This is a genomic window from Nocardia sp. NPDC056541, assembly GCF_042794235.1.
GTDB lineage: Bacteria > Actinomycetota > Actinomycetes > Mycobacteriales > Mycobacteriaceae > Nocardia.
In genome coordinates, this window is sequence record NZ_JBHTUD010000012.1 from 57,171 (window position 1) to 113,513 (window position 56,343).

Sequence of the window (56,343 nt, forward strand, 5' to 3'; positions counted from 1 at the left end):
AGCGGTCTGTGGGCGTTGCCCGGTGGCGGCATGGAGATGACCGACAGTCTGCCCGGCTGCGCGGTCCGAGAGGTCAAGGAAGAAACCGGACTCGACATCGAAATCACCGGTCTCGTCGGTACTTACACCGATCCGCGCCACGTGATCGTCTACAGCGACGGTGAGGTCCGGCGCCAGTTCAACGTGTGCTTCCTGGCTCGTATCATCGGCGGTGACCTTGCGATCTCCGATGAGTCCACAGAGCTGCGGTTCGTCGCCCCCTCCGAACTGGACAGCCTCGACATGCACCACACGCAGCGGCTCAGGCTGACCCATTACCTCGCGGGGCGAAGCGCGCCATATCTCGGCTGACGATTCGGCGACAACCGCGCGTGAGTGCGCCAGATGGCCGAGCGCATTGCTCGCGACGGTAGAAGCTGCGCGTGTCAGCTGCCCGACCTCGCCACCCGAAAAAGGTGGCCGGTGCGCGCGGGTCAGTTCCTGCGGCACTCGGACGTGATACGCGCCCGTTCGGCACATTTTTCGAGGTGGTCGATCGCTGTGTCCAGTAGCCGATTTCCAACCACTGATAAGTGGGTCTAATCGGCGGCCGGCACGAGTGGTGGGACACCACCGCAACCTGGAAACAATAGGCACTGAGGTCGCCACTCCCTGAGCGACGTCCGCTATGCACGGGTGGCGGTGCGACGGGTCGTGCGCTTGTGGCGAGACGACCGGCTGACGTCCTGGCGCGGCCGATACAGCGGGCGTAGGGAACTTGCCGTTCGTTGTGGGCTCAGCGTTGGTGGGCGCGGAGTGCGGGGGCGACCCAGGTCGTGAGGTAGGCGCGCAGTTGCGAACCTTGCCGCGGCGGCCGACCAGGGTCGATGACAAAGGACTGCACGATCCGCAGCATGTGCTCCACGAGTTCATCGAGACGAGCGTCATCGATCCCCGCGCGGCCCCAATCGACAGCGAAGCGTTCGAGAATGGAGCGGCCGAAGGTTAACGCGGTATCGGAGGTGACACCGGGGGAGAATGCGCCCGCGCGGCCAGGGGTCAACAACAGGCCGAGATACCGGTCGGTGGAGAGGCGTTCGAGGGTGTATGCGATCCCTTCGACCACGGCCTCGGCGGGATCGGTGAGATGGTCCAGATGCTCGGCGAGAACATCGAGAAATCGACCCGTTTCCGTCAGGGCCGTGGCGGTCAGCAAAGCGTCGGCATTGGCGAAATACCGGTACACGGTTTGACGGGTGACGCCGAGGTCGCGGGCGATCTCGGCCATGGTGAAATCCCCGCCGCTGCGTTCGATGGCCACACGGGCGGCGCCGATGATGCGCGCGATGGCTTCGGTGTCATCGGCCGGAGTGGTCCCCGACCAGCCGTGCGTGCGCATCGATTCCTTCCGGGCCGGTGATCGTGTTCTGCCGACCCTATCGTCTGCGCCGAGGTCGACGAGCGTCCCGTTCCGTCGAAATAGACCATACAGTTGGCTAGATATGTATGGTCAACTCATGACCACTCAGATCGAACCCGGCGCCGCCGGGCTGACCGAGGACCTGACCCGCCGCGCCTTGGGGTTGGTGCTCGACCACACCACCGATATGGCGCCCGCTCCGCTGCGAGTGCCGCTGCACTACTACAGCGACCCGAAGATCGCCGAGGTCGAGCAGACCCAGATCTTGCGCCGCACACCGCTGATGATCGTGCCCTCGGCGCGCATCCCCGCGCCGAACGACTACGTGGTGCGCACCGTGCTCGAAGATTCACTGTTGGTCACCCGCGACCGTGATGGCACCGCGCATGTGTTCCTGAACTACTGCCGCCACCGCGGCGCGCAACCGGCGTGCGGCTCGGGCAACGCCACCCGCTTCACCTGCCCCTATCACGCCTGGACCTACCGGAACACCGGCGAACTGGCCGGGGTGCCCGGCAAAGAGGGCTTCACCGGCATGGACCGCGCCGGCTACGGATTGGTCGAGCTACCCAGCCAAGAACGCCACGGGTTCATCTGGGCAGTGCTCTCTGCCGAGGGCTCGATCGACATCGACGCCCACCTCGGCGCGATGGGACCTGAACTGGCGCAGCTGAACTACGCTTCCTACGGCTACCACGACGAGCGGGAATTCACTTCCGAAGTCAGCTGGAAGGGCGCACTCGAGGCTTTCGCCGAGAGCTACCACTTTCCCTTCGTGCACGGACAGAGCGTGATCGGCCAGAACACTGTGGCCAACACCTCCACCCACGACGCCTTCGGCCGCCATCACCGTATGGGATTCCCGTTCAACTGGATCACCGCGCTCGAGGCCGATCCGAGCGGATCCTGGGACCCGCTGATGAATATGGGCGTCATCTATTGGATCTACCCGAACCTTGTGCTTGCCAACAGCCCTGTCGGTGTCGAGATCCTCGACATGCTGCCTGCCGGCGCCCCGACCCGCTGTACCGTCCGCCACAGCTGGATGGCCAAGATCCCCGCCACCACCGACGAGCAACGCGCCGTCTACGACGACATCTACGCCCAAGTCCATGCCGCGGTCCGCGACGAGGACTTCGCCATGCTGCCCCAATGCGGCGAAGGAGTTCGCCGAGGCCAGCACGATCACATGATCATCGGCCGCAACGAAATCGGCGTCCAGCACATGATCAGAACCCTCGCCGCCGAACTCGGCATCGCACTGGACTAACGGCGAGACAGGAACGCCGATGACCACCCAAACCCACCCCGGCCTGTCAGAGGCTCATCCGGGCTCCGCGGCGGTGACCCCGCGCCGGGCGAGGCGCTGGCCGAGGCTGTGCGCGCTGCGGCCTGGCGTGACGGTCGTCGGTGTCGAGCGTGACATGGTGCGCCGGGCGGCACTGGCGAGCTCGGGCCGGTCGCGATAGGCCGAAGGTAGGCGGCGATGCCGGGCTCCGCCCTGTCGAGGCCCGGGCATGCATGTCGTGGTCGGCTAGCCGAGGCGGAATCCGGCTCGTTTCGAGTTGCCCGGACGGCTGAGGTCTTTCGGGAGTTTGCCGAAGAACTCGGAGTCGACTCGTGGCCGATGTGTCTTGACGGTCAGGACGACTGCACGATGAGCGCCTGCGCTGAGTCGAGAGTCCAACGCGTGCATGCGTATCAGCGACCGGAGCGGCGGTATTGTCGCCGGCATGTGGGGGTGCGTGATCTGCGACAAACACAACGGGACCGGACCACTGGTGAGCCCGGTGATCCACATCGACGACTTCGTGGTGGTGACCCACCGGCCTGCCCATGGCGAGTGGGTCCGGCCGGGCTATCTGTTCGTCGAGCCTCGTCGTCACGTTGCGAGCCTCGATCTGCTGGATGACGCTGAGACGGTCGCGTTCGCTCGCGCTGTCCGCTCGTCGATCGGCGCCCTGCGCCAGGTTCTCGAACCCACCCATGTCTTCACGTTCGTCGCGGGACTGAGCGCGGCCGGTGTTCACCTTCACCAGCACATTTTCACCCGACCTGTCGGTACTGGACGAGATGTACCTTGGCACAACGTCGATTCCCCGGACGCGCCTCAAATTCCTGCCTCCGGACTGGATGCGCTCTGTGTGGAGCTGTCTGCGGCGGTGCGGGGCTAGGGGCGTACCCAAGGACGACGCAGCGCCCGCCGGCCCTGTGTATTGCCTTGCGAGCGGCGCGATTCGAAGTGGAGACGCTTACTTCTTAGGCTACGGGCCCCGAGGCTCAGCATGTATCGACCCATCGGGCGTTGGCCCGAGGCGTTCTCCTCCGGCGACGGGTCGATCACCCAGTTGCCGTCGGGCCCGGCTGTGGCGGAGCCGACGGGTTTGTCGTGAGCAATGAGTTCAGTGCGGAGCGGGAAGGCGGTGGTGTTCGACCCGCTTGCACCGCTCGAGGTACTGGATGGCCGACTCGTGCAATGTAGGCATGTGCACGAGGCCATGGGTCGTGAGCGAACTCGGCCCGGGTGCGATGCCAGTGCCTTGCGCATAGTTCGTCGAAGCTCATAGGTATCGGATTCGGCTGGTACCCGGTGTCGGGTTCGGCGGCGCGAGAGGCGCGAAGCAGTTCCTGCTCTGGTGTCCATCCGCAATGATCGAAAGCCCATGTGCCGTCCGATGCATACACGTGGCTCGGGTTGTCAGCGCCGCTCGGCCACAGTCCGACCGGCCGGAACGTGCTGGTATGGATCTCCAGAAATGCGTAGGTGAGGATGTGGCACGCGCCGGCAGCGAAGAATGCCTGATCGTCTCGGTTCCACGACAGGTGTTGATCGGCTCGCTCCAGTGGGCTCCGCCGGAACACCGAGCACGGGACATACACGCCGCCAGTCTATTCCGCCGCTGCCAGCCGCTTCTCCGGTTCTCGATTCGAAACGGGTGATGACAACGAGCGTCGTATGTGACAGACGAGAGCTGTCGTCACCGTTCTCCCCTTCGGCAATTACATTGCCGGACAGCGTGCTCGACCTGGAGAAGGACGCCCGGCCGCTGTTCGAGATCGCCAATGGCTGTCACAATCCGTCGCGCCGGTGAACAGGTCGTCGGCTAGGGCGAGCAGTAGCTCGGCTCGTTGTCGGTGGCAGTCAGCGAGGGTTCGCGACAGTGGGCAGGAGCGCGCCGTCGAGGGCGAGATCCAGCAGACGGTCGGCCTGTCGCCGCGACGTATGCTCGCGAGACCAAGCGAGGGCGTTGATCAGCGCGAACACATCATCCCCGGTCACGTCGGCGCGCAGGGCTCCCGCCAGGCGGGCATTCGCGACCAGACGATCGCCGATCTCGGTCATCCGCAGGCATGCCGCGTGCAACGCCGATGCCGCGTCATCGGCTCCCGCACTGAGAATCTGGGCCAGTCCCTGGTAGGTCGAGGCGTGGTCCAGGACTGCCCGGATCCACGTGACGAGCGCTTCCGCGCTGTTGCCGGCTTGCGTCAGCGCCTCGCCGTGGTCGAACAGGGCGGTGTTGCGCTGGTCCAGCAGTGCGCCGATCAGTGCCCCGCGGTGGGGGAAGTGCGCGTAGAGCGTGCCGATCGATACTCCGGCCCGACGAGCGATTTTGTCCAACGGGGCTTCGGCGCCGAACTCGGCGAAGACTGTGTCGGCCTCGGCGAGCAGCCGATCGTAATTGCGACGCGCGTCGGCCCGGGGTCGGCGACCAGCGGTCGGCGGGGTCTTCGCCACGGCCTTGCTCCTAACTCGAGGTACCCTCGACTTATAGATCGAGGCACCCTCATTTTAACGGGAGACAGTGATGATCCTTGTAACCGGCGCGACGGGCTCCATCGGACGACACCTGGTCCGCCTGCTCCGACAGCGGCAGGCACCGTTCAAGGCGCTGGTCCGAAACCCCGCCCGTGGCCGAGAACTCGGTGGCGAGTACGTGGTCGCCGATTTCGACCGACCGGACTCGCTGCAGGCCGCGATGTCGGGCATTGATCGACTGTTTCTGCTCTCCGCGGGCGCCGAGCCGACATCGGGGCGTCAGCCGATGGTCGCACAACAGGTCGCCGCGATCGATGCCGCCGCACGTGCGGGGGTCCGCACGGTGGTCAAGGTTTCGGTCCAGGGTGCGAGCCGATCCGGGAAACTCGCCAGCGGTGCGCACTGGTCGATCGAGCAGCACCTCGAAGCTTCCGGGCTCGACTGGTCGATACTTCAACCGAGTGGATTCATGCAGAATTTCCGCACCGGTGCAGGCACTTTCACTGCCGAGGGTGACATCATCGGCGCGTACGGAGATGGGCGGGTGCCCTACATCGATTGCCGCGATATCGCCGCGTGCGCGGCGGCCCTGCTGACCGAATATCGCGATTCGGCACAACGTTTCGTACTGACCGGACCCGAAGCGCTCAGCCATACCGACATCGCCGCCAGGCTATCCGCTGCCTACGGTCGGACTATTTCCTACGTCGATCTGCCACCAGCGCAATTGGCCGCACGACTCACTGCCCAGGGTCTTCCCGCGCAATTCGCCGAAGACGTCGCCGAACTCCAGGCCGGAATCGCCGAGGGCACCGCGGCGCACATCACGTCCGCGGTCTCCGACCTCACCGGTCGCGGCCCCAGAACATTCGGCCAGTTTCTCGCCGACCATCAGCCGGCAACCGCCGAGCCTCACTAGCGTTGCGTCGGCGAAGGCTGTGTCGAGCGTCGGGTGCCCTTGATCGACGACGCGCAGCATGCAACGACATGCCATGGTTTCAGTGAGAAGGAGCGATGTGAACGGCGGCTGCCTCTGCGGGAGTATCCGGTTCTCCGCGACCGGCGATCCGGACTTTCCTCATCTTTGCTCGTGTGAGCACTGTCAGCGGCTTTCAGGGGCTCCGGTGATGTCGTGGGTGTCCTTCCCGGAGGAAGGATTCGCGTGGACTGGTCGAGGCGGCGAACCGACCTGGTTCGAGACCTTCCCGCAGATCTGGCGCGGGTTCTGTCCGAAGTGCGGCTCCTCGGTCGCGTCCAAGGGCGATGAAGCGGGCCTGGTGGGGATCACGATTATGGCTTTGGATGATCATGCCCACCTGGTACCGATCAAACAGAGCTTTGCGCACAACGCGGTCCCGTGGATGGCCCCGTTCAGGTGAGGCACTGGCGTTGTGGGACAACCGATCTCGGCTGCCCCACATCCTCGCCGGGTTCGGACTCCTGACCGTGTGACCGCCGCGACGGTACTTCGATCTGTCGAAGGGGACGTACTGCCCGCGGCTGTAGGCCGGTGATCGGCTGTTTCGCATGACTTGCGGACCGGCCCTTGTTGTTTCGGCCGCGGACAGGCGGTCATTTGGTGCCCTTGCCGGATACCTGGTGACATCTTCGGGCCGACCCTGGTTCGGCCTGTCCGCCTCGGGAACCGTTGAGCTCGTATGGATCCTCACCCGTGATGCCCCGCGGCCAGAATGCGTGCCGCGGTAGTGATCGACGCACGCGGATCGCAACCTTTGACCACCGTTACTGCTCCTGTCAGGCTACTCGAGTAGACCAGCAGATCCATCAGATTGTGCACGCTGGTCGATATGTATGGTCGCGCCGGGCAGGCCCGGCGCCGCGGCTCGATGAGGAAGACCTGCCGGTGAACAAACTCGTCCCCACTTCGCGACTTCGATCCCGGACGCTGTGGCGGTCCCTGTCTGTGCCGTTGATCGCGTCGATGCTGCTCACCGCGTGTAGTGCCGGATCGGGCGAGAACACGCAGCCGCCGCGCACCGGCGGCACGCTGAACTTCGCGATCGGGACTGATTCCGGATGCGTCGACCCGCACCAAGCGGGCAGCAGCGACACGATGTATTCGCTGCGGCAGACAGTGGATTCGCTCCTGGACCAGGATTTCTCGACCGGGGAACTGGTTCCGTGGCTGGCGGAGTCCTGGCAGGTCAGCGACGACGCGCGCACCTTCACCTTCCGGCTGCGACCGAACGCGACATTCAGCGACGGCACCCCCGTCGACGCCGCGGCGGTGAAGGCCAGCTTCGACGCGATACCCGGACTCGGTGCTCTCGCGATCCAGGCGACGTCCTATCTCGAAGGCTACGTGGGCACCACGGTCGTCGACGATCGGACCGCCGCGGTGAGCTTCGCGCAGCCCAATGCGCAATTCCTGCAGGCAACCACGACATCGTCGCTCGGTGTGGTCGCGCCCTCGACCGCGAGCCGGCCCGCGGCCGAGCGATGCAGCGGCGGCGTGATCGGGTCGGGTCCGTTCGTCCTCACCGAATACCTCAGGAACCGGTCGGTCACCCTGACCAAGCGGCAGGGCTACGACTGGGGCTCGGCGCGGTGGACGAAACCGGGCGAGGCATACCTCGACACCTTGGTGTTCCCGGTGATTCCCGAGGCCGGTGTGCGCACCGGCAGCCTGATCTCCGGTCAGGTCGACGCGATCGGGCGCGTTGCCCAGGCCGAGGAGTCGGCGCTGGCCGGGGCCGATGTCACGGTGCAGGCGTACACGATTCCCGGCGTCGGCTACAACCTGGGTTTCAACAACAGCAAGCCGCTGTTCGGCGATGCCCGTGTGCGCCAAGCGATCCAGATCGCCGTCGACCGCAAGCAGATCGTCGAGACGGTGTTCTCCCGTGGTACCAACCCGGCGACGAGTGTGCTGGCGAAGAACACCCCCGGCTACGTCGACCTCGGTGCGGTATTGGCGGTCGACATCGCCCGGGCGAAGCGGCTGTTGGACGAGGCGGGCTGGGTCCCCAGGGGCGGGGGCATCCGGGAGAAGGACGGTGCGCAGCTGAGCCTGAAGACCGTCTGGTTCACCACCGCGGCCACCTTCCAGCCCGCGCTGGAACTGATCCAGCAGCAGCTCAAGGACATCGGTGTCGAACTGGTCCTGCATCAGTTGCAGGTCGCGCAGTTCCCGGAGCTGATCCGCTCCGGTGATTTCGATCTGTTCTGGGGCGGCAACTACAGCCGCGCCGATCCGGATGCCCTGCGCACGCTCTACTCCACCAAACTGCGCAACGCCTACCGCGTCCCGGCGACCGAGCTGGAAGGGCTGCTCGACCAGCAGGCTGCCACGCTGGATCCGGTGGCCCGCAACCGGATCGTCGCGCGAATCCAGGAACTGATCGTCGCCAACGCCTATGTGGTGCCGATCGTCGACCAGCAGTCGGTGCTCGGCGTCCGCACCGCCGTCCACGATCTGCGGTTCGCCGGTGCGGGTGACGTCCACCTGCACGATACGTGGAAGAGCTGAACAGTCATGTGGCAGTTCGTATTCCGTCGAGTCGCACAGGCGGTTGTGGTGCTGTGGGCGGCCTACACCGTGTCGTTCCTGCTCCTGTTCGCTCTGCCGGGAGACTCCGTGGATGCCGTGGCGGGCGCGTCGGGAGCGGCGACGACGGTCGATCCCGCGGAACTGGACCGTCGGCGCGCCGAGTACGGCTTCGACGAGCCGCTGTTCACCCAGTACGCGCATCATCTCGCGGATGCGCTGCGCGGCGACTTCGGCGCGTCCTTCGCCAGCGGTGAGCCGGTGGGCGCGCTCATCGCCGAGGCGCTACCGCAGACTGTGCAGCTGACCGTCCCGGCCCTGGTGCTGGCGATCGTCCTCGGCACGACGGTGGCCACCCTGGCCACCTACCGGGTGAGCCGCTGGCTCCAGCAGTTGCTGCTGTCGCTGCCCTCGCTGGCCATCTCGATCCCGACGTTCTGGATCGGGTTGATGCTGATCCAGGTGCTGTCGTTCCGGGCGCCGGTATTCCCGGCGTTCGGCAACGACGGATGGCGTGGCCTGGTGCTGCCGACGATCACCCTGGCCGTGCCGACCGCGGCTCTGCTGGCACAGGTGCTGGCAAAGAGCCTGTCGAAGACACTCGACGAGCCCTATGTGCAGACCGCCCGGGCCAAGGGCGTGGGTCCGACCAGGATCCGGCTGCGGCACGCGCTGCAGAACGCGTCGTTGCCCGCGCTCACCGTCGTGGGATTGCTCGTCGGCGGCCTGCTGGCCAACGCCGTGCTGATCGAGATCGTGTTCTCCCGCAACGGATTGGGCCGGATCGTCGTCGACGCGGTCACCTTGCAGGACGTTCCGGTGGTGCAGGGTGTCGTCGTCTTCAGCGCAGTGGTCTTCGTCTCGGTGAACCTGCTCGTCGACCTGATCTATCCGCTGCTCGATCCGCGGATCGTCCCGAGCAGAGAGAGGAGTGCGGCGTGACAGCCTCGACGATCATCGCAGTGGTCCCTGCCCCTTCGACTACCGAGCCGCCCACCGAAAAACCCTCCGCTCCGAGCCGATTCGACCTCGCCGGGACCGCGCGGTTCCTGCTCCGCCGGCCGGGTCTGATTCTGTCGATCCTGGTGGTGGGGTCCGTTGTGCTCGCAGCCTTCGTCCCGGAACTGTTCGCCTCTCGCGATCCGCTGCGCGCGACGCCCGCGCAGCGGTTCGCGCCACCGAGCACCCAACACTGGTTCGGCACCGACGAACTGGGCCGCGACCACTACACGCGCGTGATCCACGGCACCGCGCTGTCGTTGCAGGCGACGCTCATCGCGGTGGGGGTGGCCCTGGTCGTCGGCGCGGCGATCGGGTTGCTCGCCGGATTCGTGCGCGGGTGGGTGGAGAGCGTCTCGATGCGGCTCGTCGACGTGGTGCTGTCGATTCCGGCGCTGTTCCTGTCGCTGGCCCTGGTGACCGCGCTCGGGCGCGGGACCGTCGAGATCGCCGTCGCCGTCGGCGTCGCGGGGGTGGCCGGTTTCGCGAGGGTGATGCGGGCCGAGGTGCTGCGGGTCAGCGAGGCCGACTATGTCGATGCCGCGCGCGCGTCCGGAACACGCTGGTATGTGGTGATGGTGCGGCACGTGCTGCCGAACGCGCGCGGCCCGGTACTCGTGCTCGCGACGCTCGAACTGGGCACCGCGGTACTCGCGGTCGCGTCGCTGAGCTTTCTCGGTTTCGGCGCCGCGCCCCCGGCGCCGGAGTGGGGCACCTTGATCGCCGGCGGCCGTAACTACCTGGCCAACGCGTGGTGGCTGTCGACCCTGCCGGGTCTGGTTGTCGTCGCGACCGTGCTGTCGGTCAACCGGATCGCCCACGCGCTCGACGGCGAATGGAGCCGTCGCGCGACACCACACGGACCCGTCGGCGACCGCGCCCCCGCGGCCGTTTCCACCACCGAGACCGAGGAGAAGCATCAGTGACGACGACGAACAGCCAGCAGAATCCGGTAGTCGCGACCGGGAACGGGGATTCGCCCGGGTTTCCGGCGCTCGCCGAACCTCTGCCCGGCCTGCGCGAGTTCCTCATCCACAAGCGTGCGGCGCTGCTGGCGCTGGAGGCGAAAGCCGAGCAGACACCGCCGGTCGAGCCGATAGTGATCCGTGCCCACACCGTCGCGGAGGGGCGCAGTGGCGTGCGCCGCATCAGGATTCGCGATCACCAGATCATCAGCGACTCACCGCCCGAGTTCGCCGGGTACGACCTGGGTCCCGGATCGCCCGAGATCCAACTGGGGGTGTTGTCGAGCTGCCTGACCCATATCTTCGAGATCACCGCCGCGCGCCACGAGATCGTGCTCGACGAACTGCGGGTCGAGGTGACGGCCGAGATCGAACCACGCCGAGGCACACCGGGTTTCGAGAACGCGCCGGTCGAGCCCCACAACATCGGCTACCAGGTGTTCGTCACTTCCCCCGAACCCGCCGACCGGATCGACGAACTGTTCCGGATCGTGGAGTCGCAGTGCCCCATCTTGGCGTTGCTGACCAATCCGCAGACGATCACCGGTTCGCTGACGCTCGCCCCGACGCCGTCGGATGCGCGATGACCTCGATCGCGCAGCGCCTCGAGCGGCTGGAAGCGGAGGGGGAGATCAACCGCACCTTCTTCCGGTTCTTCGAACTCGTCGACAGCCGCAACTACGAACTCATCGCACCCGAATGCCTGGCGCCCGACGCGCAGATCGAATACCGGCTCCCGGCGCCACACAGCTTCAGCGGCCGCGACGAGTTCACCCGGTACATGGTCGACAGGGTCGCGCCGCGCTCGCAGCGAGTGGCGCACGTCCTCGGCCAGACCGTCGTGGAATGGCGCGGTGATACCCCGCGGCTCAAAGCCCGTGCGACGGTGTGGCACTGGTATCAGCAGTATGCCGACCGCGGCGATCTACGCCCGGCCGACTGGACCACGATCGGCCATGTCGAGGACGATTTCGCGTTCGTCGACGGGAGATGGCTCATCGCACGACGGCTCGTCACACCGGTCGCGGGATTGGTGGCCGCCGGATCACCACCGCCGAGCCTGCCCGAACCCGTCGCCGTGCGGTCAGCTCACGCGCCCACGCTGCCCGGATCGGCCGGGGGAGCGTAGGCGCGAAGGAAGGTATCGACGGCGCCCTCGGCGACGAAGCGAATGTCGGCCGCGGGCACGTCGCGCGTTCCCATGCGGGAGCGTGCCTCGGCGGGAGCGCTGAGCATGGCCAGCAGCTGTTCGGCCGCTTGATCGGGGTCGCACGGACGCAGCTGACCCGACAGCACCAGCCGTGCCAGCCGGTCGGCCAGGGCGGGGCCGAGTCGATCGGAGGTTCGGTTCTGCACGACCTCGATCAGATGCGGAAAGCGGGCGACCTGGGCGTAGGTCAGCCATCGCAGGGCGCGCGAACGATGCTCGCAGTTCACCTCGAGGATCTCGCGCGTCACCTCGTGCAGGCTCGCCCGCAGATCGGCCACCGGCGTCCGCAAGCGCTCTATCGCGGCGAGGTTGTCGGCCAGCACGGATTCGGCCGTCGCCGCCATTGCCTCGTCGAACACGCGCTGCTTGTCCTCGAAGTGGTTGTACACCGTCTGCTTCGAGACCCCGGCCTCGTCCGCGATGTCCTGCACGCTCGACTGGTCGTACCCCTGGCAGGAGAACACCGAGAACGCCGCCTCCAGAATCGCACGCCGTTTGTCGATACGTCCACGTGCCGCCGGCAGATCCACCACGCCTCTACTTTACCGATAGGTGCCTCATATCAGACCGGTGAGTCCAGTTCGGCGTACCAGGTGTGGCCCGTGCTTCGACTCGGCGGCAACCGATGTCGACTCACCGTTGTGCGCCGAGTGTCGATATCGGAGGAAGCGCCGGCCTCTTGACTTTCCTAGTGGGAAAGTAGATCCTTGACTTTCCGGCTAGGAAAGTGAGACCACCATGGAGAACATCGCTCCGGACCAGGCACGAGCCGCGCTGGCGGCGGTCGAGCACGCGCGCCGTCGAGTGGCCGAGGAGGTCGGGCTGCCACGCGGGTACTGGTGGGCAATGGCCGCCGGGTGGGTCGTGCTCGGTGTGATCGGTGACCTCGGGCCATCATGGCTGATCATCGCCGCGACGCTGATCTTCGGTGCTGGGCACTCGTTCGTCGCCTCGCGGTTGCTCGGCGGGCGTCGGCGGACCGACCAGGTGCATGTGAGCGCGGCCGTGGCCGGACGCCGCACCCCGATCGTGGTTGTGGGCATGCTGTTCGCGCTCGTCGGCCTCACCATCGGCGTGGCGATGGCCCTGAACGCGGACGGTGACCGTAACCCCGGAATCTGGGCCGGAGTGCTGGTTGCCGCGATCATCGGCTTCGGTGGTCCGGAAATCCTTCGCGTCCTGCGGCATTGGTTCCGCGCGTGACGCAGGCCCGCTTCGACGAACTCATCCATCCCAGCACCAGGCTCTCGCTGGTCGCGACGCTCGCAGCCGCCGACTGGGCGGAGTTCGCCTTCCTCAAAGATCGCCTGGGGCTGTCGGATTCGGCCCTGTCCAAGCAGCTCGCGACCCTCGAGTCGGCCGGTTATGTCACCACCGAACGCCGCCTGGACGGCAGCCGCCGCAAAGTCCGCGCGCACCTGACCGAGCGTGGACGGGACGCCTTCGCCGGCCATATCGCCGCCCTGCAGGAAATCGTCGCCGCCGCGACACCGGCCACACCGTCCTGATTCGACGGGCCTGACCTCGCAGGCCCCAGGTCCTCGCGTTCTGGCAGTGTTTCGTCGAGGCCAGTCTTCACGCCGTTGTTCGCGCTCGTTCCGGTGTCGAGCCGAACCGTGCGAGCAGAGTCGATTCGGCGTATTCGTGCCGGAACAGACCGCGCCGGCGCGGGATCAGGACGACCTCGTCGACGAAGATCTCCAAGCCGGAGGCAAAGGCGTCGGGCATCAGGTTGAAACCATCGGCGGCGCCCGCGCGGAACCACTGTTCGATCGTGTCGGCTACTTCCTCTGGTGCGCCGATCATCCGGCGGTGACCGCCGTCGCCCGCGATGTCGGGCTTTCGGGCATCCACGATCTGGGCCCCGGCATTCTGCCGGGTCGGCGGCGGTGCTCGAGGATCTCGGCGTTCGGATGAACCGCAACTTAGCACCCATTAATGCAACATTTACTTGCTTTAACTCGCTAATGCTAGTTATTCTTGCATTAGTGACGATTAGTCGCAGGCAGTTGCAGGGATTGTGAGCGTGGAACCCGGGACTGCGGCCCTTGCGGAACGGGAGACGAGAGGTAGACCGCTTCGCCGCCGGAAAGGAGACCAGGATGGTTGTGTTCCTCGCTTGTGCGGTCGCGGTGACAGTGATGCTGTATTGCGCCCTGCGTTCGGGTATCCGTGTCGAGGAACGTGACGATGGGTGGCACCTGATGATTCACGGGCGCCTTCCGTCGCGGTCGAAGCTGTCGTCGGTGCTGGCCTCGATTCCGCCGCGGGTCGCGGTTCATGTGGATGTGGCCGTGCCCGATCTCAGCGACTCGCTCGTCGCGACCATCAACGACTGGCAGGAAAATTTCGAAAAAGCCGGCGGATTCGCGGTTGTCCACGAGATCGGCCGCCCGTGGTTGAGTGTCGGCTTGTCCACCGTGGACCGGTGCGGTGTCGTGACCTCGGCCGAACGGTCGCCCAGGACCTTGCTCATCACGTGTGCGGACTCGCGGATCGTGCCGAAGATGATCGGGGCAACTGGGCCGGGGGAGATGATCGTGGTGCGCAGTAGCGGCAATATCGTCCCTGCGCGCGGTGCGCGGGCGCGCTCCGGTCTGCTCATCGACACCACGGTGGCGGCCGCGGTCGACTTCGCGGTCGAGGAGCTCGGAGTCGACGACATCGTGGTGTGTGGGCATTCCGTGTGTGGTGCGATGTCCTCGGCACTGCGCGGAGTGGGCGTGGACATCGCGGAGTCGAGCGACTGGATCGAGCAGGCGCGACCCAGCGTGGTTCGGATGAGCGGCGGTCGACCGGCTCCTGTGCTCGACCCGACTCCCGCCGAGGATTCGGGCAGCGTCGTTGACGAGCTGTCCAAGTACAACGTGGTCCAGCAGATCGAGCACCTGCGTACCTATCCCGCCGTCGTCGCGGCCGAACGCGCCGGTCGACTGCGCCTGGCCGGCATGTACTTCGAGATCGCCACGGCACGCATGCATCTCATAGATCAGCGGTGACCGCGACTCGCTGGGTTCTGCTGGGCTTCACCGAGTGTCCACCGTCGACGGCGAGCCGTCATCATCAGGCCGGTGACCGCAAACGGCTTTTTGCACACCTTTGCGCAGGTGTGGGATGGTGGTGGGTGAAAGGACGGACGTGACTGCGACGACGCACTCGACCACCGTCGGCCTCGGGCCGCGCGCACTGGCCAACCGGCGACGCATCGTCGCTGTGGCCGGGGACGAGTTGCTGCGAAATCCCCTGGCGAGTATGGAAGACATCGCCGTTGCCGCGGGGATGGTTCGTCGCACCCTCTACGGGCATTTTCCCACCAGGGAAGCGCTGATCGACGGCATGCTCGACGAGGCCTTCGAACAGGTCGGTCGCGCACTCGACGGTATCGACACCGCGCAACCGCCCGCCCGGGCGACCGCGGATATGACGGTCGCACTGTGGGCGGTCGGCGACGAGTTCCAGTTGCTGCTGCGCTTGGACGAAGCCGGGTCGAGGGCCCGGATGGCCGACCGGCTCGCGCCCGTCCGCGCCCGGCTGATCACGTTGATAGCGGCTGGTCAAGCTGACGGAACCTTCGCTGGTCATCTTCCGCCCGCGGCGTTGGCCAGGGTACTCACGGCGCTGGTGCTCGAACTGCTGAACGCGCACAGCGATGGTGAATGGGTCGGTGCCGAAGCCGCGCGCGACGCTGCCGTGGCTTGCCTGATCGCGGTCGGCGTCGACCGTTCCGGTGCCGCGGAGATCGCCCGGTCCGCCGCTGAGGCCGCGCAGCACTGATCGCGGGTGTGCTCGTCGGGCGATCGCTCGTCGAAACATCCTGTCCCCGAACGGATCCAAGGTGTGCTCTCCGGCACGAAACCGGGTGGGTGTGAGTCCCTTCACGAGTTCTTGCACATTGGTGTGCAATGGACGTAGTTTCACAGATACGTGCAATTGCACGAAGGTGTGAAAATGTCGAAGGAGCGGGATATGACCAGCCAGGTGGCAACTGTGCGCATGGCGTACGCGACCAAGACCTCCACCGGGGGCGCCCCCGTCGATGTGTCCTCGTGGACGCTGCGCGGTGTGGGCGCGATCCGCGTCCTGTACGGCCTCGTCGCGTTCGCCGCGCTGATCCTGGGGACCGATGTCGGCACCGGAATGGCCGTCCCCGTCTTCGTCGGGGTCGGCCTGGTGTCCGTCCTGCTCGGCCTGGCCACCGTTGCGCTGACTTCCCGGCTACTGGACCGCGACGACGCTGTCCTGGCCGCTGTTGGCGTAGACGCGATCCTCGTGGTCCTCGGCGTGGCCGCGCTCATGGTGGGCTGGGATCAGTTCACGGTCGCCGCCGCCGTCGTTGTCCTCGGCGCGGTGGTGACCGGGGCGTTGTCCGCGGCGGTTGTCGCCATCGTCACGGCGGTGCGCGAAGCCTGATCCGCTGACGCGGTGTGAAGTGCCCGAGCGGCGCCCCCGGAATTCCGGAGGCGCCGTTCGTGATCGGATGCGGTGCGGGTGATGAGTTCTTCGCGACCTCAGCCCAATCCCAGCGCAGCCAGCTTTCGGTACAGGGTTGCGCGTGAGATGCCCAGCGCCTCAGCGGTTTTGAGTCTGTTTCCGTTGGCTCGCCGAAGCGCGCCGGCGATCGCTTCGCGTTCCGCTTGTTCCAGATGGCTCAGGCGTTTGTGGGGGGAGGTGTGCGTCGTGGTGGTGGGCAGGTCGGCGGGTTGTAGGCGTGGACCGGTGGTGTGATCGAGTGCGGCGCGCAGGGTGCGGCTGAGCTGGGCGACATTGCCGCGCCAATCACGTTGGCAGAGTTCACGAATGGTTGGCACGGCGAGTCCGACGGTGCCCGCGCTGAAGCGACGGACGAGGGTTTCGGCGAGATCGGTGACGTCTTCGGGGCGGCGGGACAGGTCGGGAACCTCCACGACATATTCGAACATCGTCAGCAGGCGAGGGTCGATGTCCTCGGCACGCTCGGCGGTGAGGGTTGCCACGGCGAAGCCGTGATCGTCGGCGTCCAGTTCGGCACCCAGCGTTGCCAATTCATCGGAGCCGCGATGAGTGAGATCGCCGAGCAGCCTGCCCTCGCTCGCTTTTCCCGCTGTCGCGACACGGTTGCCGGTCACCGCGCCGGCAAGGGCGGTCTTTCCTACACCCGGCGAACCGTAGAGGAGCAGGCGGCCCTCGGTGGTGCCTGCTCGCGCTGCCGAATGGACGGCTGATTGCCACAGCCAGCTGCGGCCGGGGAGTTCGTCGAGTATCGCGTCGACGAGGGCGGAGACAGAGTCCGAGGTGGGCGAGGACCGAGTGGGTTTCGCCGGCATGGTCGACAGCTGCAGCAGGGCTCCCGCGACATCGCCGGAGTGGTGAACCAGTCGCAGCCCGACATCGAGGGGGGAGCCGTCACTCGCGGTCAAGCGCAGTGGTTGCCCACCGAGGGCGATGGTTCGCTGGACCGACTCCCACAGCTGGTCGTGGGAGTAGCGGGAATCGACCAGCGCCGACGCGAGGGTGTTCGCCATGATGATGCGATCGTTGAGGGCGATCACGGGTCGACGTGATCCCCGGCGATCGGCGTGCAGGAAGGCGTCGAGTAGGGCGCGGTCGTCGGCGGCGTATCCGCTGAGCAGGCGATCCCCGGCATCGCGGGCGGCGCGCTCGACGAGTGCGGCGAGGACCTCGTGGGGGGCGCCGGTGGGACAGACGAGGTCGAGAACGCCTTCGATGCTTCCGCTGCCGGGCCGGATCACCGGCACTCCGACAGCGACAACGGGGTCGAAGCATCGGTTGAAGTGTTCGGCGCCGTCGACGATGGAGATCGCGCGTTCCTCCAGCACGGTTCCGAGCCCGGTCGATCCGACGCTGGCCTCGTCGAACCGCGCACCCTTCAGTACCCCCATGCCATCGAGCAAGGTGCCCATCGAGGTGCTGGAGACCCACCGGTCGGCGATGTAGGCATCACGGTCGGTCACCATCATCGCGAATTCGGCGGTGCCCAGCTGGGCCATGATGTCGTGAACCACGGGTCGGACCGCGCGCAGCAGTGCGCTGTCGGGGTTCATCGCGGAAGCGAAGACCACGGCCGGTTCGGTGTCGGGGCGGACGCCGCCGAGCTTGGCGCGCTTCCACGCACGCAGCGTGGCCGGGCGGACATCGGCAGATTCCACTCCCTCGTGCAGAAATGCTTCCCGCGCCGCGGCAATCAGCGATTGATCATTCATAGCTCTCCTCATCGTCGCTGCTCAGCACGGGTAATTCGCATCACCACCTTGTGTGACCGGCAACACACTTGCCCTGATGGTAACCCCGAACGCCGGCGAGGAGTGTCTCAGATCTGCGACACGAAGTCGCGCTGTCGAAGGAATCGGTCGGTGCGATCTCGAAATCGAGACACTGCGAGGTGACGCGGCGCACATAGCCTTCTTTCACGGCACTCGCCGAATTCAATTCTTTCTCGATGCAGCGGAGGAACAGCTCATGGAAGAGCGCGTCCTATTTCAGAGTGATGGCGAGACCTTGGTCGGCACCCTGTTCCGGCCCGACGGTGTGGAGGGTCCCTTGCCCACGGTGGTTGCCGGCGGTGGCTGGTGCTACGTCAAGGAAATCGTCCTTCCACATGTCGCGCGAATCGTGGCCGAGCAGCAGGTGCAATTCCTCGGATTCGACTATCGGGGATTCGGTGAGAGCAGCGGCGCCCGGCGCCAGCACATCGATCCATGGGAACAGATCGCCGATTACAAGAACGCACTGAGCTATGTCGAAACTCGCGACGATGTCGATGCGCAACAGTTGGGAGTGTTCGGCATCTCCTACAGCGGCGGGCACGCCCTGGTGCTGGCCGCCACCGACAGCCGCGTGAAGGCCGCGGTGAGCGTGGTTCCGGTGGTCGAAGGCTATGACAACATGCGCCGTGCGCACGGTGAAGTCGCGTTCGCGGAACTGGAGGCGGCGATCCTGGCCGACCGCAGGATTCGCGCCGGCGGCGGGGAAGGGGCGACCCTGCGCATGAGTTCGCTGGAGCCATGGAAAGAGCTGTCCACCTGGCCCTTCCCGCGAATCGGTGAGGTGTTCAACAAGCTGAGGGAGTCCGGGGAAGCCGAGCGCCATGAGCACTGGAGCACGCTCGAGTCCACCGAGTTGCTGCTGAACTACTCGGTGTTCCCCTTCCTGCCGCGCATTCTCGACAAGAAGGTGATGATGATCGTCGCCGAGGGCGACAACATCACGATGTGGGACCGCGAGATCGCGGCATTCAACGACATCGCCAGCCCGGCGAAACGTCTCGAGATCTTGCCCTCGGTCAGTCACATGAGTTTGTACTCCGACCAGCGCGACACCAATGTCGCCGCCGCGAAGGCCGCCGATTGGTTCGGCTCCGCATTCAGTTCGTCGAACTGAAACCCAGTCCCTCACACATTTATTGACAATGGGGTCGTTAGATGAATATTCCCGTTCGGTGGATCATCTTGATCGGATCGTTCACCGCTTATCTGTTCGACGCGCTGGAAATCGTCATTCTGTCGCTGGCTCTGCCGTCGATGCGCGCAGACCTCGGTATCAGTGTCGTGCAGGGTGGCCTCTTGGCCACGTCGACCTTGCTCGGCATCGGCGCCAGTTCTGTCACGGTCGGCCGGATCGCCGATAAGCACGGCCGGAAGGCGGCCCTGTTGGGCAGCCTGGTGCTGTTCGGTCTGTGCACGGCATCGGTGGCGGTGATGCCGAGCTTCGGCTGGATCATGGCGTCGCGGTTGGTCGCCGGTTTCGGGTTGGGCGGTGTGTGGGCGATCGTGTCGACCTATGTGGTCGAGTCGTGGCCCGAGCGGGAACGGGGCCGCGCCGTCGCGTTCGTGATGAGCGCGTTCCCGGTGGGTGGCATGCTCGCGGCGCTGATCGCGGGCACCTACGCCTCGAACTGGCGGGCGATGTTCTTCGTCTCCGGGGTCGGCGTGATCGTGCCGATTGTGCTGATCTGGCGGTTCTTCCCCGAATCGCGCGAATGGCTCGACAACGTCAGCGCTCGCCGCGCGGCGGGCGAAGCGCCGACAGCGAACACCCGGGAGATCTTCGGCCGCACGCTGATTCGCTCCACGGTCCTGGGCACCACCGTGTGTTCGCTGGCATTGCTGGGCTTCTGGGGAGCCAGCGCCTGGCTGCCCACCTTCCTGGCTGAAGACCGTCAGGTCCCCGCCACCACAGTCGCGGTGTTCATCAGTGTGCTGAACCTGGGAATGTTCTTGGGGTACAACGTCTTCGGGTTCATCGCCGACAAGGTCGGCCGAAAGCGCGCGCTCATCGCCTCGCTGCTCGGGACCGGCCTGGTGCTTCCTCTCTACGTGGTGGTCGCCAACGAGACGACACTGCTGGTGCTCGGGCCCGCCTACGCCTTCTTCGCCGTGTTCACCGGCATTCTCGGCAGCTATCTCGGCGAGCTGTATCCCACCGAGCTCCGCGCGACCGGTGCGGGCTTCTGCTTCAACGTCGGCCGCGGCATCTCGGCGCTGGCCCCGCTGCTGCTCGGCTACCTGGCGGGCACCACCGGTTTCGCCATCGGCTTCGCGCTCTGCGGTGGGCTGTTCCTGCTCGCGGCCGTCGCCGTCATCGCGCTGCCCGAGCGCTACAGCCCGGCGACTGCTCTGCCCCACGGCACGTTCTCGGCCGAAGACGACGGAGTGAAGCTGTGAAAATCCGTGGTGCGGTCCTCGAACAAGTGGGAGCCGACACTCCGTTCAGCCAGTCCAGACCGCTGCGAGTGTGCGAGCTCGACCTGGCCGACCCGCGGGACAACGAAGTCCTGGTCCGGGTGGAGGCCGCCGGGGTCTGTCACTCGGATCTGTCGGTGCTCACCGGAAGCAGGCCACGGCCGCTGCCGATGCTGCTCGGTCACGAAGCCGCGGGATCGGTACTCCGGGTCGGCGCCCGAGTCGAGGACATCGAGCCGGGAACCCGGGTCGTGATGACGTTCCTGCCGCGGTGCCGCGACTGTGCGGCCTGTGACACGGCGGGGCGTGTGCCGTGCCCGGCGGGCTCCGCGGCGAACGCGGAAGGCATCATGCTCGACGGTGGTCGCCGCCTGACCCGCGACGGCTCGACTGTGCACCATCACCTCGGGGTGTCGGCGTTCGCCACCCACGTCGTCGTCGACCGGCGCTCGGTGGTGCCGGTGGGCGACGACGTTCCCGCCGAGGTCGCGGCCGTGCTGGGATGCGCGGTGCTGACGGGTGGCGGTGCCGTGCTCAATGTGCGTGCGCCGGTACCGGGGAACACGATCGCCGTCGTCGGTTTGGGTGGAGTGGGAATGGCCGCGCTGCTGGTCGCGCTCGCGCAACGGGATTGCCGTGTCATCGGCATCGACACCCTCGCCGACAAACTCGACTCCGCCCGAGCGCTCGGCGCGGACGACGTGTTCACGCCTGCCCAGGCCATCGACAACGGAGTCGAGGCCGACATCGTCGTCGAGGCGGCAGGCCATCCACGCGCACTCGAGACCGCGATCGCGTGCACCGCGGTCGGCGGGACCACGGTCACGGTCGGACTGCCCGATCCGCAGGCGCAGATCACCCTCTCGCCGTTGCGGCTCACCAGCCGTGCGCATTCCCTGGTCGGCAGCTACCTCGGTTCCGCCGATCCCGCCCGTGACATCCCTCGCTACGAGCGGCTGTGGCGAGAAGGTCGCCTGCCCGTCGAACGGCTGATCTCCTCGCGCATCGCCCTCGACGACATCAACACCGCCATGGACCGCCTGGCAGGCGGCAACGAGATCCGCCAGATCATCACCTTCGGAGACGACATATGACCGAACACCTCTACGACGCGCTCATCATCGGCGCCGGTTTCGGTGGCCTCGGCGCCGCCGCCCAACTGACACGCCGCGGCATCCGGAACTTCTGTCTGCTGGAAGCAGGCGACGAGATCGGCGGTGTCTGGCGCGACAACACCTATCCCGGCGCCGCGTGCGACACCCAGTCGGTGATCTACTGCTACAGCTACCTTCCGCACCTCACGGTGTCGCGGATGTACGCGGGCCGCGACGAGTTGCTGAGCTATCTGCACCATCTCGCGCAGCACTTCGCACTCACCGACCACATCCGTCTCGGCACCAGAGTCGTGCGGGCGCAGTGGGACCAGTCGAGGTCGCACTGGGTGGTGACCGACCAGAACGGCAACGAGTTCCACACGCGCGCACTGATTCCCGCGTGGGGGCAGCTCGGCACACCGCACATCCCCACCTTCACGGGCCAGGATTCGTTCCGCGGCGCCATGTTCCACTCCGCGCGCTGGGACCACACCGCCGACCTGACGGGCAAGCGAGTCGCGAGCATCGGGGCGGCGGCGAGCGCGGTCCAGTACGTTCCCGAGATCGCCGCGTCGGCACGGCAGCTGGTGGTCTTCCAGCGTTCGGCGAACTACATCCTGCCCCGCAACCAGCAGGTGTTCACCAGCGCCGAACGCGATACGCACCAGAACGACCCGGAAACCTTTCACGCGCTGCGCGAGCGCATTCACAACGAACGCGAGGCGGGCTTCGATCGAACCAGGCGCGGAACAGACGACCAACGCGACGGTGCCGACGATGCCCGCCGCCATCTGGAAAGTCAGGTCGCCGACCCCGATCTGCGTGCCGTACTGACTCCCGGCTACGACTTCGGATGCAAGCGCATCCTGCGCAGCGACGACTACTACCCGGCCCTGACCCAGCCGAATGTCACCGTGGAGACCGCGAACATCTTGCGCTTCACCCCGGACGGCGTGCTCGTCGGCAACGGCGAGTTCTACCCACTGGATGTGGTCGTCTTCGGCACCGGATTCGCCAGCCAGTCTTTCCAAGGCGACACCGCGATCATCGGCCGCGGCGGCCGATCGCTGCACGAGCGATGGGGCAGTACCCCTGAGGCGTATCTGGGCATGCTCGTCGACGGCTTCCCGAACATGTTCCTCGTCTACGGGCCCAACACCAACCTCAATCACAACTCGGTCGTGGCGATGCTCGAAGTGCAGCACGAATTCATCGCCGAATCCGTCGAACGGCTGTGTGCCTACAGCGAACTGAACATCGATGTCGAGGAGTACGCGATCCGCGGGTACAACGCGTGGCTGCAGGTGCAGCTCGAGGATTCGGCGTTCACCTCGGAATGCTCGTCGTGGTACAAGAACAGCGACGGCAAGGTCATCAACAACTGGTGCGGCACCGTCGAGGACTACCGCCGATTGGTGACGGCGCGGACGCGACCCGAAGCGGTGCGTTCGTGAGCACTGAATCACCCGATCGCGGCCTCGACGACGTGGCCGCCGACCAACGAGCTCTCATTCGCGCTTTCCGCGACAACGGCAGCGCATCGTTCGACACCCTCGGTGTCGAGGCCGCGCGCGCATCCTATACCGCGGGCTGCGCGAGCAACGGGCTGCTCCGGGTCGAGCTGGCTCGCGTCGAGGACATGAACATCGGTGCGGAGCAAGACCTTCCGATCAGGTTGTACAGCAACTACCCGGTCGGCTCCGCGCGCCCGGTCCTGCTGTTCGCCCACGGTGGCGGCTGGGTGATGGGCAGCCCGGACACCCACGACACCCTGTGCCGTTATCTCGCCGCCCATGCCGACGTGGCGGTGGTTTCGGTCGACTACCGTTTGGCCCCCGAATACCCGTATCCCGCAGCCGTCGAGGACATGCGCACCGCGACCCGGTGGCTGATGGACCACGGAATCGAGCACGGTCTCGATGTCGAACGGGTGATCGTCGGCGGTGACAGTGCCGGTGGTCAGCTCGCCGCGGCGAGCGCCGCGGAGTGTCCCCGTGTTCGCGCCCAGATGTTGCTGTACCCGGTACTCAGCCTCGCCATGGACACCGCCTCCTATCACCGTGTCCAGCACGGATTTCCGCTCACCGCGGCGACCATGCACTGGTTCACCGACCTCTATCTCGGCGGCATCGCGACACCACGGGACGCACCGGACCTCAACCCCGGCCTGCACCCACACCCGATCCCCACCTTCTTGTCCACGGTCGGCAACGATCCGCTCTGCGACGAAGGCATCGACTACGCCGCGACCTTGGCCGCGTGCGGAGCGCCGATCACCCACATCCATCTGCCCCGGCACGCGCACGGCCTGTTCACGTCGGCGGGGGTGGTCGCAACCGGCCGGGCCGTGCTGGATCAAGCCTGCGTTTTCCTGGCTGCCATCGCCCATGAGGAGGTCGACCGCGGGTTCGCCCCGACCGGTGAACCCGAAGGAGCACAACGATGATCGACGCAACAGCAGTGATCGCCGACACCCCGCAGGGTCTATGGATCGACGGAGCAGCGGTCGATGCCACCGACGGCTACCGGTACCCGGTCCTCGACCCGGCCACCGGCGACACCCTGACCACCGTCGCCGACGCCCGCGCCATCGACGCGATGCGGGCCATCGAGTCGGCCGATCGAGTCCAGCGCCCCTGGGCCGCCACCGCACCCCGCGAACGCTCCCAGATCCTGCGCAGGGCATGGGAGTTGGTCACCGAGCGCGCCGAAGATCTCGCGTTGCTCATGACCGCCGAAATGGGACGTGCCCTGCCGGACAGTCGCGCGGAGGTCGCCTACGGCGCGGAGTTCTTGCGCTGGTTCAGTGAGGAAGCGGTGCGCGTTCAGGGCCGATACACGCACGCACCGGCAGGCAACGGCCGGATCCTGGTCACCAAAGCCCCGGTAGGGCCGGTGCTGGCGATTACCCCGTGGAACTTCCCATTGGCCATGGGAACCCGCAAGATCGGTCCGGCACTGGCCGCGGGCTGCACTGTGATCGTGAAGCCTGCGGCCGAGACACCGTTGACCATGCTGGCGCTGGCACGGATCTTCGCCGAAGCAGGCCTGCCCGCCGGTGTCCTCTCGGTGCTGCCGACCTCCGATGCCGCATCGATATCGACGCCGCTGTTCGCCGACCGCCACCTGCGGAAGCTGACCTTCACCGGTTCCACGCGGGTCGGGCGAATTCTGCTCGCCCGTGCGGCTTCCGGGGTGTTGCGCACCTCGATGGAACTGGGCGGCAATGCCCCCTTCCTGGTCTTCGACGATGCCGACCTCGACGCCGCGGTCGACGGTGCGATGGCCGCCAAGATGCGCAACGGCGGACAAGCGTGCACGGCCGCCAACCGTTTCCTGGTCGCCGACGCTGTGCTCGAGGAATTCACCGCCCGGCTGACCGACCGCATGGCCGCGTTGACCGTCGGTGCCGGGCATCGGGCAGGCGTCGCAGTCGGGCCGCTGGTCAGTGCCGCCCAGCTCGACAGGGTCGCAGGGCTCGTCGACGAAGCGGTCGCGGCCGGTGCCCGGATACGAACCGGCGGCAAACCGCTGCCTGGTCCAGGTTTCTTCTACCCGCCCACGGTCCTTGACCAGATCCCCGTCCGCGCGCACATTCTCGACCAGGAGATCTTCGGTCCGGTCGCGGTCGTCACCGGTTTCGGCGACGAAGCCGAAGCGATCGACCGAGCCAACGCCAGCGAGTACGGCTTGGCCGCCTACCTTTACACCCGGGACCTCGGCCGCGCCCTACGCGTCACCGATGCGTTGGAGACCGGGATGGTCGCGGTCAATCGGGGAGTCCTGTCCGATGTCGCGGCTCCGTTCGGCGGCGTCAAAGCCTCCGGCCTCGGACACGAAGGCGGCATCGAAGGCATCGACGAATACCTCGACTCCAAATACATCGCGCTCACGAACTGATCCACCGCGACTGCCGCTTCGATCATCGTTGCGGTCATCCGTCCGGATCGTCCTCCGCGGCGACCGCACTCGCGGCGCCGTGGAGGATCATGTCGATGAAGCGAATTCGCAGCTGCGGATCGAGGGGATCACTCAGTACCAAGGCCCGCAACTGTAAAGGGGCGAGCAAGGTTTCGAGCAACATTCGTGGTTCGATGCCGACCGGCAGCTCGCCCCTGCGGACCGCGCGTTCGGTGATCGGGTAGATCGGTCGCAGCGTGGCATCCCACAGGGCGTCTCGCAGCCTGGTCCATCGGGGGTCGTCGCCGCCGAAGGACAAGGCTTGGTTCAGTAACCGTCCCGTCGGTGTGCCGAGACATTCGCTGACGATGTTCAGCAGCTCGTCGAGGTCGGAGCGAATCGAGCCGGTGTCGGGGATCTGGACAGACAAGCCTGCCGCGCTCGACAAGGCATCGACGATGAGGTCCTCACGTGAGCCCCAGCGTCGGTAGATGGTTGTCTCATGGACCTGGGACAGGGCGACGACCTCCGCGACCGCGAAAGCGGTCAACCCCCTGTCGGCCAGAACTTTCAGTGTCGCGTCGATGACGGATTCCCGTACTCGCGCGGATCGTCCGCCGGGCCGCCGACGTTTCTCCTCATCCACTATTGCACCTCCACCACTGGCCCCCCTGTGCTCAACATTGGAAGCCGGGCGGACCCGGCGCAAGGGTGTCCCGCTCGGCAATGTGGTGATATGAAACATACGAAAGATGTTGTGCACCAACTAGTTTCATGATGAACGGATGTCGAGGCCGTGTAGTCCGTGCCAGCACAAGGTGCTGATCGCTTCCACCGCGTGGTGCTTGGGTACGAGCATTCCGGCCCGATGCCAATCCGAGGCAGCGGTCAGACTGGCGCCGACCAAGCCGAAGGCCAGCATTCGCGCCCGTGCCTGCTCGCTGTCGTGCGGGCACAGTCGTTCTGCGATGGCGCCCGCACAGCTCGACAGTGCTGCGCGGACTCGCAGTTCGACCGACGGCTCACTGGGCACGCCGCCACCGAAAACGAGCGTGAGGCTAGAAATGCCCTCGTGATCGATCAGGTCGAAGAAGACCGCGACCGTGCTGTCGACGACCTTCCGATCGGTCTCGGCAGAGCCGAGTGCTCGGTCCACCGTGGCGACCAAGTCGTCGAGCATGCACTGGACGACTGTCAGGTAGAGGTCGAGTTTGCTGGAGAAGTAGTCGTAGAGCACAGGTTTGGTCACGTCGGCCCGGCGAGCGAGCAGGGCCATGGTGACACCGTGGTATCCCTTGGCCACGAACGCCTCTCGTGCGATGTCGAGGAGCTGGTTTCTGCGTGCGATCCTGCGCGTCATGACCTTGTTGTGCCGCTGCGTGTTCGCACTCATCGTCGCCTGTCGGCCGAGAAGAACGGGTGCACTCGGCCGACAGCGTTGGTGTTCAGAACCCCGATTCGTCGAGACGCATCACGCCGAGGTCGGTGCTGGAGACGACCGCGCGTTCGGCGGTCAGGTGGGGCAGGACCGTGGTGGCGAAGAACGAGGCGACGGCGACCTTGCCCTGGTAGAACTCGGCCTCGTCGAGACCGGCTTCGGTGTCCAGCGCCGCGAGCGCGATGTCGGCGGCGACGATCAGCCGCCATGCCACGAGCAGATCGCCGACGGCCAGCAGAAAACGCACGGCATTCAGACCGATCCGGTAGAGCTCGGTCGGCTCCGCGCGCCCGGCGAACAGGTGTTTGGTCAGGTCGCCCGCGACTTCTTGAATGTCCTCGAGCGCGTGGGCGAGCAGAATCTTCTCGGTCTTGAGGCGCCCGCCATCGGCATCGGACCCGGCGGTGGATCGGACCTGGTCGAGCAGGTGCGCCAGCGCCACCCCGCGATCGCGCGCGATCTTGCGGAAGAAGAAGTCCTGCGCCTGGATCGCGGTGGTGCCCTCGTAGAGCGAGTCGATCTTGGCGTCGCGGATGTACTGCTCGATCGGGTAGTCCTGGAGGAACCCGGATCCGCCGAAGGTTTGCAGGGACTCGGTCAGGTACTGGTAGGCACGTTCGGAGCCGACGCCTTTGACGACCGGCAGGAGCAGATCGTTGACGCGTTCGGCGAGGTTCTCGTCGGCGCCGGAGATCTGGCGGGCGAGGACCTGGTCCTGATGGCCCGCTGTGTAGAGGTAGATGGAGCGCAGGCCTTCGGTGTAGGCCTTCTGCATCATCAGCGACCGGCGGACGTCGGCGTGATTGATGATGGTGACTTTCGGGGCGTTCCTGTCCAAGGATCGGGCCAGATCCGAGCCTTGGACCCGGGTTTTCGCGTAGTCGAGTGCGTTGAGATACCCGGTGGAGAGGGTGGCGATAGCTTTGGTGCCGACCATCATTCGGGCTTCCTCGATCACCTTGAACATCTGAGCGATGCCGTCGTGGATGTCGCCGACGAGGTAGCCCACCGCGGGTACCTCGTGCCCGCCGAAGGTCAGCTCACAGGTGGCCGAGGCCTTCAAGCCCATCTTGTGTTCGACGTTGGTGACGAAAACGCCGTTGCGCTCGCCGGGCTCGCCGCTGTCGTCATCGAAGTGGAACTTCGGGACGATGAACAGGCTCAGCTCCTTGGTTCCCGGCCCGGCTCCTTCCGGGCGCGCCAGGACCAGATGGACGATGTTTTCGAACAGGTCGTCGGAGTCGGCGGAAGTGATGAATCGCTTCACGCCCCGGATGTGCCACGATCCGTCTTCCTGCTCGCCTGCCGTGGTGCGGCCCGCGCCGACGTCGGAGCCCGCATCCGGTTCGGTCAGCACCATCGTCGCGCCCCAGTTGCGTTCGACGATGTGCCTCGCCCAGCGCTGCTGCTGTTGCGTCCCGATCCCAGTGAGGATCTGCGCCATCGTCGGCCCCGCGAGATACATGTAGGCCGCGGGCTGGGCGCCCAGGATCAGCTCGCTGATCGCCCACGCGAGCATGGAAGGTGCGGGCACGCCCCCGATCGCCTCGCTCTTGGCCACCCGCCACCAGCCTGCCTCGTGCCAGGCGCGCACTGCCTTCTTGAACGGTTCCGGTAGTCGAACCGAGTTGGTGGCAGGCGTGAAAACCGGTGGATTGCGGTCGGTTTCGGCAAACGGGTCCGCGAGTGGTCCCTCCGCCAGCCTGGCCGCCTCGGACAGCATCATCTGGACGGTGTCGCTGTCCAGGTCGCCGAAGGCGCCCGCGTCGAGGACGGTCGCGAGCCCGTACACCTCGAACAGATTGAATTCCAGGTCACGAACGTTGCTCTTGTAGTGGCCCACCGGGTCATCCCTCTCGACGGGACCCGCCTCGTTCGAGCGGGTGCTGAAACGCGGCGCGCGGCGCGCTGCCGGAGCCATGATCGCGCAGCAATCCGATCCACGCAACCTATGTAACTCTGCGATAAGGTTGCTGGACATTCTGTATCACCAACTGGTCTGGGATTTCACACTTTCAGTGCCGGTAAGTCACTATCAGACCGGCTGCGGTATCGGCGAGGAGGGCACATCGGCCATGGCGATTCGCTCACCGATAGCGCACAGCAGGTCAGCGAGGTCGGCACGCCGCGTGAGCCGGGGGTTGCGCACCGAGTCGGTGACCACGGTCGTGATCGTGTGGATCAACACCCGGGCGGTCGGCATCGCCAGTTCAGGGCGAATCGACTGCAGCAGTCGTGCCCAGCCGATATTGCCTTCACGGTGGATGCGGCGGTACCTGGCCGCGGCGTCGTCGGGGAGGTGCCCGATCTCGCTGACCGCCGTACCGACGAGATCGGTGCGATCCATGGCGAATTCCACGTAGTACCGCAGCAGGAGCCGCAGCGATGCCCGCGGCGTCGTACCCTCGGCGAGCGCACGCTGGGCGTAGATCTCGACCCATTCGTTGTTGCGGTCGATGATCTCGTTGAGCAGTTGGGTCTTGCCGGCGAAATGGTGATAGAGCGCGGCCCCGCTGACCCCGACCGCGGCACCGATGTCCTCGATGCTCACCGCGCCGAAACCACGTTCCTCGAACAGCTGTGCCGCGGCGATGATCATTCGCTCCGGCCGGGAGTCGGGCTCGGATCGCGTGTCCGGTCCGGTGTCGCCGGACTCGATGATCCGTGTCCGCGCGTCGCCGGCGGGAAGATCGACGTCGACCGCGGCACCGAGGACCGCGTCGAGTGTCGCGACGAATCGATCCGTCGGCAGCTGGATGCGATGGTTGGACGGGCTGGTCACCACGGACAGAACGATCCAGCTCAGCGCTTCCAGATCGCTCGGGGCCAGGCCCGGCCGACGCTGACCGACGGTCTCTCTGATGCGCTGGGTCAGGCGAACCGCGCGCGACAGGATGCCGCTGCGGTCGACCGGCCTCAGGCTCCGGAACTCGAGTTGCCACAGCCGGGCGACACCGCGGATCTCCAGCGTGACCCGGACCAGCTCGTGCAGTGCCGCACCGGCATCGCCCGGATTCTCGCGAGCGGTATCGATCCGGGAGATGATCAGGTCGAGACTTTCACGCAGGCAGGAACCGAGGAGCTCCTGCTTCGTGCGGAAGTGTCGATAGACCGCGGCGTGGGTGACGCCGGTGGCCGAGGCGATGTCGGTCATCGAGGTGCGGTGGAAGCCGCGCTCGGCGAACGCGGTCGCGGCCGTGCGCAGAATGATCTCCCTGCGGTTGCGTGGTCTGCGGCGAACCGATGTCTGCTCGGCGCTGGGCGGGTCCACCTGCGATTGCTTCGGGCCCGGCGCGCCCAGAATTCCGAAGAGGATGCGCTGCAGGCTGTCGGCGAGCTGCTCCGGGGTGGCATCGATCCAGCCGATCGCCCAGTCGTGCATCAATCCGTTGACCGCGCCCGCGAACGTGGTGGCGCTGAGCCGGAAGTCGTCCGGGGCGATCTCACCGTCGGAGGCGAAACTGTCGAACGTGTCGCACAGCTGGTCCAGCCAGCGCGAACGGACCTGCAGGCGTTGCAGATCCATCCGCTCGCTGACTCCCACTATTTCGACGAACGCGACCCGGGCCCAGCGGCGATCGGCGGTGAAGTACGAGAGGTAGGCAACGAGTATCGCCGCCGCCCGCTCGCGCAGCGGTCGACCCACTGTCTGTCGGGACGCGTCGAGGACGCGCTGTTCAGCGGTGTCGTTCACGTGTAGGAACAGTTCACTCAGCAGGTCTTCGAGGGTGTTGTACTCCTGGTAGAACTGCCGGGTCGACAACCCCGCGGTTCGGCAGAGTTCGGCCAGTCGGACGTCGCGATAGCCGGGTCCGGTGGCGAAGGCTTCGACGGCTGTGTGCCGAAGGCGGTGCCGCCGCTCGGTCCGCCGCTCGTCGGCCGTCAGGCCCGCGTAGCTGCGGGCTGCCGGCGTGATTCTCGCCACCACTTCTCCATTCGGTCGCCATGCTGTCGGTCCCTGTGCCATGTGTGCCGTGCGGTGCTGCGCCCCTGCTCACGCATATTATGGATACTCGCGTATTCACAATACTGCCTCTGGCTCGCCCTGTCCCCGCCAGCGGTGCGTGAGATGCGAGCCCTTGTGCTTGCTCGGAACAGAGGACAGTCTTAACGCAATTGGTTATGGCGTTAACGATCGATCGCACAGAGAGGCAGGGCTGGTCATGGTTGCATCCGCGGCGGACACCGCGACGACGCGACGGGCGGGCCCACTCGCTTTCGTCATCACGGTCTTCGCCTTCATGGTCGTCATGATGGGCACCACGCTGCCCACCCCGCTGTACGCGCTCTATGCCGAGCACATGGGGTTCGACGTGCTCACCACCACCACCATCTTCGCGGCCTACGCACTGGGGGTCGTCGCGGCGCTGATCTTGTTCGGCCGCTGGTCCGATCAATTCGGCCGCCGCCCACTACTTCTCGCGGGCATCGCTTTCTCTGCTGTCGGTGCGGTGGTGTTCCTGACCGCGGGACCGGTCTGGCAGCTGATGGGTGCGCGACTGCTATCGGGTATTTCGGCGGGCATCTACGCGGGCGCTGCCACCGCTGCCGTCATCGACACGGCTCCGGTTTCGTGGCGTCACCGCGCCGCCGCGGTGGCCACTGCGGCGAACATCGGTGGGCTCGGGCTCGGAGTCCTGGCCGGTGGTCTGATCGCGGAGTACGGTTCGACGCCGCTGCGCAGCCCCTTCGTCATCGACTTGATCCTGCTGACAGCGGCGGCGGTGGGCGTGTGGTTCATCGCCGAACCGGTCGAGGTGACCAGCCGGGCCCGACCGAGAATGCAGAAGCCGGTGGTGCCCGCCGAAGCGCGCGCCACCTTCGCCCGTGCGGCGCTGGCGGCCGGGGCGGGCTTCGCGGTCATGGGATCGTTCAGCGCCATCGCCCCGTCGTTCCTGGTCCATGTCATCGGCATCGACAACCACGCGATCACCGCGCTCGTGATCGCCACCCTGTTCCTGTGTTCGGCCTCGGCGCAGATCATCGGTCGTGGGATGTCGACGCCGGTCGCGATCGTCATCGGCTGCGCGCTGCTCGCGGTGGGTGGGCTGGTTCTCATCGCCGCGCTGGCCGCCCAGGCGTTCGCGCTCATGGTGATGGGTGCGGCGTTCTGCGGCATCGGTCAGGGCTTGTCGTTCAGTAAGGGGGTCGTCGCCCTGCTCGACGCGGTCTCGGAGACTCGACGCGCGGAAGTGGTCTCGGCCTATTTTGTCGTCGCTTATCTCGCTACGTCGATTCCGGTCATCGGACAAGGGCTCGCCGCGAATCATTGGGGATTGCGCACTGCGGGTACGACCCTGGACGGAGCCATTGTTGTAGTGGCGGTTCTGGCCTTGGTTACTACCGTCATCGCCGCCCGGCGCGCGCCCGAGAAATAATCTCGCGGCGATCGAAAGATTCTGCTCGACGCAAAATCTAAAACAGGCGTTCGGTGTGCGTAGATATCGGACGCGATGCCCGTTTCCAGAAGCTCCGGAAACGGGCTTTAGTTGTTTGTCTTCGCCTGAACGGCACTCCAAAAAGCCATGTGAGCTGGTAATTGTTCATGTGAAGAATCTGCATAAGTACATTATTCAATGTGCTGAAGCTGGGCCTTGTGACTGTCGGCACCTTTGTTTTGGATTGTGATGAAGTAATTTCCCAAGAATCAGCCTGACACTATTGTTTACATATCTGACGTACCGAATGAAGCTGGTTGGGGTTATTGTTCCGTTATCCAGATGTTCGGTTTTCTCCGATCTTCTTGGTGGAGGGGATTCAGCGCAAATAGGGATGACGGTGCGAGCGGTCGGCCGTCGACCGAGAGGAAGTTATTCATGCAAGCAACAGAAACGCGCTCGGGTCCGGATGCTGTGAGATCCGGCTGGCGCGAGGTGGTGAAGTTCGACCTGCCGTCGTCGATCGTGGTCTTCCTGGTCGCGGTACCACTGTGCCTCGGCATCGCGCTGGCCTCGGGTGCCCCGGTCTACAGCGGGCTGATCTCCTCGGTGATCGCCGGCGTCCTTGGCGGGCTTCTCGGCGGATCTCCGCTGATGGTCAGTGGTCCCGCTGCGGGAATGGTCGTCGTCGTGGCGGGATTGATCACCGATCTGGGCTGGGCGGCGATGTGCGCCATCACTGTCATCGCGGGTGGCTTGCAGATCCTGCTGGGGCTCAGTCGTGTCGCCCATGTCGCGCTGGCGATCTCACCGGCGGTGGTGCACGCCATGCTGGCCGGTATCGGCGTCACCATCGTCCTCGGTCAGGTGCACGTGATTCTCGGGTCGAAGGCTAAGAGCTCGCCGATCGAGAATCTGGCCTCGATGGTCGGCGACCTCGTCGCCGCCCCGCTGTGGGAAGTTGTCGTCGGGTTGTTCACGTTCGCCATCCTGCTGCTGTGGCCGAAGCTGCCCGCGACGGTGCGCCGGGTCCCGGGACCGCTGGTCGCGATCGTGCTCGTCACGCTGGTCTCGACCCTGGCCGACCTGCCGGTCGGGCGGGTCGATATTCCCGGAAACCCGCTTGCCGCACTGTCGTTCGCGCCGCGTCTGCCCGGATCCGAGCTCGGTGCGTTCCTGATCGGGGTGCTGTCGGTGGCGCTCATCGCCAGCGTGGAGAACCTGCTCTCCGCTGTCGCTGTCGACAAGCTGCACCGGGGCCCGCGGGCCGATCTGAACCGGGAACTCATCGGGCAGGGCATCTCCAATATCGCCTGCGGCGCGGTCGGCGGACTGCCCGTCACCGGCGTAATCGTGCGTAGCTCGACCAATGTGATGGCCGGCGCGCGCACCCGCTGGTCCGCTGTGCTGCACGGGGTCTGGGTGCTCGTCTTCACCGTGGCGCTGGGTGGTCTGATCCAGAACATTCCCATGGCAGCGCTGGCGGGTCTGCTGGTCTACGTTGGCATCAAGCTCGTCGACATCGGGCACGTCCGCACCGCGCACAGGCACGGCGACCTGCCCGTCTACCTGGCGACGATCGGCGGGGTGGTGTTGCTCGATCTGATGATGGGCGTGTTCCTCGGTCTGGCTGTCGCCGCGGTGATGATGCTGTACCGCACCATGTGGTCGGGTATCCACGCCGAGGAACGAGAAGACGGGTGGCACCTCGTGATCGAGGGCTCGCTCAGCTTCCTGTCCACGCCGAAGCTGTCGGCAGTGCTGAACTCGATTCCGCCGGCAGCTGTCGTGCACGTGGATCTGGTCGCGGACTATCTCGACCATTGCGTCTTCGAGACGATCAACGACTGGCAGGAGAGCTACGAGGCAGGCGGTGGACTGGTGATAGTCCAGGAGATCGGCCACCCCTGGCTGAGCGCCGGACGGGACGGCACGCCGACCGTGCACCGCAAGACCGCCGCGGCATCGCCCGCACCGTGGATGGCGGGTTGGCCGGACTGGCAGTCGCCCGAGCTCGCCGAACTCCGGTCGGACCTGGGTGCGCCGACAACGGTCAACCCGTCACTGCAACGTGGTGTCGATACCTACCGCACGCACACCGCGGCCTCGGTGCGCCCGCTGATGAACCGGCTCTCCACCGGGCAGGCACCCAAGACGCTGCTCATCACCTGCGCCGACTCGCGCATCGTGCCGAACATGATCACCGCCAGTGGGCCGGGCGACCTGTTCGTGGTGCGCAATATCGGCAACCTCGTCCCGGTCAGCGACGCGGTGACAGGTCCCGGCTCGGTGGCCGACAGCTCGGTGGCCGCGGCCGTCGAATTCGCGGTCGAAGTCCTCGGCGTGGAGGACATCGTCGTGTGCGGGCACTCCTCGTGCGGCGCGATGACCGCGGCGCTCACCGGGGCTCCGGGGCACCTGCCCGGGCTGAACCACTGGATCGAGCAGACGCAACCCAGTGTGGCGCGCATGATCGCGGGCCTTTCCGCTCCCGCGTTGGGTCCCGGACCGGTCGAGCAGTTCGGCAGCACGGTCGATGAGCTGGCCAAACACAATGTGGCCCAACAACTCGAGCACTTGCGGACCTACCCCACCGTTGCCGCTGCCGAGCGCGCGGGGCGGCTGCGTCTGGCCGGGATGTACTTCGACATCGCTACGGCTGGCGTGTATCTCATCGACCAGCACGCAGTGCAGCCCGGCTGAGGGCGGCCGACCCGGTCACCTGATTCGATGCCCGGCCCGCCGATATCGGTGGGCCGGGCATCGGTCTGTGCGGTCCTCGGTGTCAGGCGGTCGCCGCGACCGGGGCCGCGGCGATCATCCAGTTGCTGAACTCGTCGGCCAGGTGCCACTGGTGCTGGTGGATGAGCCGGTCGGGCAGATTGCCCGGGAACTGCACCGTCAGTAGGGCTTCGAGAGTGCCGTCTCGGTCGCGGAACTGGTGGCGGACGCCGCCGATGACCAGGCCGTCGTCGAGCAGGGCCTGGCCCGCCACCTGGATGGGGTAGTCGGGAGCGACGGGGATGGTCAGCGCTTCGGTTCTGGTGTAGTCGACGAGGAACCGCGAGGCCGTGGGCGAGCCGCCGGTTGTTTCGACGACTTCCTGACGGCCGTCGGGCAGGCCGCGCAACAGGTAGTGGTCCGGGGTGGCGGCCACCATGTCGACCTCGGCGTCGGTGATGGTCAGGTCGTTGAACCAGTCGGCGAATCGCTGCGCGGAGTAGTGGGGGACTTCGAGGCGGGTGACCGAGTACTTGGCTCGGCCCCGGCTGGTGGCGACCCCGATTCGTGCCATCCGGTCCGAGATCGCCAGATCGCGCTTGAGCATGGCGTAGATCCCCGCGTGACCCAGCTCGGTCTTCATGGCAGTGAGGGCCTCGCGCTGGACGTCGAGGGGCGCGTCGAGCGCCCTGCCGATCGTGAAATCGGGCAGGAGTTCGGCTACTCCGCGGTGCCCCAGGCGCGCGGCGAACCTCTTGAGCACCGCTTCGGCGCGCCGCGCTTCCCAGGCGCGCACCTGCTGGCGTGTGACGTTCTCCGCGCCGAGGAATGTTCGGATTTCGATGGGATCGTCCATGTCGACTACCTCTCATTAAAGCTATTGAAACTTGCATTAAGACTGCCGTCCTGCGCCTGGAAACGCAAGTTCGTGTGGCGTTAATTATGCGCAGACCGTTGACAACGTGACGGCGGTAACGGAAGCTGTGTTATCGCAAGTTGAACTGGCTTTAAATCGAAGGGAATTGGTCAATGCTGACCAGAAGAAGCTTCATCGTCCGTGCCGCCGGGGTGACGGCCGCCACCGCGGCGGTCGCCTATGCCGGTGCGGGAACCACTTTCGCCGACCCTGGTCCGTCGGCAGCCGGACTGCGGACATACATCGACGGCCGCTTGGTCGAGCAGGGCAGGGTCGTCGAGTGGGAACGGCGGCGGCTCTCGGTCGCCGCTGCGCGGCTGCGCAAGGACTACGTCGGCCTGCTGACCGGTGAACTCGACTCACTGCTCGCCCGCTTCGCGATCGACGTCGACGACATCCCCGCCGCCCGAGCGGTGCTGGCACAGGCTCGCGTGCTGATCGGCTCCAGCGGACTGCGTGAGCTGCTCGCCGGTGAGCTCGTCGCCTCCGAGGCCGCCACCCGTGCCACGCTAGCGGCCTCGGGTGGACGCTGGGCCGTGTCGACTGTCGAGATCGCCAGTGATCGTGGCACCGCGCAGGGCTTCATCGACACGTTCGACCGGGCGCGGGTGAGCAACGATCAGGCGTTCTGGACCGACGCCTGCCCGGACCACTACATCATCGCCACCATGCCCGACGGGCGGCAGGAGGTCGTCGAGGTGACCGGTGGGGCCATGCTCGCCAGCCGGTTCCTCGTCGAGTACACCGACCCGGCGAAGGTGGTGGTCGCCGCGGATCCGGCCTACCCGTTCGCGGTCGCCGGCGCGGCCAGGCTCGCCGACGGTGAACTCATCGGTGGGGTCTGCCATCAGTTCCGTGACGAACCCGGCGGTGGGTTCCGCAGTCAGCTGAAAGTCGCGTTTCCCGCGGCGGTGCCCGGTTTGTACATCAGCGAGCACCAGTGGCATCTCGCGACCGAATTCGGCAACTGGATCGAGGCATACCTGCGCTGATCCGGATGGGGCCGGACGCACCGGGCCCATCGATCGGCATTGGGCATACGGCACGGCCGTCGAGTAGAACTGGACCATGGATCAGAGTGGACTCGATGCCGACGAACAGTCGGTGACACCCCCGGCTCCGCGTAAGCGGACCGGGGGACGTTCGGCGCGGGTGCGCGACGCTGTTCTGACCGCGACCTTGGAGCAGGTGACCGAGCACGGCATCGAGGGGTTGACCATCGGTGACGTCGCGGCCCGCGCCGGTGTCGCCGAGACGACGATCTATCGCCGCTGGGGCACCCGGACGGCGTTGATCGCCGAGGCGGTCACCGAGCTCGCCGCCGTCGGTAATCCCGCGCCGGACACCGGCAACTTGCGATCGGATCTGGCGGTGCTGGCCGGACAGGTTTCCGACCTGATCTCGCGTCCGGGGATGGCGCGGCTGGTGGGCACCACCGTGGCTCTGTCCTCCGATCCGGAGGTCGACGCCGCGCGCCGCAAATTCTGGAACGATCGCTTCGAGCGCAGCTCCCAGGTGATCACGAACGCGGTGGCGCGCGGTGAACTCCCGGCATCGGTGAATCCGCGCGCTGTGCTCGAAACCCTTTCCGCACCACTGTATTTCAGGCTCTTGGTCGGAGAACAGGCGATCGACGACGTGTTCATCGCACGCTGCATCGACGACACCCTCGCTCTCCATGGCGAACGGACCTGAGGACAGTCACGCTTCGCGAACGGATCAAGTCGGTGTGAAGCCCGCACCCCCCTTCCGTGTGGGCTTCACACCGAATCTCATCGGGCAGGGGCGGTGGCGAGCGCGACCGTGAGATCTGCTCCGGTGGCGGCTCGAACGTCGGATTCGCTGACGCCCGGCGCCATTTCGACAAGTGTCAGCCCGTCGGGGCCGATGTCGAGCACGGCCATCTCGGTGATGATCCGGTGCACGCAACCCAACCCGGTCAGCGGCAGGGTGCACTGCTCGACGATCTTGGGTTCGCCACTGCGGGAACGGTGTTCCATCATCACGATCACCCGTTTCGCGCCGTGGACCAGGTCCATCGCGCCACCCATGCCTTTGACCATCTTGCCCGGAATCATCCAGTTCGCCAGGTCACCGTGGGCGCTGACCTGCATCGCGCCCAGCACGGCGACGTCGACGCAGCCGCCGCGGATCATCCCGAAGGACTGCGACGAGTCGAAGTAGGAGGCACCGGGCAGGACGGTGATCGTCTCCTTGCCCGCGTTGATCAGCTCGGGATCGACTTCGTCCTCGGTCGGGTAGGGCCCGACGCCCAGGACGCCGTTCTCCGAATGCAGTACGACCGTGACATCCTCGGGCAGGTAGTTCGGCACCAACGTCGGCATCCCGATACCGAGGTTGACGTACTGGCCGTCACTGAGCTCGGCAGCCACCCGGGCCGCCAACTCCTGGCGTGTCCACGTCATGCGCGCACCGTCCTGTTCTCGATTCCGACCTCGACTGCGCCCACGTGCACCACGCGCTGCACATGGATGCCGGGGGTGTGTACTTCGTCCGGATCCAGTTCGCCCGGCTCCACCAACTGCTCGACCTGGGCGATGGTGATCCGGCCCGCCGTGGCAGCGGGCGGATTGAAGTTGCGCGCGCTGCGCCGGTAGACGAGGTTGCCGTGACGGTCGCCCTTCCAGGCGTGGACCAGCGCGAAATCGGTGACGATCGCGTGTTCGAGCACATAGTGCACCCCGCCGAACACCCGCGTCTCCTTCGGGGGACTGGCCAGCGCGATCCCGCCGTCGCCGTCGTAGCGCAGCGGCAGGCCGCCGTCGGCGACCTGTGTACCGACACCCGCAGGGGTATAGAACGCCGGAATGCCCGCACCGCCCGCCCGCATCCGCTCGGCCAGGGTGCCCTGCGGCGTCAGTTCCACTTCGAGCTCGCCGGCGAGGAACTGACGTGCGAACTCCGCGTTCGATCCGACGTAGGAGCTGGTCGTGCGGCGGATCCGGCGCGCTTCGAGGAGCACGCCCAATCCGACGCCAGCGGTGCCGCAGTTGTTGCTGACGACCTCGAGATCGGTGGCGCCGTGGGCGAGTACGGCGTCGATGAGTACCTGCGGCACGCCGACCAGGCCGAATCCGCCGACCGCGAACGACGCGCCGTCCTGAATATCGGCGACGGCCTCGGCGGCCGTCGCAATGACTTTGTCCATCACGCCAGCGATGCTAGCCGAGATGTTCGCAATACGCACTCACGTTCGCATAGCGAACACTTGCGTAGGCCGGAGTTGTGGACGTAGCGTGTTCGCAATACGGACTTGTGTTCGCATCATGAACAAGTGTTCTTCGTGCATGCCGAGCCTCGTGCCGGGCCGTCGCGACGTAGCCTCGGGCCCGGCTCGGTGCACCGACGTTCGCCGCGGGGTGGACGCCATCGGGCCCAGTGGGAGAAGGAGTTACGGCAGCCATGACAGAACCGTCGCCGGATTACGTGCAGTCCCTCGCGCGCGGCCTCGCCGTCATTCGGGCCTTCGATGCGGAGCATCCACGGCGCACCCTCAGCGAGGTCGCCCAGGCCACCGATCTGACCCGGGCCACCGCCCGGCGTTTCCTGCTCACCCTGGTCGAGCTCGGCTATGTGCGCTCGGACGGAAACCAGTTCTGGCTCACGCCGCGCGTGCTCGAGCTCGGGTACAGCTTCTTGTCCAGCCTGAGCCTGCCCGATCTGGCGGGCCCGCACCTCGAGGCGCTGGCCGAGAAGGTTCGTGAGTCGACCTCGGTGTCGATTTTGGACGGCACCGACATCGTCTACGTGGCCCGTGTCCCCGTCAGCCGGATCATGACCGTGTCGATCAACATCGGGACCCGTTTCCCCGCCTACGCCACCTCGATGGGCCGGGTCCTGCTCGCCGACCTCGACACCGACGCGCTGGAGAACTACCTGGCGAAGGTCGACTTGACGCCCCTCACCGACATGACGGTCACCACGAAACGACAACTGCGCGCCGAGCTGGCCCAAGTCCGCGCAGATGGCTACTGCGTCGTCGACCAGGAACTCGAGCACGGTCTGCGGTCGATGGCGGCGCCCGTGCGCGACCAGCACGGTGTGGTCGTCGCCGCGGTGAACATCTCCACCCAGGCCGCCCGATACACGCTCGGCGAGGTGCGCGACTCCCTGGTTCCCGCCCTGCTCGAGACCGGTGCCGCGATCGAGCGCGACCTCACCCGGATCCGATCCACCACCTGACACCTACGAGGAAGAGCTATGCCCGAAGCTGTTATCTGCGAACCACTGCGAACCCCGGTCGGACGATTCGGCGGGGTGTTCAAAGACATCGCCCCGCAAGACCTCGCCGCGGCCGTGATCACCGAACTGATCGCCCGCACCGGACTCGACGCCGCGACCGTCGACGACGTCATCCTCGGGCAGTCCTCGCCCAACGGCGAGGCGCCCGCGATCGGCCGCATCGCCGCGCTGGACGCGGGCCTGGGGATCGGCGTACCCGGCATCCAGGTGGACCGGCGCTGCGGGTCGGGTCTGCAGGCAGTGCTGCAAGCCTGCATGCAGGTGCAATCGGGCGGCAGCGATCTCGTCCTGGCGGGCGGCGTGGAATCCATGAGCCGCACCGAGTTCTACGCCACCGACATCCGCTGGGGCATCCGTGGCGACGGGCCGGTGTTGCACGACCGCCTCGCGCGTGCGCGAATCACCGCTGGCGGCAGGAACTTTCCGGTCGCCGGCGGCATGATCGAAACCGCGGAGAACCTGCGCGCGCAGTTCGCCATCAGCCGCGCGGACCAGGACGCGCTCGCCGTGCAGTCGCACCAGCGTGCCGTCGCCGCGCAACGTGATGGTCGCTTCGAGGCGGAGCTGGTGGGTGTCGCTGTGCCGCAACGTAAGCGGGAGCCACTGCTGGTGCGCACCGATGAGCATCCACGAGCCGATACCGACCTCGATACGCTGGGCAAGCTGCGCCCGATCCGTCTCGGCATCGATCCCGAATCCACGGTGACCGCCGGAAATTCCAGCGGTCAGAACGACGGCGCGGCCGTCTGCATCGTGACGACACCGCAGCGTGCGCAGGCACTCGGGCTGCGCCCCATCGCTCGACTGGCGTCGTGGGCGGTCGCGGGCGTACCGCCGTCCACCATGGGTATCGGACCGGTACCCGCGACCGAAAAAGCGCTCGCACGAATAGATCTCACACTCGACGACCTGGACGTGATCGAACTCAACGAGGCCTTCGCCGCACAGACACTGGCCGTCCTGCGGACCTGGAAGATCGAACCCGACGACCCGCGCGTCAACCCCAACGGCTCGGGAATCTCCCTCGGTCACCCGGTCGGCGCTACCGGCGCCAGAATCCTGGCCACCCTGCTGCACGAACTGGCCCGCCGCGAAGGCCGCTACGGCCTCGAAACGATGTGCATCGGCGGCGGACAGGGGCTGGCGGCCGTATTCGAACGCCTCTGATCCATTCGGGACCCGGTCGCGACTAGCTCTCGCGGCCGGGTTTTACCGCGGGTGGTCGCACGATGTTGGCACCGAGTAGATCCAGTGCGTCGACCGCATTCGTCACGCGCAGGGGCGATTCGGTGTCGGTCTCACCGAGCTGTGCGGCGACCCATGCCCGGGTGGGGCCGGATTCGTGGCGGCCCGCGACGAACCACACGCCGCGCGCGGGTTCGCTCGACTGGTTGACGTACATGTGCGGCCGGGTGGAATCGAAGCACAGCGAGTCGCCCGCGCCGATGGTGTACCTGTCGAAATCGAGCAGCAGCGTCAGCTCCCCGGTGAACAGGTAGGCGTACTCGGTTCCGGAGTGGCGCATCGGCATTCGGTCCACCGAGCTCGCGGCACCCGGCTCGTAGGTGACCAGCAGGGCGTCGACGCCCGCGTCCGGGTCGAGCGCGAGCTTTTCCCACCGGACCCCGTTGGCCATCTCGAGCACCGGGTTGTCCGCGGCGCGTTGAACCACTCCGGTGGATCGGCTCGTGCCCGAGTGTCCGGCCGGTTCGGCGGTGGGCTCGGCGCGGCCGTACCGCAGGCCCAGGAGATCATCGAGGGAGACCTCGAGATGGTTGACGAGGGCGTAGAGGGTGCTCACCGACGGCTGGGACTTGTTGTTCTCGATCTGGGAGAGCTGGCTGGCGGAGATGCCCGCCGCGGCCGCCAACCCGCGCAGGCTCGAACCCCGATCCAGACGCGCCTGCTTCAATGCCGGCCCGATCCTGTCCTGCATCAGCGCACCTCTGTCCACTCGCCGAAACGAAATCAACTATCAGTGAACACTACGGGTTCACTATGGATGAACACTACCTGCGGCGCGTGGTGGATTCGGACAGTCCCGTCTCGACGTGCTGTTTCGCGGGAAACTTGCCTCCCGAGGTGCATGTTCTCGGTGGTTAGAACATCGGCGGCGAGTCTCCTCGATGTGGCGACCGTTGTTCCGTGGTTGACATCACTCTCTATATGTTTAATGATACTGAACACATTCACGGTGGCTTCAGCCCCGTTCCCCGTCATCGACGACGAAGGAGACTCGTGTCTTTCCCGATTGCGCGACTTCGGTCGACCTGCTTTTCTCCGCCTCTCACCACCGCTCACCGATTCGCGGCGACCGTCTGCGTAGCGGGGGAGGGGACGTGCTGATCGGATTCGCGGGCCTGGGCCGAATGGGCAGGCCGATGGCCGCCCACCTGGCCGCGGCAGGGCACACCGTTCTCGCCTATGACCCCCATGTCGAGCAAGCGCCCGAGGGGGTCGGTCTCGCCGACTTCCCCGACGCGCTGGCCGCCGCCGCGTTGACGATCAGCATGCTGCCCGATGGTGAATCCACGCGGGGCCTGGTGATCGAGGGTCTGCGCACTGTCGCGCCCGGCCACCTGCACATCGTGATGGGTACCGTCGGCCCTGAGGTCGTGCGCGAACTCGCCGACCTGCCGCACCTAGCGGTGATCGATGCGCCGGTGTCGGGCAGTGTGTCGATGGCCGAAACCGCCGCCATCACCACGATGGTCGGCGCCACGCCCGAACAGTTCGAGCGGGCACGACCGGTCCTGGCCGCGATGACCACCGCCCAGTTCCACGCCGGACCGGTCGGCTCGGGGTCCACGGCCAAACTCGCGGTCAACGCGGTCCTGGCCGGGCTGAGTCAGGCTGTCGCAGAAGGACTTCTGCTCGCCGAAGCCGGTGCCCTCGACCCTGCCACGTTCTACGACATCCTGCGCAACAGCGCGGCGGGCGCCCCGTATGTCGGCTACAAGCAGCAGGCCTACCTCGCGCCGGAGTCGACGCCGGTCGCGGCGCCGGTATCGCTGATCCGCAAGGACCTCGGCCTGGCTCTCGCGCTGGCCCACAGTCACCGGCTGATTCTGCCCGGGTCCGAAGCCGCGTTCGCCGTACTCGACGATGCCGTGGCCACCGGGCTGGGTCAGGCCGACATGGCCGAGGTCCTCACCGTCCTGCGCCGCCGCAACGGCGTGATGTTGCGTGAAACCCTGTCCACCGCACCACAGACCGGAGCCCTCTCATGACCGATACTCTCGCCACGGCTGAGATCGAATCGACCATCCGCTCGCTCGAAGACGCTCGCTACGCCGCGGTGGTGGCAGGCGACATCGAAGGCTTCGCCGCGTTCGCGCACCCCGAGTTGCTCTACACGCACTCCAACGCCGTGGTCGACACCCTCGACAGCTACCTGGAGAAACTGCGCACCGGCTTCTACGTCTACCACCGGATCGAGCACCCGGTACACAAGATCGTCGTCGTCGGCGACACCGTACTGGTCTCCGGTGAGATGCGCGCCGACATCACCGCCGGTGGGGTGCGCAAACAACTCGCCAACAGCGCGCTCGCGGTCTGGGTGCGCGACGGCGATCGGTGGCTGCTGCTGGGCTACGGACCCACGGTCATCCCGGGAGCGATCTGATGACCCAGTTCACCTACGACGGCCTGCCGGGCCGGGTCGTCTTCGGCGCCGGCGCCGCGCGCACCAAGTTGCTCACCGAGCTCGACCTGCTCGGCGCGCGCCGCGTGCTGCTCATCGCCACCGATGCCGAGAACGGCACCGCGACACAGCTGTGCGCACCGTTCGCCGATCGGGTGGTCGCGACCTTCTCCGAGGTTCGTCCCCATGTGCCCGCCGAGGTCGCCGAGCTCGCCCGCAAGGTCGCACTCGACGCCGACGCCGACGTGGTGCTGTCGGTGGGCGGCGGCTCGACGACGGGAACGGCCAAGATCGTCGCCCTGACCACCGGTCTGCCGGTGCTCGCTGTGCCGACGACTTATGCCGGCTCCGAAGTCACCCCGGTGTGGGGTCTGACCGAGCGTGGGCGCAAGACCACCGGGACCGATCGGCGGGTGTTGCCCAAGACCGTCGTCTACGACCCGGAGCTGACTCTTACTCTGCCGGTGGAACTTTCGGTCGCCAGCGGACTCAACGCGGTGGCGCACTGTGTCGAGGCCTTCTGGGCGCCACGGCGAAGCCCGGTGTCCAGCGCGGTCGCCGAAGACGGCATCCGTCACTTGGTGAACGGGCTGACCACCATCGCGTCCACCCCGACCGGCCTGGCCAGTCGCGGTGAACTACTGCTCGGCGCCTACCTGGCCGGATCGGCGTTCGCCGTCGCCGGATCCGGGCTGCACCACAAGATCTGCCACGTCCTCGGCGGGGCGTTCGACCTGCCCCACGCCCACACCCACGCCATCGTGCTGCCCTACGTACTGGCTTACAACGCTCCCAACGCGAGCGAGGCCACCGACCGGATCGGCCGTGCGCTCGGGCGAGTCGACATCGTCGCCGGACTGCGTGAACTGGGTGGTGAGGTCGGTGTACCGGCGGGGCTACGTGAGCTCGGCATGGACGAGTCCGGCATCGACGACGTGATCGACGACATCCTGGCGATCGCTCCCGCCGACAACCCCACACCCGTCACTCCGGACGGACTCCGCGCGATCCTGCACGGCGCGTGGGCGGGATCCGAACCCACCGGGCCGACGGCATGAGCGGCGACCCGGCTACCGCCGTCGACAAGGAACAAGCCGTCACCGAGGAGGTGCTGGCCAGCTTCGACGCCACCCCCGATCCTCGGCTGCGCGAAGTGATGCACAGTCTCGTGCGCCACCTGCACTCCTTCGCCCGCGACGTTCGGCTCACCGAACACGAGTGGGAGTCGGCTATCGAATTCCTCACTCGCGCAGGACATATCACCGACAGTCGGCGTCAGGAATTCATTCTGCTCTCCGATGTGCTCGGCCTGTCGATGCTCACGGTCGCCATCAACGAACCCGCCGAGCCCGGCGCTACCGAGTCGACGGTGTTCGGTCCGTTCTTCGTCGATTCCGCACCGGAGATTCCGCTCGGGGGCGATATCGCCCGCGGCGCGAAGGGCCTACCCTGCTACGTCTCGGGCCAGGTGCGCACCACCGGTGGCGAACCGATCGAGGGGGCGCGCATCGAAGTGTGGGAAGCCGACTCCGACGGCTTCTACGACGTCCAGTACACCGACGACCGCTCGGCCGGTCGCGGCTGGCTGCGCTCGGGTGCGAACGGCGAATACCGATTCTGGTCGGTACTGCCCGCGCCGTATCCGATTCCCCACGACGGCCCGGTCGGCGACCTGCTGACCGCCACCGCCCGCGGCCCGATGCGCCCCGCGCATCTGCACTACATGGTCACCGCACCGGATTTCCGGCCACTGATCACCCATATCTTCGTCGCGGGCGACCCCTACCTCGACTGCGACGCGGTGTTCGGCGTGAAGGAGAACCTCGTCGTCGAGGCCGTCCACCACGCCGACACCACCGCTCCTGACGGGACGCATCCGCCGGACGGCTGGACGAGCATCACGTTCGACCTGGTGCTGGCCACCCACGACGGCAGCTAGCGCCCCGTCACACACACGACCGGACCCGTCGAGGTCCGGATCGAACGGCACCGCCATGCCTGTCGCCGGATTACACACCGGCAGGCGATGACTCGGTGCCGGTTCCACCCGTGCAGCGAACACCCGTTCCCTGCAATTCGAAGATCACTGCTGCCCGGGCACGACCCCCAGCAGCTCACACTGGAGGTACAACGATGCGACGTACACGTTGGATCGTGCTCGGCGGGTGTTTCCTCGCCTACCTGTTCGACGCTTTGGAAATCGTCCTACTTTCCATGGCGCTACCATCCATCCGTAAGGATCTGGGCATCACGATCACCCAGGGCGGCCTGCTGGCGACCGCCACCCTGGTCGGCATCGGTGTCAGCAGCGTCCTCGGTGGGTATGTGGCCGACAACTTCGGGCGCAAGAAGGCACTGCTCGCCGCGCTGAGCATCTTCGGCATCTTCACCGCGGCGATCTACGTGGTTCCGAGCTATGAGGTCTTCCTGCTGCTGCGGTTCCTCGCCGGTATCGGGCTCGGCGCTGTCTGGAGCGTGGTCTCGGCCTACGTGGTCGAGACGTGGCCCGAAAAGCACCGTGGTCGCGCAGCCGCATTCGTGATCAGCGCCTTCCCCGCCGGTGGTGCGATGGCAGCCACGATCTCGGGCTGGTTCCTGCCGGATTGGCGACTGATGTTCCTGGTGTCGGGCTGCGCGGTCGTGCTGCCGATCGCGATCGTCGCGATCTTCTTCTCCGAATCCGCCACCTGGGCAGCTCAAAAGGCCGACAACGCCAACGATGTCGTCTCTGTGCGCGATGTCCTGGGTTCCTCCCTGCGCCGCAGGACACTGCTCGGCACCCTCATGGCGGCTCTCGCGCTGTTCGGCTACTGGGGCTCGATGACCTGGCTGCCCACCTACCTCACCACTGAGCGTGGTCTGGCTACGACCTCGGTCGCGCTGTTCATCACGATGCTGAATCTGGGAATGTTCGTCGGCTACAACGGTTTCGGCTACCTCGCCGATCACATCGGCCGTCACCGGACGATCATCATCACCTTGCTCGGTGTCACGCTGACCCTGCCGATCTACGCACTCACCACCCAGGAAACCGCCCTGCTGTGGATGGGACCGCTGTTCGGCGCGTTCACCGCCTTCTTCGGCCTGTTCGGCTCCTACCTCGGGGAACTGTTCCCGACCAGGGCCCGCGCGACGGGTGCCGGCTTCTGCTTCAACGTCGGCCGTGGTGTGTCGGCGCTGGCGCCGTTCGCTCTGGCCGGACTGGCGGCGAGCATCGGATTCCAGGGTGGTCTCATCGTGTGCGCGGGCTTCTTCGGCCTCGCCGCGGTGGTGGCGTTGTTCCTGCCCCGCGGCAGCACTGTCACCGATGACGTTGTCGCCCAACCGGTTACCGACCCACGCGACGGAGAACCCGTCAAGGTGTGACGCCGATGGTCTGGGTCGCCCGTGGCGACCCAGACCATCTGTCGGCATCCGAACCCTGTCCACTATCTCGACGAGGAAAACACTGCTGTGCCATCGACGATGCAAGCCGCCGTCTACTACGGCCCCCGCGATATCCGACTCGAAGAAGTCGACATCCCCGCTCCGGGCACCGGGGAAACACTCCTGCGGGTGCTGCGCTCGGGAATCTGCGGGACCGACGCCTCCGAGTGGACCGCCGGACCGAAAACCTTTCCCGTGCAACGCCGCCACCCCCACAGCGGGCACCTCGGCCCGATCATCCCCGGCCACGAATTCGTCGGCGAGATCGTCGAGGCCGACCCGGGTTCCGGACTCACCGAGGGCAGCCTGGTCGCCAGTGGCGCCGGTGTCTGGTGCGGCAAATGCCGACGATGTGGCGAAGGCCGAACCAACCAGTGCACGCGGTACCGAACCCTCGGGCTGAACGTCCACGGCGGGATGGCCGAATTCGTCGCCGTCCCGACGAAGACACTGCGTCCGTTGCCCACCGGGTTGTCCCTGGACCACGCCGGACTCGCCCAACCCCTGTCTGTCGGCATCCACGCGGCTCGCCGGTCCGGTGCGCGCGAGGGCGACAACGTCGTCATCATCGGTGCCGGCGCGATCGGCTCGTTCGTCCTCGCCGGTCTGCGACACCTCGGCGAGTTCGACATCACCGTCATCGATTTCCCCGGCAGCCGCCTCGACCGCGCGCAACGTCTGGGCGCCGATCGCACCCTCGCTCCGTCGGAGTCCGTCGCCGCCGATGTCACCGACGCACTCGACGGCCGCAAACCCGACGTCGTGATCGAGGCAAGCGGGGCGCCCGGCCAGCTGGCGGCGGCACTCGAGATGGTCATCGACGGCGGCCGTGTCCAAGCCGTCGGCATCCCCAAGGACAAGCCCGCCCTCGACATGCACTCGATGATCTTCCGCGAGATCACCCTCGACACGACGCTGGCCCACGTCTGCGACACCGACCTCCCCGCCGCATTGCACATCCTCGCGGCAGACCCGCTGCTCGGCACCGAATTCGCCGAATCCCCGGTAGGACTCGCGCATCTGGGCGCATCACTGGATCGGCTCGCCGCCGGGCAGGTGGAAGGCAAGATCCTTATCGATCCTGGCGCGTGACCGGTTCCGGACAGGCTTTGCGCCGGGGTCAAAGCTCCGGCGTGGCGGCGGACCCGCAGGGATGGTCGGCAGATCGACCCGATCGCTGGCCAGAATCAGTCCGCCTCGCACCCGCCAGATGGCCATCCATGGTGACGATTCAGGGGCCGCCGTTTCGCGGCCGGGTCGGAGCGCTCCCGTGCCGCGTATATTTCAGCCGATGCACGCGTCGGACGAGCGACAGCCATTGATCTCACGGTGGTCCGGCACAGGGCGCTTGCGTCCCGGTGTACTCGAGATCGAGGGTCCGCTGGGAAGTTTGCCGGGACATTCTCACCACTCCGTGCAGGTCGCCGTCGCCCACCAGGGGACGTTCGTCATCGAGGATCTCCAGGGCCGTCAGCGACGGACGAACGCGGCGATCGTTCCCGCCGATCAGTCGCACGCGTTCAGCGCCGCCGGCGCCTGGGGCGTCGTGGCGCACGTCGAGCCCGAGTCAGCTCTGGGCGCCGAGCTGATCGAGCTGGTCGACGATCCGTCCCACGCTCGTGCCTGGGATCACGCGGGACAGACCCTGATCACGGGGCACAGCGCGTACGTGGAGGGGCGCCTGCGCTCTCCCGGAAACACCTCGCACCCGCTTCATCCGGGAGTCGCCGCCGCGCGCAGCCACCTTCAGGCCGAGCTGGACTCACGACCCATCCGGCTTCGCGACCTCGCCGCGACCGTTCATCTGTCGGAGAGCCGGCTGTCCCATCTCTTCGCCCAGGACCTCGGAATCACCTTCCGGGCCTACGTGAGATGGCTCCGGCTGCTCCGGGCGACCGCAGCGGTTGCACAGGGCCGGACGCTCACCGATGCGGCTCACCTGGCGGGGTTCACCGACAGCTCCCATCTCACGAGGACGTGTCGCCGAACCTTCGGCGGCCCTCCCACCGCGTTCAGCACGATCCGCTGGGAGATCCTGCCGACCTAGCAGGTTGGTCCAATCCTGGACCGGGGCGAAGCGGCGAGGCTCGAGCAGACCCGAAAGGAACTGCTCGTGAACACATCACCCATCTTCGACTCCTTCACACCGGACGGCGGCGGCCCCCGACTCACCTCACTCCACTGGGTCCCGAGCGGGCCCGCTCGGGCCAGTGTCGTCATCATGCACGGTCTCGGCGAGCACGCCGCCCGCTACGACAGCACGGCTCGGTTGTTCACCGCGGCCGGCTTCTCCGTGCTTGCCATGGACTACGAAGGATTCGGGCGATCCGAAGGACGCCGCGGCGACGTCCGATACCAGTCGACGGCGCGGGCCGTGGACCATCTCATCGCACACGAGCGTGCGCGAACGGGCGGCGCGCCGGTCGTGCTGTACGGCCACAGCCTGGGCGGGCTCTACGCGTTCCACTACGCAGCGGACCGGCCGGGGACGGACGTGGCCGCGGTGGTGGTGACCGGACCCGCTTTCGACTCGGAGCTGCGGAATCAGCGGCTGAAGGTGGCCGTGGTCAGGAGCCTCGGCGGCGCCTTCGCCACCCTGACGTTGCCGAACGGGCTGCGGTTCGAGCGTGTCAATCGCGACCCCGGCGTCGTCGCCGAACGGTACGCCGATCCCTTGGTCCATGGGCGAGCGACCGCACGCTTCGCGATCGATGTCTTGGCACAGATGGATCGCGTGGCATCGGCTGCCACCCGAGTCGCGGTACCACTACTCGTGGTTCATGGCGACGCCGATCTGATCAATCCGCTCTCCGCCAGCCGCCGGGTGGTCGACCTCGTGTCGTCGGCGACGCTGAGGACCTGTCCGGGCGTCTACCACGGGTTGGAGGAGGAAGCCGAGGGGCCTGCCATCCTGGCCGACGTCATCGCATGGATCGACCGGACGCTGGCGGCCTTCGCCGGCCAGGCGCCGGTGGTACCGGTCCAGCCCATCGACCCGCGCACCGAGCGCGAGGAGGAGCAGTCATGACGACAGTCCGTGCGCGCGGTAGTGCTACCGGATCGAATTTCCTCGACGTCGCGTGGTTCTTCGCGATCGCCATCGTGCTGTGCTACACGCTGTCCGTTCCGATGGTCTTTCGGCTGGTCTCCACGGACTTCGACAACCTGATCGTTCCGATCCTGCAAATGACCCCGCTGCTCGCGGCGATCATCATGTGGCTCGCCCGACGACCCGGAACGTTCGGCGAAACTTTCGCAACCGGGTGGCGCGGCACACCCAAGTGGGCAGGCATCGGCATCGGCCTCATCACCGCGATCGCCGCCATCCAGGCCTGCATCGCACTGGCATCGGGGATCTGGCCGCTCAACCCGCTCGACCAGATCTTGGCGGCGACAGTGTGGGTCGTTCCGGTCTTCCTCCTGCAGTCGGTCTTCGCCATCGGAGAGGAGTTCGGCTGGCGCGGCTGGCTGGCGACCCGCGCCGCGTCATGGGGATTCTGGCCGCTGGCCCTTGCCAGCGGTGTCGTCTGGATCGTCTGGCACCTGCCGGTGATCGCCGTGATCGGAGACCGCCCACCGTGGGACATCGTCATCTATTTCGCGGGCATGCTGCCGTGGGCGCCGCTGCTTCTAGCACTTCGTTGGCGGTCGGGGAGTGTCTGGCCGGCAGTCATGACGCACGGAGCGATCAACAGTGTCCGGGTGTACCTGCTGCAATCCGTTCCCGATGCGACAGATCATCTGCTCATCGAAGTGATCGGCTGGGTGCTGACGCTCGCCGCTGCGCTGTGGCTGATGCGCACGAGCCCGGCACCGGTCGTCCAGGGAGCCGTTGAAGCTCGCCCACTTCCACAGCGCGGCGGCGGCGAAGAGCGGGTATCCCAGCGGCCCTGACCAAGCCTGCGGCGTGAGTGTCGTTCCCAGGCGGGGCCGGGCAGTCGCTGGTCGCACCGCGGCGCAGTGAGTGTGTCAACAGATCGGTAGTGGGAACGCGCACGGTAACTCGAACCGAAGGAGCCCTCGTGACCAGTCGCCCAGACCTCCCCGCACCCGAACAGGGTCTGATCCTCACCCATTTCCTGACCGTGCGCGATGTGGTCCGCTCGCGCGATTTCTACGCCGACATCCTCGGCGGCCAGGTCGTTCTCGCGGAAAATCCGGCTATCGTCAAGGTCGCCAACAGCTGGATCATCATGAATCCCGGCGGTGGACCAACCCCGGACAAGCCCGACATCACGCTGGCACCGCCGACGGCCGGCGAGGTGGTCTCGTCGTTTCTCAACGTGCGGGTCGCCGACATCGCCGCTTTCTATGCCGACGTCACCGCCAAAGGCGGACAGTTCTTGACCGAGCCGCTGGACCGCAAGGCCGAACTACGGTGCTACCTGCGCGACCCCGACGGCTACCTGATCGAGGTCGGTCAGGCCACCGGGATGCTGAAAGGCATCTTCGCCGACTGACCGACACGCCGCCGTCGCTCGTTCGCGACGAAATCCGCCGCGCTCCAGCGACTCGAGTGATCGAACAGTCACACCAAAGAGATGGGAGCACCAGTGCCGCACCACAACCCCCGCGACCACCACCGCCCACTGCTCTGCCGGGTGCTCGGCCTTCGAGTCGGGCCGAGGCGATGACCGGGCCCGAGGCGGTGACCGAACCGGGCCCGCGCTTCGACGATCTGCGCGCGCTGTTCATCAATTGCACGCTCAAACGTTCGCCCGAGCCCAGCAATACCGACGGGCTGGTGCGGTTGAGTGCGCAGATCATGCGTCGGCGCGGTGTCGAAGTCGAGGAGCTGCGCGCGGTCGACCACGATATCGCGACCGGAGTGTGGCCTGACATGACCGAGCACGGAGCCCCGACCGATGAATGGCCGCAGATCTTCGCGCGCGTGCTCGACGCCGACATCCTGGTCTTGTGCGGCCCGATCTGGCTGGGCGACAACAGTTCGGTGATGAAACGGGTGATCGAACGCCTCTACGGATGCTCGTCGCTGCTCAACGATGCCGGTCAATACGCTTACTACGGGCGGGCAGCGGGGTGTCTGATCACCGGTAACGAAGACGGTATCAAGCACTGCGCGATGAATATCCTCTACAGCCTGCAGCACCTCGGATACACCATTCCGCCGCAGGCTGATGCCGGATGGATCGGGTCGGTCGGTCCGGGTCCGTCCTATCTCGATCCGGATTCGGGCGGACCGGACAACGATTTCACCAACCGCAATACGTCGTTCATGACCTTCAACCTCATGCACGTGGCGGCCATGCTGCGGCGCAACGGCGGAATCCCGGCCTTCGGAAACCAGCGCAGCGAGTGGGACGCCGGATGCAGGCCCGACTTCGACAATCCGGAGCACCGATGAATCACGCCGAGGAACTGGGATCCGGATCCGCGACGCTGGTGACAGTCAGGACCCGATGCGGTTGTCGAGACATTTCAAGACCCAGCTGAACCCGGCCGACGCGATGAGTTTGCCGGCGGGACCGAACACGAATCCGATACCTCGCACGGGTGAATCGAACTCCGATGTCCAAGTGACAAGGGTCGTGCCTGGCGAGGTCGACTCGAACTCGACCCGGCCGAGTTTGTGCTGCAACGGTGGCCGCGCCTTGCGGATCCTGTACTCCATCAGGACGGGCCGGTCGAAGGCGGTGATCTCCTCCCGGAACCAGGCGATGCCGGCGTTCACCTCGCGGATCGCGCCGAGCCCGTTCGGTTCGGTGTCGCCGGGCCGGACCACAGTGGCCGACACGATGCCGGGCACCAGCGCCAGCGCCGCATGGTCGGTGTAGGCGTCGAACACCGCTTCGATCGGGGCGTCGATGCTGCGTTGCACTTTCACGACGGTCATGGACAGAAATCCCTTCGGTTCACCACGGTCCGGCCTGGACCTGGACGGGTATCGCTGGCGCGGGTGGTTGCGCTTCGGCGGTGACCGTCGCGCGAGCATCAGCGCTGTCGACCGTGCGCTCGGCCGGCGCTTCCCTGACTATGCCAGTGCCCCGCCGTGGTGGACGACTGCGCCACGGGCGCTCCTGTGCTGAGAGACGACCGTGCCCCGGTGCCATCGATTGTGTCGGTGGCATCCGGGGCACGGAAGGGTGAATCAGCCCAGGTCCGGGTGGCCGACCCACTCGACAATCGTCCAGCCCTTCTGCGGGCTGCCCTCGAGGACGACGCGGCCGCCGTTGCGCATCGGATCGGTGCCGAGTTTGCTCTTGTCGGCGTTGGCGGCGTTCATCATCGACCAGAACATGATGGTGCCGCCGTGCGAGAAGATCACCGGGTTGGCGCAGCCGCGGCGCTGCACATCGAGCAGTGCCTGATCGACGCGGCCGTCGAACTCGTTGCCGTCGATGGAGCCTGGAATCCGTGCGCTCAGGTCGCCGGAGAGCCACTTGATCGGCGCCTGTAGGTACCCGGACATCGCCTCGGCCTCCGGGGTGCCCTCGTACTGGCCTGCCTCGATCTCCCGGAAACCGGGCTGAATGCCGAGGCTCAGGTCCTGCTTGGCGACGGTCGGTGCCGCGGTCTGCTCGGTACGCACCATGTTGGATGCGAAGGCGCAGTCGTAGTTCTTGTCGCCCAGCTGGATGGCCAGATTGTCTGCCTGTGTCCGGCCGCGTGAGGTCAGGTCGGGTCCGGGCACCTTGGTGTCGATCAGGCCGGAGGTGTTACCGAGGGACTCGGCATGGCGCACCAGGGTGATGACCATGTCGCCGCTGCTGCCGGAGCTGCTGCCGGAACTGCCGAAGTCGATATCGGCGGACGCGACGCCGGTGGTAGCGGTTGTGGCCGCGACCGCCATCACGGCAATGGACAATCGAAGAGGTCGGATTCGCATGGGTGGGAATGCCTTTCATTGTGGCGAACGCCAATTCCGGTATGTCGAAGAACCGGAATTCGGAGTGTCGCGTCTCACAGAAGCAGCTATTTGCCCGAATCAAAGACGGGGTCTCCCATTCATCGGGAGCTTTCGCGTACTGGACCGCGCAGGCGAAACCACCGGTAGCGGAAGTGCGAGCGGCATGTCGACTCACGCGACCTGCTCACCCGGCCGTTTCGATGCCGCCGATCCGGTGTGCACGGCGATTTCCACAACCCGACAGCACCACGTCCGCGACCGTCGTCAAATGTGGACGGCCGCCGTCGGTGCTCACCTGCTCCAGCACGAGGCGGCTGGTCCGGCCGCGTAGATGCAGCGTCGCTATCTGGTTGCCGAAGAAGGGGCCGGTGACCCGACTCCACTCGACCGACACCGCGGGAACGGTGGACACTCGGTCCAGGAGGAAACGCGTCACCCGTTCGGCGGCCCGACTCCACGAGACCCGGAAGATCACCTTCATGGCGGTCGGAACGTAGTTGTGCATCGGCGAACAGGTCAGCTGGTAGACCCGGGATCGCACGGCGTCGGGGAACTGCGCTTGCGCGGCATAGGCGTGGTGAACGTCGCCGGACAGCACGCAGATCGTGGCGGGCGCCCGTCCCCCCGGGCTGCTGCACTGTCCGCGCCCGACGCGGGCGACGAGTTGGGCGAGCCGGTCGAATGACTCTCGGAACGCGGCCCAATGTTCCAGATCGGCTGAGCGCCGCAATCTTTCGGACCATCCGGCCACACGTCGGCCGCGGACCCCTGAGGCCATGCGCTCATTCCACGACTCCAGGTCGTGGAGGGCACGCGGCAGCAGCCACGGGAGCGAGCTCCCCACCAGCAGGTGGTCGTAGTCGCCCTCGGTCTGTCGTTCGATCCACGAGAACTCGGGCTCGGAGACCATCGACCGCGTGCCGCCGCCGAGTATGCGTCCGCACCGGGAATCGATGACGAGCAGCCGGGTGGTGCCGAGATCGCGGCGATACGACCATTGCGCTCCCTTGGCGCCGTCGGCTTCTTCGTCCGCTGCGGACGCGAAATCGCGGAGCAACTCCGCGCAGTCGCCGCCCTCGGATCGGATCCGCTGGTAGAGCTCGTCCTCGGCCAGGGCAGCGGGCGAGAGGTTGCCCAGGTGCTGGTAGATCCAGTACGACGACAACGCGCCCACGATGCGTTCCTCCCACCAATCGGTGGCCTCGATCTCGTCACGCCACGATGTCGAGGTGTTCCAGTCGTCGATGACGTCGTGGTCGTCGAAGATCATCGACGACGGCACCGTGGACAGCAGCCAGCGCACCTGCGGGTCGGACCATGACTCGGAATAGAGCCACGTGTACTCCTCGAAGTTGCGGATCTGGGCGCCCGGCGGTTGGTCGAGGTCGTGCACCTCGTCGATGCGACGGAGGATCTCCGGGGACAGCTCATCGGCGTAAACCTGGTCGCCGACCAGCAACAATGCGTCGGGCAGATCTTCGGGCGGGCGTTGCATGACTCGCCGCGCATAGGCGTCGAGAGCGTCGGCGTCGAAGTGGTCGTTGTCCTGCGTCGCGGTCGGTGTGGCGAATCGGCACGAGCCGAAGGCGAGGATCAGATCGGCGTCGCCTCTGAGCGTGCGAATGACGGACGGGTACGGGGCGTCGGGCAGCGGCCAGACGCGCTTGCCGTTGAGACTGACCTCGTACCGCGTGACGGAACCGGCCGCCAGTCCCGTGATCAGGACGAGAGCGTAGTGATGTCCGGCGATGGTCCAGGTGTTCTCGTAATGGCCGAGGACCTCGACGGTGCATGGTGCGGAGGTCTCGACCCAGACGGTGGCGTCGCCTTCGCCGACGTGACGCAGCAACGGACCCAGAACCAGCTCGCTCCTGAATTCCGGCAGCCGTGCCATCAGTCCAGCCTATGTCGTGGCCCGGCTGTCGAGCAGGGGCATTCTGCCCTGACGGAACTGAATCCGGTTCGACAGGTGGTCGCAGGTCAAAATCCTGTCAGCACGTGGCGAACTGATGCGCGCGGCAGCTGACGTCTACCCGGTGGGCTGCGGGGGAGGAGTGAGATCGCGCGGCGGCGGCATCGGCCGACGGGGCGGGCGAATGATGACGCCTGGCCAGGAAACGCCGCGAACTCCATCGGGGCCGCGCGCGACGCGGATTCCTTCGGCGGTGATCCGAGGGCGG

Annotated in this window: 55 protein-coding genes and 1 pseudogene (2 of these 56 running past the window's edge); 39 read left to right on the plus strand and 17 right to left on the minus strand. The window is 66.5% G+C overall.

The window, feature by feature from the left end; translation table 11 throughout:
• On the plus strand, positions 1-351 hold the 3' portion of the coding sequence (locus ACFQ9R_RS21590; RefSeq protein WP_378992759.1) for an NUDIX domain-containing protein. It extends 120 nt beyond the left edge of the window; 351 of the gene's 471 nt are visible here — the last part of the coding sequence; the start codon falls outside the window, past its left edge; the stop codon is at positions 349-351.
• Positions 352-775: 424 nt separating this feature from the next.
• Here the strand turns inward: ACFQ9R_RS21590 and ACFQ9R_RS21595 are convergent, their stop codons facing one another.
• Positions 776-1,378, minus strand: coding sequence for a TetR/AcrR family transcriptional regulator (locus ACFQ9R_RS21595; RefSeq protein WP_378992760.1), 603 nt, complete (start codon positions 1,376-1,378; stop codon positions 776-778).
• 118 nt (positions 1,379-1,496) lie between these two features.
• On the opposite strand from ACFQ9R_RS21595, the gene ACFQ9R_RS21600 reads away from it, so the two are divergent.
• The 3 genes from ACFQ9R_RS21600 to ACFQ9R_RS21610 all read left to right on the plus strand — a co-directional run bounded on the left by ACFQ9R_RS21600 (position 1,497) and on the right by ACFQ9R_RS21610 (position 3,573).
• Positions 1,497-2,669: an SRPBCC family protein gene (locus tag ACFQ9R_RS21600; protein ID WP_378992761.1), complete on the plus strand. Its 1,173-nt coding sequence runs from the start codon at positions 1,497-1,499 to the stop codon at positions 2,667-2,669.
• 19 nt (positions 2,670-2,688) lie between these two features.
• A complete protein-coding gene (locus ACFQ9R_RS21605) occupies positions 2,689-2,868 on the plus strand; it encodes a hypothetical protein (protein ID WP_378992763.1) in 180 nt (59 codons plus the stop codon).
• 225 nt (positions 2,869-3,093) lie between these two features.
• Positions 3,094-3,573, plus strand: a complete 480-nt coding sequence (locus tag ACFQ9R_RS21610; protein WP_378992765.1) for an HIT family protein — start codon at positions 3,094-3,096, stop codon at positions 3,571-3,573.
• Positions 3,574-4,541: 968 nt separating this feature from the next.
• Here ACFQ9R_RS21610 and ACFQ9R_RS21615 read toward each other — a convergent pair.
• Positions 4,542-5,135, minus strand: coding sequence for a TetR/AcrR family transcriptional regulator (locus tag ACFQ9R_RS21615; protein WP_378992767.1), 594 nt, complete (start codon positions 5,133-5,135; stop codon positions 4,542-4,544).
• Positions 5,136-5,205: 70 nt separating this feature from the next.
• Between ACFQ9R_RS21615 and ACFQ9R_RS21620 the strand changes: the two genes are divergently transcribed.
• The 7 genes from ACFQ9R_RS21620 to ACFQ9R_RS21650 all read left to right on the plus strand — a co-directional run bounded on the left by ACFQ9R_RS21620 (position 5,206) and on the right by ACFQ9R_RS21650 (position 11,757).
• Positions 5,206-6,075 carry an SDR family oxidoreductase gene (locus ACFQ9R_RS21620; RefSeq protein ID WP_378992768.1) on the plus strand — a complete coding sequence of 290 codons (870 nt, stop codon included), beginning with the start codon at positions 5,206-5,208 and terminating at the stop codon, positions 6,073-6,075.
• A 58-nt stretch (positions 6,076-6,133) separates the two neighbouring features.
• Complete coding sequence (locus tag ACFQ9R_RS21625) at positions 6,134-6,535, plus strand: GFA family protein (RefSeq protein ID WP_378992769.1); 402 nt, start codon at positions 6,134-6,136, stop codon at positions 6,533-6,535.
• Positions 6,536-7,020: 485 nt separating this feature from the next.
• A complete protein-coding gene (locus tag ACFQ9R_RS21630; protein ID WP_378992771.1) occupies positions 7,021-8,646 on the plus strand; it encodes an ABC transporter substrate-binding protein in 1,626 nt (541 codons plus the stop codon).
• Between the two features lie 6 nt (positions 8,647-8,652).
• A complete protein-coding gene (locus ACFQ9R_RS21635) occupies positions 8,653-9,606 on the plus strand; it encodes an ABC transporter permease (protein ID WP_378992773.1) in 954 nt (317 codons plus the stop codon).
• A complete protein-coding gene (locus ACFQ9R_RS21640; RefSeq protein ID WP_378992774.1) occupies positions 9,603-10,589 on the plus strand; it encodes an ABC transporter permease in 987 nt (328 codons plus the stop codon). Before ACFQ9R_RS21635 ends, ACFQ9R_RS21640 begins: the two co-directional genes overlap by 4 nt.
• Positions 10,586-11,215, plus strand: coding sequence for an OsmC family protein (locus ACFQ9R_RS21645; protein WP_378992776.1), 630 nt, complete (start codon positions 10,586-10,588; stop codon positions 11,213-11,215). The genes ACFQ9R_RS21640 and ACFQ9R_RS21645 overlap by 4 nt, the downstream gene beginning before the upstream one ends.
• Positions 11,212-11,757 carry a nuclear transport factor 2 family protein gene (locus tag ACFQ9R_RS21650; RefSeq protein WP_378992778.1) on the plus strand — a complete coding sequence of 182 codons (546 nt, stop codon included), beginning with the start codon at positions 11,212-11,214 and terminating at the stop codon, positions 11,755-11,757. The genes ACFQ9R_RS21645 and ACFQ9R_RS21650 overlap by 4 nt, the downstream gene beginning before the upstream one ends.
• Here ACFQ9R_RS21650 and ACFQ9R_RS21655 read toward each other — a convergent pair.
• Positions 11,718-12,371, minus strand: a complete 654-nt coding sequence (locus tag ACFQ9R_RS21655) for a TetR/AcrR family transcriptional regulator (RefSeq protein ID WP_378992779.1) — start codon at positions 12,369-12,371, stop codon at positions 11,718-11,720. The genes ACFQ9R_RS21650 and ACFQ9R_RS21655 overlap by 40 nt on opposite strands.
• Positions 12,372-12,576: 205 nt before the next feature.
• On the opposite strand from ACFQ9R_RS21655, the gene ACFQ9R_RS21660 reads away from it, so the two are divergent.
• Together ACFQ9R_RS21660 and ACFQ9R_RS21665 are read left to right on the plus strand one after the other, a co-directional pair.
• Positions 12,577-13,041 carry a hypothetical protein gene (locus ACFQ9R_RS21660; RefSeq protein WP_378992781.1) on the plus strand — a complete coding sequence of 155 codons (465 nt, stop codon included), beginning with the start codon at positions 12,577-12,579 and terminating at the stop codon, positions 13,039-13,041.
• Positions 13,038-13,346, plus strand: a complete 309-nt coding sequence (locus ACFQ9R_RS21665) for a transcriptional regulator (protein WP_378992783.1) — start codon at positions 13,038-13,040, stop codon at positions 13,344-13,346. The genes ACFQ9R_RS21660 and ACFQ9R_RS21665 overlap by 4 nt, the downstream gene beginning before the upstream one ends.
• Before the next feature lie 67 nt (positions 13,347-13,413).
• On the opposite strand, the pseudogene ACFQ9R_RS21670 reads toward ACFQ9R_RS21665, so the two are convergent.
• Positions 13,414-13,656 (minus strand): annotated as a pseudogene (locus ACFQ9R_RS21670) (nitrilotriacetate monooxygenase); the annotation flags it as partial.
• Between the two features lie 284 nt (positions 13,657-13,940).
• Here ACFQ9R_RS21670 and ACFQ9R_RS21675 point away from each other — a divergent pair.
• The 3 genes from ACFQ9R_RS21675 (at position 13,941) to ACFQ9R_RS21685 (ending at position 16,248) form a co-directional block, all read left to right on the plus strand.
• Entirely contained in the window at positions 13,941-14,837 is an 897-nt protein-coding gene (locus ACFQ9R_RS21675; RefSeq protein WP_378992785.1) for a carbonic anhydrase, read from the plus strand.
• 139 nt (positions 14,838-14,976) lie between these two features.
• Positions 14,977-15,612, plus strand: coding sequence for a TetR/AcrR family transcriptional regulator (locus ACFQ9R_RS21680; RefSeq protein ID WP_378992787.1), 636 nt, complete (start codon positions 14,977-14,979; stop codon positions 15,610-15,612).
• Between the two features lie 192 nt (positions 15,613-15,804).
• Positions 15,805-16,248, plus strand: coding sequence for a hypothetical protein (locus ACFQ9R_RS21685; RefSeq protein WP_378992788.1), 444 nt, complete (start codon positions 15,805-15,807; stop codon positions 16,246-16,248).
• 98 nt (positions 16,249-16,346) lie between these two features.
• On the opposite strand, the gene ACFQ9R_RS21690 is transcribed toward ACFQ9R_RS21685, so the two are convergent.
• The gene (locus ACFQ9R_RS21690) at positions 16,347-18,038 is read right to left on the minus strand and encodes a sigma-54-dependent Fis family transcriptional regulator (RefSeq protein ID WP_378992790.1); all 1,692 of its coding nucleotides are present in this window, start codon (positions 18,036-18,038) and stop codon (positions 16,347-16,349) included.
• A gap of 52 nt (positions 18,039-18,090) precedes the next feature.
• Here ACFQ9R_RS21690 and ACFQ9R_RS21695 point away from each other — a divergent pair, with 52 nt between their 5' ends.
• From ACFQ9R_RS21695 to ACFQ9R_RS21720, 6 genes are read left to right on the plus strand one after another with little or no spacing between them, the layout of a single operon-like run.
• The gene (locus tag ACFQ9R_RS21695; protein ID WP_378992792.1) at positions 18,091-19,215 is read left to right on the plus strand and encodes an alpha/beta hydrolase; all 1,125 of its coding nucleotides are present in this window, start codon (positions 18,091-18,093) and stop codon (positions 19,213-19,215) included.
• A 41-nt stretch (positions 19,216-19,256) separates the two neighbouring features.
• Positions 19,257-20,498 (plus strand): MFS transporter, encoded by a 1,242-nt coding sequence (locus tag ACFQ9R_RS21700; protein ID WP_378992793.1) that lies wholly within the window; start codon positions 19,257-19,259, stop codon positions 20,496-20,498.
• Complete coding sequence (locus ACFQ9R_RS21705; protein WP_378992795.1) at positions 20,495-21,610, plus strand: alcohol dehydrogenase catalytic domain-containing protein; 1,116 nt, start codon at positions 20,495-20,497, stop codon at positions 21,608-21,610. Before ACFQ9R_RS21700 ends, ACFQ9R_RS21705 begins: the two co-directional genes overlap by 4 nt.
• A complete protein-coding gene (locus ACFQ9R_RS21710) occupies positions 21,607-23,064 on the plus strand; it encodes a flavin-containing monooxygenase (protein WP_378992796.1) in 1,458 nt (485 codons plus the stop codon). Before ACFQ9R_RS21705 ends, ACFQ9R_RS21710 begins: the two co-directional genes overlap by 4 nt.
• Positions 23,061-24,056, plus strand: coding sequence for an alpha/beta hydrolase (locus ACFQ9R_RS21715; protein ID WP_378992797.1), 996 nt, complete (start codon positions 23,061-23,063; stop codon positions 24,054-24,056). The genes ACFQ9R_RS21710 and ACFQ9R_RS21715 overlap by 4 nt, the downstream gene beginning before the upstream one ends.
• Positions 24,053-25,510 carry an NAD-dependent succinate-semialdehyde dehydrogenase gene (locus ACFQ9R_RS21720; protein WP_378992798.1) on the plus strand — a complete coding sequence of 486 codons (1,458 nt, stop codon included), beginning with the start codon at positions 24,053-24,055 and terminating at the stop codon, positions 25,508-25,510. The genes ACFQ9R_RS21715 and ACFQ9R_RS21720 overlap by 4 nt, the downstream gene beginning before the upstream one ends.
• A 34-nt stretch (positions 25,511-25,544) precedes the next feature.
• On the opposite strand, the gene ACFQ9R_RS21725 is transcribed toward ACFQ9R_RS21720, so the two are convergent.
• The 4 genes from ACFQ9R_RS21725 to ACFQ9R_RS21740 form a co-directional block, all read right to left on the minus strand.
• On the minus strand, positions 25,545-26,273 hold the full coding sequence (locus tag ACFQ9R_RS21725) for a TetR/AcrR family transcriptional regulator (protein ID WP_378993005.1): 729 nt from the start codon (positions 26,271-26,273) through the stop codon (positions 25,545-25,547).
• Positions 26,274-26,282: 9 nt separating this feature from the next.
• On the minus strand, positions 26,283-26,870 hold the full coding sequence (locus ACFQ9R_RS21730) for a TetR/AcrR family transcriptional regulator (RefSeq protein ID WP_378992799.1): 588 nt from the start codon (positions 26,868-26,870) through the stop codon (positions 26,283-26,285).
• An 85-nt stretch (positions 26,871-26,955) separates the two neighbouring features.
• Entirely contained in the window at positions 26,956-28,791 is a 1,836-nt protein-coding gene (locus ACFQ9R_RS21735; RefSeq protein WP_378993006.1) for an acyl-CoA dehydrogenase, read from the minus strand.
• A 192-nt stretch (positions 28,792-28,983) separates the two neighbouring features.
• Entirely contained in the window at positions 28,984-30,873 is a 1,890-nt protein-coding gene (locus tag ACFQ9R_RS21740) for a TetR/AcrR family transcriptional regulator (protein ID WP_378992801.1), read from the minus strand.
• A gap of 238 nt (positions 30,874-31,111) precedes the next feature.
• Between ACFQ9R_RS21740 and ACFQ9R_RS21745 the strand changes: the two genes are divergently transcribed.
• Together ACFQ9R_RS21745 and ACFQ9R_RS21750 are read left to right on the plus strand one after the other, a co-directional pair.
• A complete protein-coding gene (locus ACFQ9R_RS21745) occupies positions 31,112-32,326 on the plus strand; it encodes an MFS transporter (RefSeq protein WP_378992802.1) in 1,215 nt (404 codons plus the stop codon).
• Between the two features lie 438 nt (positions 32,327-32,764).
• A complete protein-coding gene (locus ACFQ9R_RS21750; RefSeq protein ID WP_378992803.1) occupies positions 32,765-35,029 on the plus strand; it encodes a SulP family inorganic anion transporter in 2,265 nt (754 codons plus the stop codon).
• 82 nt (positions 35,030-35,111) lie between these two features.
• Here the strand turns inward: ACFQ9R_RS21750 and ACFQ9R_RS21755 are convergent, their stop codons facing one another.
• A complete protein-coding gene (locus ACFQ9R_RS21755) occupies positions 35,112-35,903 on the minus strand; it encodes a hypothetical protein (RefSeq protein ID WP_378992804.1) in 792 nt (263 codons plus the stop codon).
• Between the two features lie 173 nt (positions 35,904-36,076).
• Between ACFQ9R_RS21755 and ACFQ9R_RS21760 the strand changes: the two genes are divergently transcribed.
• Positions 36,077-36,955 carry a hypothetical protein gene (locus tag ACFQ9R_RS21760; protein ID WP_378992806.1) on the plus strand — a complete coding sequence of 293 codons (879 nt, stop codon included), beginning with the start codon at positions 36,077-36,079 and terminating at the stop codon, positions 36,953-36,955.
• A 76-nt stretch (positions 36,956-37,031) separates the two neighbouring features.
• Positions 37,032-37,658: a TetR/AcrR family transcriptional regulator gene (locus tag ACFQ9R_RS21765; protein ID WP_378992807.1), complete on the plus strand. Its 627-nt coding sequence runs from the start codon at positions 37,032-37,034 to the stop codon at positions 37,656-37,658.
• Between the two features lie 77 nt (positions 37,659-37,735).
• On the opposite strand, the gene ACFQ9R_RS21770 is transcribed toward ACFQ9R_RS21765, so the two are convergent.
• The gene (locus tag ACFQ9R_RS21770) at positions 37,736-38,389 is read right to left on the minus strand and encodes a CoA transferase subunit B (RefSeq protein ID WP_378992809.1); all 654 of its coding nucleotides are present in this window, start codon (positions 38,387-38,389) and stop codon (positions 37,736-37,738) included.
• Positions 38,386-39,132, minus strand: coding sequence for a CoA transferase subunit A (locus ACFQ9R_RS21775; RefSeq protein WP_378992811.1), 747 nt, complete (start codon positions 39,130-39,132; stop codon positions 38,386-38,388). The genes ACFQ9R_RS21770 and ACFQ9R_RS21775 overlap by 4 nt, the downstream gene beginning before the upstream one ends.
• A gap of 254 nt (positions 39,133-39,386) precedes the next feature.
• Between ACFQ9R_RS21775 and ACFQ9R_RS21780 the strand changes: the two genes are divergently transcribed.
• The gene (locus ACFQ9R_RS21780; RefSeq protein WP_378992813.1) at positions 39,387-40,166 is read left to right on the plus strand and encodes an IclR family transcriptional regulator; all 780 of its coding nucleotides are present in this window, start codon (positions 39,387-39,389) and stop codon (positions 40,164-40,166) included.
• A gap of 18 nt (positions 40,167-40,184) precedes the next feature.
• Complete coding sequence (locus tag ACFQ9R_RS21785; RefSeq protein WP_378992815.1) at positions 40,185-41,393, plus strand: acetyl-CoA C-acetyltransferase; 1,209 nt, start codon at positions 40,185-40,187, stop codon at positions 41,391-41,393.
• A 22-nt stretch (positions 41,394-41,415) separates the two neighbouring features.
• On the opposite strand, the gene ACFQ9R_RS21790 is transcribed toward ACFQ9R_RS21785, so the two are convergent.
• Positions 41,416-42,162: a helix-turn-helix domain-containing protein gene (locus ACFQ9R_RS21790; RefSeq protein ID WP_378992817.1), complete on the minus strand. Its 747-nt coding sequence runs from the start codon at positions 42,160-42,162 to the stop codon at positions 41,416-41,418.
• A gap of 403 nt (positions 42,163-42,565) precedes the next feature.
• Between ACFQ9R_RS21790 and ACFQ9R_RS21795 the strand changes: the two genes are divergently transcribed.
• The 11 genes from ACFQ9R_RS21795 (at position 42,566) to ACFQ9R_RS21845 (ending at position 52,660) form a co-directional block, all read left to right on the plus strand.
• Positions 42,566-43,456, plus strand: coding sequence for an NAD(P)-dependent oxidoreductase (locus ACFQ9R_RS21795; RefSeq protein WP_378992819.1), 891 nt, complete (start codon positions 42,566-42,568; stop codon positions 43,454-43,456).
• Positions 43,453-43,851, plus strand: a complete 399-nt coding sequence (locus tag ACFQ9R_RS21800; RefSeq protein ID WP_378992821.1) for a nuclear transport factor 2 family protein — start codon at positions 43,453-43,455, stop codon at positions 43,849-43,851. The genes ACFQ9R_RS21795 and ACFQ9R_RS21800 overlap by 4 nt, the downstream gene beginning before the upstream one ends.
• The gene (locus ACFQ9R_RS21805) at positions 43,851-44,927 is read left to right on the plus strand and encodes a maleylacetate reductase (protein WP_378992823.1); all 1,077 of its coding nucleotides are present in this window, start codon (positions 43,851-43,853) and stop codon (positions 44,925-44,927) included. Before ACFQ9R_RS21800 ends, ACFQ9R_RS21805 begins: the two co-directional genes overlap by 1 nt.
• Complete coding sequence (locus tag ACFQ9R_RS21810; RefSeq protein ID WP_378992825.1) at positions 44,891-45,808, plus strand: intradiol ring-cleavage dioxygenase; 918 nt, start codon at positions 44,891-44,893, stop codon at positions 45,806-45,808. The genes ACFQ9R_RS21805 and ACFQ9R_RS21810 overlap by 37 nt, the downstream gene beginning before the upstream one ends.
• A 194-nt stretch (positions 45,809-46,002) precedes the next feature.
• On the plus strand, positions 46,003-47,235 hold the full coding sequence (locus tag ACFQ9R_RS21815) for an MFS transporter (protein WP_378992827.1): 1,233 nt from the start codon (positions 46,003-46,005) through the stop codon (positions 47,233-47,235).
• A gap of 87 nt (positions 47,236-47,322) precedes the next feature.
• Complete coding sequence (locus tag ACFQ9R_RS21820) at positions 47,323-48,387, plus strand: zinc-binding dehydrogenase (protein ID WP_378992829.1); 1,065 nt, start codon at positions 47,323-47,325, stop codon at positions 48,385-48,387.
• Between the two features lie 298 nt (positions 48,388-48,685).
• On the plus strand, positions 48,686-49,342 hold the full coding sequence (locus tag ACFQ9R_RS21825; RefSeq protein ID WP_378992831.1) for a helix-turn-helix transcriptional regulator: 657 nt from the start codon (positions 48,686-48,688) through the stop codon (positions 49,340-49,342).
• A gap of 66 nt (positions 49,343-49,408) precedes the next feature.
• Entirely contained in the window at positions 49,409-50,323 is a 915-nt protein-coding gene (locus ACFQ9R_RS21830; RefSeq protein ID WP_378992832.1) for an alpha/beta hydrolase, read from the plus strand.
• Positions 50,320-51,189 carry a CPBP family intramembrane glutamic endopeptidase gene (locus ACFQ9R_RS21835; RefSeq protein ID WP_378992833.1) on the plus strand — a complete coding sequence of 290 codons (870 nt, stop codon included), beginning with the start codon at positions 50,320-50,322 and terminating at the stop codon, positions 51,187-51,189. The genes ACFQ9R_RS21830 and ACFQ9R_RS21835 overlap by 4 nt, the downstream gene beginning before the upstream one ends.
• A gap of 128 nt (positions 51,190-51,317) precedes the next feature.
• Entirely contained in the window at positions 51,318-51,755 is a 438-nt protein-coding gene (locus ACFQ9R_RS21840) for a VOC family protein (RefSeq protein ID WP_378992834.1), read from the plus strand.
• A 170-nt stretch (positions 51,756-51,925) separates the two neighbouring features.
• Complete coding sequence (locus tag ACFQ9R_RS21845; RefSeq protein WP_378992835.1) at positions 51,926-52,660, plus strand: flavodoxin family protein; 735 nt, start codon at positions 51,926-51,928, stop codon at positions 52,658-52,660.
• Between the two features lie 45 nt (positions 52,661-52,705).
• Here ACFQ9R_RS21845 and ACFQ9R_RS21850 read toward each other — a convergent pair whose 3' ends face one another.
• The 4 genes from ACFQ9R_RS21850 to ACFQ9R_RS21865 form a co-directional block, all read right to left on the minus strand.
• Positions 52,706-53,149 (minus strand): SRPBCC family protein, encoded by a 444-nt coding sequence (locus ACFQ9R_RS21850; RefSeq protein WP_378992837.1) that lies wholly within the window; start codon positions 53,147-53,149, stop codon positions 52,706-52,708.
• A 255-nt stretch (positions 53,150-53,404) separates the two neighbouring features.
• On the minus strand, positions 53,405-54,142 hold the full coding sequence (locus ACFQ9R_RS21855) for a histidine phosphatase family protein (RefSeq protein ID WP_378992839.1): 738 nt from the start codon (positions 54,140-54,142) through the stop codon (positions 53,405-53,407).
• A 205-nt stretch (positions 54,143-54,347) separates the two neighbouring features.
• On the minus strand, positions 54,348-56,057 hold the full coding sequence (locus ACFQ9R_RS21860) for an alkaline phosphatase D family protein (RefSeq protein ID WP_378992841.1): 1,710 nt from the start codon (positions 56,055-56,057) through the stop codon (positions 54,348-54,350).
• Positions 56,058-56,192: 135 nt separating this feature from the next.
• Positions 56,193-56,343, minus strand: the end of a protein-coding gene (locus tag ACFQ9R_RS21865; protein WP_378992842.1) for a hypothetical protein. The gene runs 290 nt beyond the window's last position; only the last 151 of its 441 coding nucleotides appear in the window; the start codon falls outside the window, past its right edge; its stop codon occupies positions 56,193-56,195.

What these genes read in the sequence shown, in the direction of transcription:
- ACFQ9R_RS21595 (WP_378992760.1), bottom strand. Translation starts at nt 1,378, where the DNA reads ATGCGCACGCACGGCTGGTCGGGGACCACTCCGGCCGATGACACCGAA.
- ACFQ9R_RS21600 (WP_378992761.1), top strand. Translation starts at nt 1,497, where the DNA reads ATGACCACTCAGATCGAACCCGGCGCCGCCGGGCTGACCGAGGACCTG.
- ACFQ9R_RS21605 (WP_378992763.1), top strand. Translation starts at nt 2,689, where the DNA reads ATGACCACCCAAACCCACCCCGGCCTGTCAGAGGCTCATCCGGGCTCC.
- ACFQ9R_RS21610 (WP_378992765.1), top strand. Translation starts at nt 3,094, where the DNA reads ATGCGTATCAGCGACCGGAGCGGCGGTATTGTCGCCGGCATGTGGGGG.
- ACFQ9R_RS21620 (WP_378992768.1), top strand. Translation starts at nt 5,206, where the DNA reads ATGATCCTTGTAACCGGCGCGACGGGCTCCATCGGACGACACCTGGTC.
- ACFQ9R_RS21625 (WP_378992769.1), top strand. Translation starts at nt 6,134, where the DNA reads ATGCAACGACATGCCATGGTTTCAGTGAGAAGGAGCGATGTGAACGGC.
- ACFQ9R_RS21635 (WP_378992773.1), top strand. Translation starts at nt 8,653, where the DNA reads ATGTGGCAGTTCGTATTCCGTCGAGTCGCACAGGCGGTTGTGGTGCTG.
- ACFQ9R_RS21650 (WP_378992778.1), top strand. Translation starts at nt 11,212, where the DNA reads ATGACCTCGATCGCGCAGCGCCTCGAGCGGCTGGAAGCGGAGGGGGAG.
- ACFQ9R_RS21660 (WP_378992781.1), top strand. Translation starts at nt 12,577, where the DNA reads ATGGAGAACATCGCTCCGGACCAGGCACGAGCCGCGCTGGCGGCGGTC.
- ACFQ9R_RS21675 (WP_378992785.1), top strand. Translation starts at nt 13,941, where the DNA reads ATGGTTGTGTTCCTCGCTTGTGCGGTCGCGGTGACAGTGATGCTGTAT.
- ACFQ9R_RS21685 (WP_378992788.1), top strand. Translation starts at nt 15,805, where the DNA reads ATGACCAGCCAGGTGGCAACTGTGCGCATGGCGTACGCGACCAAGACC.
- ACFQ9R_RS21690 (WP_378992790.1), bottom strand. Translation starts at nt 18,038, where the DNA reads ATGAATGATCAATCGCTGATTGCCGCGGCGCGGGAAGCATTTCTGCAC.
- ACFQ9R_RS21700 (WP_378992793.1), top strand. Translation starts at nt 19,257, where the DNA reads ATGAATATTCCCGTTCGGTGGATCATCTTGATCGGATCGTTCACCGCT.
- ACFQ9R_RS21710 (WP_378992796.1), top strand. Translation starts at nt 21,607, where the DNA reads ATGACCGAACACCTCTACGACGCGCTCATCATCGGCGCCGGTTTCGGT.
- ACFQ9R_RS21720 (WP_378992798.1), top strand. Translation starts at nt 24,053, where the DNA reads ATGATCGACGCAACAGCAGTGATCGCCGACACCCCGCAGGGTCTATGG.
- ACFQ9R_RS21730 (WP_378992799.1), bottom strand. Translation starts at nt 26,870, where the DNA reads ATGACGCGCAGGATCGCACGCAGAAACCAGCTCCTCGACATCGCACGA.
- ACFQ9R_RS21745 (WP_378992802.1), top strand. Translation starts at nt 31,112, where the DNA reads ATGGTTGCATCCGCGGCGGACACCGCGACGACGCGACGGGCGGGCCCA.
- ACFQ9R_RS21750 (WP_378992803.1), top strand. Translation starts at nt 32,765, where the DNA reads ATGCAAGCAACAGAAACGCGCTCGGGTCCGGATGCTGTGAGATCCGGC.
- ACFQ9R_RS21755 (WP_378992804.1), bottom strand. Translation starts at nt 35,903, where the DNA reads ATGGACGATCCCATCGAAATCCGAACATTCCTCGGCGCGGAGAACGTC.
- ACFQ9R_RS21760 (WP_378992806.1), top strand. Translation starts at nt 36,077, where the DNA reads ATGCTGACCAGAAGAAGCTTCATCGTCCGTGCCGCCGGGGTGACGGCC.
- ACFQ9R_RS21765 (WP_378992807.1), top strand. Translation starts at nt 37,032, where the DNA reads ATGGATCAGAGTGGACTCGATGCCGACGAACAGTCGGTGACACCCCCG.
- ACFQ9R_RS21770 (WP_378992809.1), bottom strand. Translation starts at nt 38,389, where the DNA reads ATGACGTGGACACGCCAGGAGTTGGCGGCCCGGGTGGCTGCCGAGCTC.
- ACFQ9R_RS21775 (WP_378992811.1), bottom strand. Translation starts at nt 39,132, where the DNA reads ATGGACAAAGTCATTGCGACGGCCGCCGAGGCCGTCGCCGATATTCAG.
- ACFQ9R_RS21780 (WP_378992813.1), top strand. Translation starts at nt 39,387, where the DNA reads ATGACAGAACCGTCGCCGGATTACGTGCAGTCCCTCGCGCGCGGCCTC.
- ACFQ9R_RS21785 (WP_378992815.1), top strand. Translation starts at nt 40,185, where the DNA reads ATGCCCGAAGCTGTTATCTGCGAACCACTGCGAACCCCGGTCGGACGA.
- ACFQ9R_RS21790 (WP_378992817.1), bottom strand. Translation starts at nt 42,162, where the DNA reads ATGCAGGACAGGATCGGGCCGGCATTGAAGCAGGCGCGTCTGGATCGG.
- ACFQ9R_RS21800 (WP_378992821.1), top strand. Translation starts at nt 43,453, where the DNA reads ATGACCGATACTCTCGCCACGGCTGAGATCGAATCGACCATCCGCTCG.
- ACFQ9R_RS21805 (WP_378992823.1), top strand. Translation starts at nt 43,851, where the DNA reads ATGACCCAGTTCACCTACGACGGCCTGCCGGGCCGGGTCGTCTTCGGC.
- ACFQ9R_RS21815 (WP_378992827.1), top strand. Translation starts at nt 46,003, where the DNA reads ATGCGACGTACACGTTGGATCGTGCTCGGCGGGTGTTTCCTCGCCTAC.
- ACFQ9R_RS21835 (WP_378992833.1), top strand. Translation starts at nt 50,320, where the DNA reads ATGACGACAGTCCGTGCGCGCGGTAGTGCTACCGGATCGAATTTCCTC.
- ACFQ9R_RS21845 (WP_378992835.1), top strand. Translation starts at nt 51,926, where the DNA reads ATGACCGGGCCCGAGGCGGTGACCGAACCGGGCCCGCGCTTCGACGAT.
- ACFQ9R_RS21850 (WP_378992837.1), bottom strand. Translation starts at nt 53,149, where the DNA reads ATGACCGTCGTGAAAGTGCAACGCAGCATCGACGCCCCGATCGAAGCG.
- ACFQ9R_RS21855 (WP_378992839.1), bottom strand. Translation starts at nt 54,142, where the DNA reads ATGCGAATCCGACCTCTTCGATTGTCCATTGCCGTGATGGCGGTCGCG.
- ACFQ9R_RS21860 (WP_378992841.1), bottom strand. Translation starts at nt 56,057, where the DNA reads ATGGCACGGCTGCCGGAATTCAGGAGCGAGCTGGTTCTGGGTCCGTTG.